We start from the raw sequence: 57,209 nt of genomic DNA on the forward strand, positions 1-57,209 counted from the left end.
AAATACGAACGGGGACGCGAAAAGGACGCGACCCGTCACGGATCAGCTAGCTGGTTTTCCAAGGGATTGGCCGCCCCGGGACCGTCCACACAGATGCGTGTCCGGTGCTCCCTGCCGAGCGACCAGTGAACACTACGCCGGATCCGGGCCAGGTGCAAACACGCGCCGCGCCGCGCGCCGCGGGCCGCCGGTGCCGGGCCTGAACGGCCGGAAGGCCGACCCTTGTTGGGGGCCGGCCTTCCGGGGGCGCCGTGGCGCGGTGGGCTTCAGCTGTTGGTGGGGAAGCCCAGGTTGATGCCGCCGTGCGAGGGGTCGAGCCAGCGCTGGGTGACGGCCTTGCCGCGGGTGAAGAACTGGACGCCGTCGGCGCCGTAGGCGTGGGTGTCGCCGAAGAGCGAGGCCTTCCAGCCGCCGAAGGAGTAGTAGGCGACCGGGACGGGGATCGGCACGTTGATGCCGACCATGCCGACCTCGACCTCGTTCTGGAAGCGCCGGGCCGCGCCGCCGTCGTTGGTGAAGATGGCGGTGCCGTTGCCGTACGGGTTGGCGTTGATGAGCTCCAGGCCCTCGTCGTAGGAGGGGACCCGGACGACCGACAGGATCGGGCCGAAGATCTCGTCGTTGTAGACGGACATGCCCGGCTTGACGTGGTCGAACAGGGTCGGGCCGAGCCAGAAGCCGTCGGTGGTGGGGGCGCCGGTGGCGTCCTCGGCGGCGATGGCGTGCTTGCGGCCGTCCACGGCGAGCTCGGCGCCGTCGGCGACGCCGGACTCGACGTAGGAGGTGACCTTGTCGCGGTGCTGGCCGGTGACCAGCGGGCCCATCTCGGAGTCGCCGTTGCAGCCGGGGCCGACCTTGAGGGTGGCCATCCGCTCCTTGATCTTGGCGACCAGCTCGTCGCCGATCGGGTCGACGGCGACCAGGACGGAGACGGCCATGCAGCGCTCGCCGGCCGCGCCGAAGCCGGCGTTGATGGCGGCGTCGGCGGCGAGGTCGAGGTCGGCGTCGGGGAGGACCAGCATGTGGTTCTTGGCGCCGCCGAGGGCCTGGACGCGCTTGCCGTAGCGGGTGCCGTTCTCGTACACGTAGCGGGCGATGGGGGTGGAGCCGACGAAGGAGACCGACTTGACGTCGGGGTGCTCCAGCAGGCGGTCGACGGCGACCTTGTCGCCGTGGACGACGTTGAAGACGCCGTCGGGGAGGCCGGCCTCCTTCCACAGCTCGGCGATGAAGTTGGCGGCGGACGGGTCCTTCTCGGAGGGCTTGAGGACGACCGTGTTGCCGGCCGCGATCGCGATCGGGAAGAACCACATCGGCACCATGGCCGGGAAGTTGAACGGCGAGATGATGGCGACCGGGCCGAGCGGCTGGCGGATCGAGTAGACGTCGACGCCGGTGGAGGCCTGCTCGGTGAAGCCGCCCTTGATCAGCTGCGGGATGCCGCAGGCGTACTCGACGACCTCCTGGCCGCGGGCGAGTTCGCCGAGGGCGTCGGAGTGCACCTTGCCGTGCTCGGAGACGATGATCGCGGCGAGTTCGTCCTTGCGGGCGTTGAACAGCTCGCGGAAGTTGAACAGCACCTGCGTGCGCTTGGCGATCGAGGCCTTGCGCCAGCTGGTGAACGCCTGGGCGGCGGCGGCGACCGCCTGGTCGACCTCGGCGATCTCGGCGAAGTCGACCTGGCCGGTGACCTGACCGGTGGCCGGGTCGTGGATGTCGCCGCGGCGGGGCGCGGTTCCGGCGGTGGCGACGTACTGGCCGCCGATCCAGTGGGTGATGTGCTTGCTGCTCAAGGGTCTCTGCCTCCGATGTCCACGGATGTCCCGCGCTCGTTCTCCAGTCTGCGCGGGGCGGCGGGCCCGCTCAACGAGCACCCTGACGGGGAAGCGCGATTCACCCTTACAGGTCGTCGGAGCGGTCCAGGTAGGGGTCGTGCAGACCGTCGGCGAGTTCGGTGGTCTCCAGCAGGTCGAGGCGCAGGTCCTGGGCCCAGCTCTCGGCCCACTTCACGGTGCCGCCCGTGCTGCCCGTGCTGCCCGTGCTGCCCGTGCCACCCGTACCGGCCGTGTCGACGGCTTCGGCGCCGTCCGCGGAGAGCAGGGCAGCGGCGCTCTCCAACCGGTCGGCGAGCGTACGGGGGCCGAGGTCCTCGTCGAACGCGCTCGCCAGGGCGAGGAGTTCGCCTTCGCGCCGCCGGTCGGTGAGGGCGTGCAGCGCGCGCAGGTCGGCGGGCAGGGCGCGTTCGCAGAGGGTGAGGACGGCGAGCGCGGCGACGTCGTCCAGCGCGGCCACGGGGACGGGGGCGTCCGCGGGGAGGGTCGGCGGGTGGCGCAGCGGTTCGCGGCGCAGTTCGATGCCGAGCGGTGGCTCCCCGGCGAGGCTGTCGAGGGACGACTCGCCCCTGTGGACGGCGAGTTGGTGGCGGCGGGCGGTGCCGGGCGGTGTCTCGACCCGGTGCCCGGCGGCGCGCAGGGTTCCGGCGAGTCCGGCGGCGAGCTCGGCGAGCGGCGGGCCCTCGGCGGTGACCAGCAGCAGGTCGGTGCCGAGGACGGGGGCGGCCAGGCCGTGCAGGCGCAGCGCGTCGGAGCCGGCCAGTGCGAGGGCGTGTTCCAGGCAGTACGGCTGGGCGTCGGCGAGCAGCGCGGCGCGGCGGGCGGGCAGCGCGTCGGGGCCGCTCCCCGGGGCGGCCGGGGCGTCTCCGCTCTTCCCGGTACTGCTGGCGTCGGCGTCCTCCACCCCGTTCACGGTGCTCACGTCGTCCATGGGGACAGTCTGTCCCGTCCGGCGCCGTCTAGTGCGGTCGGTGCAGGTGCGCGGCGGCGTCGTGGAGGGCGAGTTCGAGGGCGCGGGGGTCGACGAGCCGTCCGTCGGGGTGCGGGGGGACGAGCCAGTGCGGGCCGCGGGCGGTGGGGCGGGTGGGGTGCGGGACGGCGATCCAGGTGCCGTGGCCGGAGCCGCGGATGCCGGTGCCGGTCCAGCGTTCGGCGGTGCCGACGGGGACGAGGAAGCCGACGGTGTCGCCGTCGGGGTCCTCCAGGACGGGCCCGCCGCCGAACCGGTCGAGCAGGGCGGCGGCGGGGCGGCCGAGCGGGCCGGGGGCGTGCAGGACGTCCCAGCGGTGCCCGGCGGGGAGCAGGGCGAGGCCGAGGCGGGTGCGTTCCCAGGTGCGGCGGCAGGCGTCGGGGTCGGGGGCGGCGGCGGCCAGCCAGTGCAGGGCGCTGGGGTGGCGGGTGGTGCTCACGTGCGGTTCCTCGTCTCTCCCGGGCGGGGCAACGGGCGGCGGGCGGGTGCCTGCTGCCGTCACCCGGGAGAGCGGGGTGCCGGGGTTCTCTTACACGGATCGCGGGGCGTCCGGGACGGGGCTCCCGGTCAGCGGTCGCCGAAGATCGTCCGGTGCCAGTCCTTGCGGGCGACCGCGGTGGTGTCGAACATGACGTGCTTGACCTGGGTGTACTCGTCGAGCGAGTACTGCGACATGTCCTTGCCGTAGCCGGAGGCCTTGTACCCGCCGTGCGGCATCTCGCTGATGATCGGGATGTGGTCGTTCACCCAGACGCAGCCGGCCGCGATCTCGCGGGTGGCGCGCAGCGAGCGGTGGACGTCGCGGGTCCAGGCGGAGGCGGCGAGGCCGTAGGGGGTGTCGTTGGCGAGCCGCAGGCCCTCCTCGTCGCTGTCGAAGGGCAGCACGACGAGCACCGGGCCGAAGACCTCGCCCTGGACGACCTCGCTGTCCTGGGCGGCACCGGTGATCAGGGTGGGGCGGTGGTAGGCGCCGAGCGCGAGGTCGGTGCCGTCGTGGCCCTTGCCGGTGGCGGGGCCGCCGGTGACGACGGTGGCGTAGGAGCGGGCGCGCTCGACGAAGCCGGCGACCCGGTCGCGGTGGGTGAAGGAGACCAGCGGGCCCATGTCGGTGTGCGGGTTCAGCGGGTCGCCGAGCCGGATGCCCTCGTACAGCTCGGCGACGCCGGCCACGAAGGCGTCGTACAGCGGGCGCTGGACGTAGGCGCGGGTGGCGGCGGTGCAGTCCTGGCCGCTGTTGATCAGGGAGGCGGCGACGGCGCCGTGCACGGCGGCGTCGAGGTCGGCGTCGTCGAAGACCACGAAGGGGGCCTTGCCGCCGAGTTCGAGGTGGGTGCGCTTGACGGTGGCGGTGGCGATCTCGGCGACGCGCCGGCCGACGGCGGTGGAGCCGGTGAAGGACACCATGGCGACGTCGGGGTGGCCGATCAGGTGCTCGCCCGCGGTGCGTCCGGCGCCGGTGACGATGTTGACGACGCCGTCGGGGATGCCCGCGGCGGTGCAGGCGCGGGCGAACATCAGCGAGGTCAGCGGGGTGATCTCGGCGGGCTTGAGGACGATGGTGTTGCCCGCGGCGATCGCCGGGAGGATCTTCCAGGCGGCCATCTGCAGCGGGTAGTTCCAGGGCGCGATGCTGCCGATCACGCCGACCGCCTCGCGGCGCACGTACGAGGTGTGGTCGCCGCTGTACTCCCCGGCGGCCCTGCCCTCCAGGTTGCGGGCGGCCCCGGCGAAGAAGGCGGTGTTGTCGACGGTGCCGGGGACGTCGAACTCGGTGGAGAGCTTGATCGGCTTGCCGGTCTGCGCGGTCTCGACCCGGGCGAAGTCCTCGGCGTGCTCGGCGAGGATCCCGGCGAGGCGGTTCAGCGCGTCGGAGCGGGTGCCGGGGGTGGCGCCGGACCACTCGGGGAGGGCGGCGCTGGCGGCCGCGACGGCGGCGTCGACGTCGGCGGTGGTGGCGAGCTCGACCTGCTGGACGGTGGCGCCGTTCGCGGGGTTGACCACGGCGAAGGGCTCACCGCCGGAGCTCCGGGCCGGGCGGCCCGCGATGTGCTGCGCGCCCTCGTTGAAGCTGGTCAGGTCCATGAGCTGCCTCCATTGCCTACTCGACCCGGCCGACGATGCCTCGGTTCGGGTGCCCGGGGCAAGCATCACTCAGCAACGGCCCGGCCGAAGGGCCTTACAGGGTGCAAGGCTGCGTTCGGGCGACAGGGCGTCGCCGTCGAGCATGATTGTCCTGACACCCTGCGAACCCCCTGGAGGTATCCCCGATGCTCCCCACCGTCGCCCGCGTGCTCGACCTGGACGTGATGCGGCGCGGTCTGCCCCAGGTGGTGGCCGGGGCCGGGGCGCTGGAGCGCCCGGTGCGCTGGGTGCACGTGAGCGAGCTGCCGGACGTGGCGGGGGTGCTGCGCGGCGGCGAGCTGGTGCTGTCGACGGGCATCGCGCTGCCCGAGGACCGGGACGGGCTGGCCCGGTACGTGCGGGAGCTGGCCGAGGTCGGGGTGGCGGGGCTGGTGATCGAGTTCGGCCGCCGGTACTTCGACTCGCTGCCGCGGGCGCTGGTGGCGGCGGCGGAGCGGCACGGCCTGCCGCTGGTGGTGCTGCGCCGGGAGCTGAAGTTCGTCGCGGTGACCGAGGCGGTGCACGCGCTGGTGGTGAACGCGCAGCTGGAGCAGTTGCGGGTGTCCGAGGCGGTGCACCAGGTGTTCAACGAGCTGGCGACGGAGGGTGCGGAGCCCGCCGAGGTGGTGCGGCAGGTGGCCCGGATGGCGGGTGCGCCGGTGGTGCTGGAGAACCTGGCGCACCAGGTGCTGGCGCACGACCCGGCGGGGCGCGGCGAGCAGGAGCTGCTGGAGAACTGGGAGCACCGTTCGCGCGGCGTGCACCCGCCGGGCCGCACCGGGCACGACCCGCGCTCGGGCTGGCTGGTGACCACGGTGGGCGCACGCGGTCAGGACTGGGGCCGGCTGGTGCTGGTGGACGAGCCGGTGCCGCTGCCGCCGGACGTGCCGCACCCGCACGCGATGCTGCTGGAGCGCGGCGCGGCGACGCTGGCGCTGAACCGGCTGGTGGTGCGCGACCGGGAGTCGCTGGAGCGGCAGACCCACCGCACCCTGCTGTCGGGCATCCTGACGCACTCGCTGACGGTCTCCGAGGTGGCGTTGCGTGCGCAGGCGCTGGGCGTGCCGCTGGAGGGGCGCCGCCTGGTGGGCGTGGTGCTGCGCCGCCGGGAGGGGCCGCTGCCCGCGGCGCTGGAGGCGCAGGCCCGGCTGCGGGACTTCACCGAGCTGGCGGCGACCGCGATCCGCAACGCGCGGCTGTCGGCGCTGGTGGGCGCGCTGGACGACGAGGGGGTGGGCCTGCTGGTGGCGCTCGGTTCGCAGCAGGACGAGCACGCCTCGCTGGAGTCCTTCGCGGCGGCGCTGCGCCGACTGTCCGCGGAGGCGGGCCGGGACGGTTCGGCGGACGGGCCGGTGATAGCGGTCGGTTCCTCGGTGGGTTCGGTCCGGGACGCCCGGCGCACCCTGCTGGAGGCCACCCAGGTCGCGGACGCGGCCCTGCACGACGCGCCGGGCGGCCGGGCCGCGTACTACCGCCTGCCGGACGTCCGGCTGCGCGGCCTGCTGCACCTGCTGCGCGACGACGAGCGCCTGCAGACGTACGTGGAGCGGGAGTTGGGTCCGCTGCTGGCGTACGACGCGGAGCACGGCGGGCAGTTGGTGCAGATGCTGCGGATCTACCTGGAGCAGGGCCGCAACAAGTCGGCGGCGGCCGACGCCGCGCACCTGTCGCGCCCGTCCTTCTACGACCGGCTGCACAAGGTGGAACGGATCCTGGGCGTGGACCTGGACCAGGTGGAGTCCTGCCTGTCGCTGCACGTGGCGCTGCTGGCGCTGGACGCGGTGCGCCGCTGACCTCCCGGCCGGCGGCGCACCGCGGGGTCAGCGCGGGCCGAGGGCGACCAGCGCGGCGAGGTCGTTCTCGCCGATGTCCAGCGCGGCCCGCGAGCCGTCCGCGAAGTGCAGGTCGGCGCGGAGCGAGACCCAGGTGTGCCGGGGCTCGACGCGCACCAGCTGGGCGTGGGGCAGTTCGCCGAGGACGCGCTTGGCCCGGTGGTCGTCGAAGGTGCGCCCGGGGGTGTTGTCGCCGCTGCCGACCAGCAGGATCCGCCGGTCGGTGAAGAGCAGCAGGACGTCGTCGTTGTCGTAATCGCGGTCGGCGGAGCGCACCGCGATGACGAACCGTCCGGCCTGGCTCTGCCAGCCGCCGGTCAGGCCGCGCCCGCGGAAGAGCCGGCGCAGCGAGCGGACCAGGCCCCAGGTGCAGTCCTCGACCAGGTCGGCGAGGTACTCGGCGAGGTTGACGAACACGAACAGGCAGCCGAACGCGGTCTCGGCCGCCCGGCCCGACGGGTCCTTGCGGTAGCGCCGGGGCGGTGTGCGGACCAGGTCGCACAGGTCGGTGTCGACGATGCCGCGCAGCTGCTCGCCGGGCGCCACCAGGTGCGCGACCTCCGGCAGGTGCTGGGCCCCGGGCAGCGGCGGGGCGCCGTACGGGGGGTGGGCGGGGTGGCTCATCCGAAGGCCTCCTCGACCCGGTTGCGCGGCACCCGGTACGGGGCGCCCTCGGGCGGGCCGTCGAGCGCGCCGGCGACGGTGTCCAGGCCCTGGTCGGTGAGCAGGTTGTCGGTGAGGACGCCGGTGAAGTCCCCGGCGCCGATAGCCGCGCCCAGGCCGGTCTTGACGCCGCCCTTGACGGCGCCGAAGCCCTTCCCGAGGACCTGGGCGGTGGCGAACTCCCCGAGGTTCCCCGCCGAGGGGTTGCGGACCAGGTCCCAGCCGGACTTGAGCCGGTTGCCCCTGCCGCCGAGCTTGCGGACGGCCTTGGCGGCCGCGCGGGCCTTCTTGATCGACCCGAGGGTGCGGGCCGCCTTCATCGCCTTGATCGCCTCGTGCAGCTCCTTGAGCGCCTTCTCCAGCTTGAGCGAGACCTGGCCGACCCGGGCGATGTAGACGGCGATCTCGCCCTCGACGATGAGCGCCTCGGCGGCGGTGGCGAGGCCCAGGGTGAGGATGTCGACCACGAGTCCGGCGGCCAGCGTGATGATCAGGGTCTCGATCGCCTCGCGGATGATCTCGATGATCAGCTGTTCGGCGAGCTGGCACTCGGCGGCGGCCTGGCTGATGATCTGCGCGACCTGCGCCATGTCCGCGGCGGTGGCGTCGATCGCCTCGACGACGGTGGTCATGTGGGCGCCGAACGCCGCCGAGGCCGCGCCCTCCCAGGCGGCGTCGACCCGGGTGCCGGCCGAGCGCAGCTCGTCGGCGACCTCCTGCATGGCCTTCGCCTGGGCCTGCCACTCGTGCGCGGCGGCGGTCAGCGCCTGCAGGTTGCCGGTGACCTCCTCCAGCTTGTCCATCAGCCCGGTGGCGTCGAGCGCCGCCTTGACGACGGAGTCGAGACCGGCGTCGAGCCCTTCGCTGACGGGGTTCTCGAAGCTGGGCAGCGGCGGCAGCTGTTCGGTGACCCGGTCGCGGGTCCACTTGTACGCGTCGACGGCGTCGCCGAACGAGCCGGGGGCCAGGGTGCTCATCGGCCGCCCCCGTACACCTCGGCGGTGTCCTGTTCGTTGGTCTCGTAGTTGTCCGCCGTGGCCCGCAGCCCCTCGCCGGTCGCGTCGAGCAGGTCGATCAGGTCGGCGAAGTTCTCCTGCTCGGCGTCGGCGTGCTCCTGGTAGGAGTCGTACAGCTCGCCCGAGCCCGGCAGTTTGCCGAAGTCCTCGGACGAGAGCCGGACGCCCGTCAGGGCCGAGCGGATCTGCGCGATCCGTTCGGCCTGGGCGTCGAGAACGGCGGCGTACGCCGTGAGCGCTTCGGGTTCGACCCGAAACCCCGTGTCCCCCATGGTTGTTCCTTTGCTCTCCCGGTCAGGTCGATCATCGTACTGATGGGATTGGCAAAGACATCACGGGGCCCTGGGCGGATCGCCCGGGGCCCCGTGGAGGAAGCGTGAAGGATCGTCAGACGGTGTGTGCGTCGGTGAGGGTGAGCACCTCGTCCAGCACCGCGAGGCCGGTCTTGGCCTCCTCCGCGGTGACGGTGCACGGCGGCACCACGTGGAAGCGGTTCATGTTGGTGAACGGCCACAGGCCGCGCTGCTTGCAGGCCGCCGCGAGCTGCGCCATCGGCGCGTTGTCGGCACCGGCCGCGTTGTACGGCACCAGCGGCTCGCGGGTCTCCCGGTCCTTCACCAGGTCGAGCGCCCAGAACACGCCCAGGCCGCGCACCTCGCCGATCGAGGGGTGGCGCTCCGCCAGCTCGCGCAGGCCGGGGCCGAGCACGGTCTCGCCGATCAGCTTGGCGTTCTCCACGATGCCCTCCTCGGCCATCGTGTTGATCGTCGCCACCGCGGAGGCGCAGGCCAGCGGGTGGCCCGAGTAGGTCAGGCCGCCCGGGAACGCCTTCTGCGCGAAGGTCTCCGCGATCGCTCCGGAGATCGCCACGCCGCCCAGCGGCAGGTAGCCGGAGTTGACGCCCTTGGCGAAGGTCAGCAGGTCCGGGGTGATCCCCCAGTGGTCGGCGGCGAACCACGCGCCGGTGCGGCCGAACCCGGCCATCACCTCGTCCAGGATGAACACGATCCCGTACCGGTCGCAGATCTCCCGCACGCCCGCCAGGTAGCCGGCCGGCGGCACCAGGATGCCCGCGGTGCCGACCACGGTCTCCAGGATGATCGCCGCGACGGTGCCCGGCCCCTCGAACGCGATGGTCTGCTCCAGGTGCGCGAGCGCGCGCTCGCACTCCTGGGCCTCGTTCTCGGCGTGGAAGTTCGAGCGGTACGGGTACGGGCCCCAGAAGTGCACGATGCCCGACACGCCCGCCTCGTTCGCCCAGCGGCGCGGGTCGCCGGTCAGGGCGATCGCGTTGGCGGTGGCGCCGTGGTACGAGCGGTAGGTGGAGAGCACCTTGTGTCGACCGGTGTGCAGCCGGGCCATCCGGATCGCGTTCTCGTTCGCCTCGGCGCCGCCGTTGGTGAAGAAGATCTTGTCCAGGTCACCGGGGGTGCGCTCGGCGATCAGCCGGGCGGCCTCGCTGCGCGACTCCTCGGCGAAGCCCGGCGCGATGGTGCACAGCTGCGCGGCCTTCGCCTGGATCGCCGCGACCACCTTCGGGTGCTGGTGGCCGATGTTGGTGTTCACCAGCTGCGAGGAGAAGTCCAGGTAGCGGTTGCCGTCGTAGTCCCAGAAGTAGGAGCCCTCGGCACCGGCCACCGCGAGGGGGTCGATCAGCGCCTGGGCGGACCACGAGTGGAAGACGTGCGCGCGGTCGGCGGCCTTGACGGCCTGCCCGGCGACCGAGTCAGCGGTGGGAGTGCTCATGCGACCAGCGTAGGGAGCCCGCCCCGTCCGGGGCAGCTCCATCGTGTCACGCGCGTCGCGGATCGCCCTGACAGTGTGCCAAGCACCAGGGGCGCGAGGAGGCCGACCGAGCACGACATCCCGGACGGGATCGCCTGGTCGGTCGCGCAGTTCCTCGCGCCCCTGGGTTGCCGTCAGCGGCTACCGCTTCAGATCGCGGTCATGACGTGCTTGATCCGGGTGTAGTCCTCGAACCCGTACGAGGACAGGTCCTTGCCGTAGCCGGACTTCTTGAAGCCGCCGTGCGGCATCTCGGCGACCAGCGGGATGTGGGTGTTGATCCACACGCAGCCGAAGTCGAGCCGGCGGGACATCCGCATCGCGCGGGCGTGGTCCTTGGTCCACACCGAGGAGGCGAGCGCGTACTCGACGCCGTTCGCGTACTCGACGGCCTGGTCCTCGTCGGTGAACTTCTGGACGGTGATGACCGGGCCGAAGACCTCGTTCTGGATGATCTCGTCGTCCTGCTGCAGGCCGGAGACCACGGTCGCCGCCCAGAAGTAGCCCTTGTCGCCGACCCGGTGGCCGCCGGCCTCGACCTTGGCGTGCGCGGGCAGGCGCTCGATGAAGCCGGCCACCTGCTGGAGCTGGTTGGCGTTGTTGAGCGGGCCGTAGAGCACGTCCTCCTCGTCCACGCCGCCGGTCTTGGTGTCGGCGGCGGCCTTGGCCAGGGCCTCGACGAAGGCGTCGTGGATCGACTCGTGCACCAGGACGCGGGTGGCGGCGGTGCAGTCCTGGCCGGCGTTGAAGTAGCCCGCCACCGAGATGCCCTCGACGGCCTCGGCGATGTCGGCGTCCTCGAAGACCACGACCGGGGCCTTGCCGCCGAGCTCCAGGTGGACGCGCTTGACGTCCTTCGCGGCAGACTCGGCAACCTGCATGCCGGCCCGGACCGAGCCGGTGATGGAGGCCATCGCGGGGGTGCGGTGCTCGACCATCAGGCGGCCGGTCTCGCGGTCGCCGCAGATCACGTTGAAGATGCCGGCCGGCAGCTCCATGTCCTTCAGCACGCCGCCGATGATCTCGGCCAGCAGCACGGTGGAAGCGGGGGTGGTGTCGGAGGGCTTGAGCACCACCGCGTTGCCCGCGGCGATCGCCGGGGCGAACTTCCACACGGCCATCATCATCGGGTAGTTCCACGGCGCGACCTGCGCGCAGACGCCGACCGGCTCGCGGCGGACGATGGAGGTCATCCCGTCCATGTACTCGCCCGCGGCCTTGCCCTCCAGCAGGCGGGCGGCACCGGCGAAGAAGCGCAGCTGGTCGACCATCGGGCCGATCTCCTCGGAGAGGGTCAGCGCACGCGGCTTGCCGGTGTTGCGGACCTCCGCGTCCACGATCTCGTCGGCCCGGGCCTCGACCGCGTCGGCGACCTTGAGCAGCAGCTTCTGCCGGGTGGAGGGGGTGGAGTCCCGCCAGACCGGGAACGCCGCGGCGGCGGCGGCCATCGCGGCGTCCACGTCGGCCGCGCCGGAGAGCGGGGAGGTCGCGTAGACCTCGCCCGTGGTCGGGTCGACGACGTCGAGCGTGCGGCCGTCCGCCGCGTCGACGAACTCGCCGTTGATGTAGTTGCGCAGCGTACGAAGCTCGCTCACGGTCTCTCCTCGGTCTGGGCCTGCGTCGTTGCAGCCCCGGGCGTCAGGTTACTCCGGGGTCCGGGTCGCCACGGCATGTCAGCGACAAGCCACGATCGGCGGTGTGCAGGCTCGCGCGTGTACGTAGCCAGAGTACCCAGGTCGCTGCCGTTATCGACAGACCTCCGCGTCAAGAGCCACGTATTCCGTTCCCGATCTTCGAAACCGCGACGAAATCAGCAGCAGTGCGGCTTGCGATTCCGTCGCCGGTCGGGCACAGTGGCGGCGTGGCCAACCGTGACCGGAACGCCAGCGTTCCCCTCGACGCCGCCTCCAAGGCGATCATCGAGCAGCTCCAGGAGGACGGGCGCCGTCCGTACGCCGCCATCGGCAAGGCCGTGGGCCTGTCCGAGGCGGCCGTCCGGCAGCGCGTCCAGAAGCTGCTCGACCAGGGCGTGATGCAGATCGTCGCCGTGACCGACCCCCTCACCGTCGGGTTCACCCGCCAGGCGATGGTGGGCATCCGCGTGGAGGGCGACATCGAACCGGTCGCCGACGCGCTGGCCGCCTTCGACGAGGTCGACTACGTGGTCTGCACCGCGGGTTCGTTCGACCTCCTCGCCGAGCTGGTGTGCGAGGACGACGAGCACCTTCTCGAACTGATCAACAAGCGCATCCGCTCGCTTCCCGGCGTGCGGAGCACCGAGAGCTTCGTTTACCTGAAGCTCCGGAAACAGACCTACACCTGGGGCACCCGATGACAGCCGACCCGGCCCAGAAGGACCTTTCCAAGACCGCCTACGACCACCTGTGGATGCACTTCACCCGCATGTCGTCGTACGAGAACTCCCCCGTGCCGACGATCGTCAAGGGCGAGGGCACCTACGTCTGGGACGACAAGGGCCGCAAGTACCTCGACGGCCTGGCCGGCCTGTTCGTGGTGCAGGCGGGCCACGGCCGCGAGGAGCTCGCCGAGGCCGCCGCCAAGCAGGCCAAGGAGCTCGCCTTCTTCCCGGTGTGGAGCTACGCCCACCCGAAGGCCGTCGAGCTGGCCGAGCGCCTGGCGAACTACGCCCCGGGCGACCTGAACAAGGTGTTCTTCTCCACCGGTGGCGGCGAGGCCGTCGAGACCGCCTGGAAGCTGGCCAAGCAGTACTTCAAGCTGACCGGCAAGCCGACCAAGTACAAGGTCATCTCCCGCGCCGTCGCCTACCACGGCACCCCGCAGGGCGCGCTGTCCATCACCGGCCTGCCGGGCCTGAAGGCCCCGTTCGAGCCGCTGGTGCCGGGCACCCACAAGGCCCCGAACACCAACATCTACCGCGCCCCGGCCTTCCTGGCCGGCCCCGACGGCACCGTCGACCCGGAGGCCTACGGCCGCTGGGCCGCCGACGAGATCGAGCAGGCCATCCTCTTCGAGGGCCCCGAGACCGTCGCCGCCGTCTTCGTCGAGCCGGTGCAGAACGCCGGCGGCTGCTTCCCGCCGCCGCCCGGGTACTTCCAGCGCCTGCGCGAGATCTGCGACCGCCACGACGTGCTGCTGGTCTCGGACGAGGTCATCTGCGCCTTCGGCCGCCTCGGCACCATGTTCGGCGCCGACAAGTTCGGCTACGTGCCGGACATGATCACCTGCGCCAAGGGCATGACCTCGGGCTACTCCCCGATCGGCGCCACGATCATCTCGGACCGCATCGCCGAGCCGTTCTACAAGGGCGACAACACCTTCCTGCACGGCTACACCTTCGGCGGCCACCCGGTGTCCTCCGCGGTGGCGCTGGCCAACCTGGACATCTTCGAGCGCGAGGGCCTGAACCAGCACGTCCTCGACAACGAGTCGAGGTTCCTGGCCACCCTGAACAAGCTGCGCGACCTGCCGATCGTCGGCGACGTCCGCGGCAACGGGTACTTCTACGGCATCGAGCTCGTCAAGGACAAGGTCACCAAGGAGTCGTTCAACGACGACGAGGTCGAGCGCGTCCTGTACGGCTTCCTGTCCAAGGCGCTGTTCGACAACGGCCTGTACTGCCGCGCCGACGACCGCGGCGACCCGGTCGTGCAGCTGGCCCCGCCGCTGATCTCCGACCAGTCGACCTTCGACGAGATCGAGCAGATCCTGCGGACCAGCCTCTCCGACGCGTGGCAGAAGATCTGATCCTCCTTCCCCACCCTCCACCGAAGGGCGGCCCCGGCTCCTCACCGCCGGGACCGCCCTTCGGCGTTCCCGGCGCGGGCCCGCCGGAACGGGCCCGCGGAGTGAATCTGCGGGCCGACACGCCGCTTTCGGGGTGATTCCTCCCTGTTCGGAGCAGTGCGCCGCACCCGCGGCACCGCCCGGTCGTTCTAATCTGACGACTGTCATATCCCCGTCGGCACCTGGATGGATCTCATGTCAGCGGCCCCGCCCGACAACGACGTGCTCTGGGCCCGAGGGATCGTCAAGTCCCACCACGGCACCCCCGCCCTGCGCGGCGTCTCGCTGGGCGTCCGCGAGGGCGAGATGCTCGCCGTCACCGGCCCGCGCGGCTCCGGCAAGTCGACCCTGCTCGGCTGCCTGTCCGCGCAGCTCCCGGTCGACGAGGGCGAGGTCTGGTTCCACAGCGCCCCCGTGCACACCCTGGGCCGGGCCGGACGCGAGAAGCTGCGCCGCGAGCGCTTCGGCTACGTCGGCCCCGAGCCGCACCTGGTACCGGAACTGACGGCCCGGGAGAACGTCGCCCTGCCGCTGCTGCTGGCCGGTGCCGGGCACCGGGCCGCCTACCGGGCCGCGGGCGAGTGGCTGGAGCGCCTCGACGTCGCCGACTGCGCCAAGCTGCGCCCCGCCGACCTGCAGCAGGATCGGCGCCAGCGGATCGCCGTCGCCCGCGCCCTCGCCCCCGAACCGCCGGTCGTCTTCGCCGACGACCCCACCGCCCCGCTGCACCGCGACGCCCGCGAGCAGGTCCTGCGGATACTCGCCAGCGCCGCCCGCTCGCACGGGCTGACCCTCGTCCTGGCCACCCACGACCCGGCGCTCGCCTGCTTCGCCGACCGCACCGTCCACCTGGTCGACGGCCGGATCGCGCCCGAACCCGCCACCGTCGCCGCCGGGCACTGAGAGGCCGCCGTGTACTACCTCAGACTCGCCCGCGGCTACCGCGCCCTCGACCTCGCCCGCTGGCTGCTCACCGCGACCGCCGCCGCCGTGGTCGCCGCCTTCCTGCTGCGTGCCCTCGGCCGCGCCCTGCACGGCACGGGGGGCGACCTGGAACGGCTGCTCTGGTGCCTGCCGCCGCTCGCCGCGGTCGCCTGGTTCGCCGCCGTCACGGCCCGCGCCGTCCCGGCCCAGCACCCCGAACGCATCACCGGCCTCACCGCGGCCGGCGCCGGACCGACCCGGATCCGGCTGCTCGTCGCGGGCGAGATCGCGCTCGCCTGCGCACTCGGCTCCGCGTTCACCCTGCTGCTGTTCCTGATCCTGCGCAACGACATCGCCGGGCCCTCGCTCGCCCCCGACATCGGCATGGGCGTCCCGCTGCCCGCCGTCGCCCCGGTCACCCTGCTCGCGGTCCTCCCGCTGGTCGCCGGGGTCTCCGCGGCCTGCGCGATCCGCCTCCCCGAGCGCCTCCCCGGCCGCCCCGCCGAACCCGCCGTCCGCCGCTACGGCGCGCTGCGCCTGCTGCTGCCCGCGCCCGTCCTGCTCGCCGGGCTCGGCCTCGAACTGTACGGGCTGCGCCCCGACGCGACCGACGCCGAACGCACCCTCGCCCTCCCCGCCGGGCTGCCCGCCACCAGCCCCGCGCTGCTCACCGGCTGGGCGCTCACCGCCCTCGCGCTCGCCCTGTGGACCGGCCCCCTGCTGGCCCTGGCCGGGCGGCTGCTCGCCCTGCGCAGTCCCGCACCGCTGCGCCTGCTGGCCGGCCGCGGCCTCACCGCCCAGGCCCGCCGCCTCGGCGCGCCGCTGGCCGTGCTCACCGCGGTCGCCGCGCTGCTGCTGGTCGCCTGGCGCAACTGGGCCCGGGCGGGCGGCGACGTCCCCGCCCTGACCCTGGTCGAGGGCGCCCTCGTCCTCGCCTGCGCCCTCGCCGCCCTCGCCGCCCGCCTGCACGAGCTGCGCGCCGACCGCCGCCCCGCCTTCGACGCCCTCGACCGCCTCGGCACCCCGCCCGGCCTGCTCACCGGCACCACCGCCCTGCGCACCCTCGCCGCGGGCACCGTCGTGCTGCTGACCGGCGGGCTGACCGTGATGCTCTGCCCGCTGCTGTAGCGGCGGCGGACGCACCGGGGCCCGGGAGGAACGCGTCCTCCCGGGCCCCTTCCGCTTCCGCGCACTGCTCAGCCGGCGGCGGCCAGCTGGCCGCAGGCGCCGTCGATCTCCTGGCCGCGGGTGTCGCGGACGGTGGTCGGCACGCCGTGGGCCTGCAGGCGGCGGACGAACTCGCGCTCGTCCTCGGGCCGGGAGGCCGTCCACTTCGAACCCGGGGTCGGGTTGAGCGGGATCAGGTTCACGTGCACCCGGCGGTTCTTGATCAGGCGGCCGAGCAGGTCCGCGCGCCACGCCTGGTCGTTGATGTCCTTGATCAGCGCGTACTCGATGGACACCCGGCGGCCGGACTTCTCCGCGTAGTTCCACGCGGCGTCCAGCACCTCGTCGACCTTCCAGCGGGTGTTGACCGGCACCAGCTCGTCGCGCAGCTCGTCGTCCGGGGCGTGCAGCGACAGCGCGAGGCGGCAGCTCAGGCCCTCGTCCGCGAAGCGGTGCATCGCCGGGACGAGGCCGACGGTGGAGACGGTGATGCCGCGCTGCGAGAGGCCGAAGCCGTCCGGGGACGGGTCGGTCAGGCGGCGGATCGCCGACAGCACCCGGTTGTAGTTGGCCAGCGGCTCGCCCATGCCCATGAACACCACGTTCGACAGCCGGGCCTCGCCGCCGGGGACGGCCCCGGACCTGAGGTCGCGCATCCCGGCCGCGATCTGCTCGACGATCTCCCCGGTGGAGAGGTTCCGGGTCAGCCCCGCCTGGCCGGTCGCGCAGAACGGGCAGTTCATGCCGCAGCCCGCCTGCGAGCTGATGCACATCGTGACGCGGTCCGGGTAGCGCATCAGCACCGACTCGACCAGCGTGCCGTCGAACAGCTTCCACAGCGTCTTGCGGGTGGCGTCGTCGTCGCAGGAGACGTGCCGCACCACGGACATCAGCTCGGGCAGCAGCGCCTCGGTCAGCTTCGTCCGGCTCGCCGCCGGGATGTCCGTCCAGGTCTCCGGGTCCGCGGACATCCGGCCGAAGTAGTGGTTCGACAACTGCTTCGCGCGGAACGGCTGTTCGCCCAGCTCGGCGACGGCCTCCTTGCGCTCGGCAGGGCTGAGGTCGGCGAGGTGTCGCGGGGGCTTGGCGCCTCGCGGCGCGACAAAGGTCAGTTCTCCGGGCTTAGGCATGGTTGTTCCAGTGTCGCAGATGCCGGACGGCCCCCGGACGCGGTGGCGTCGCGGGGGCCGTCCGGGCGGGCGGCGGGGCTCAGCTGCCGACGAAGACGGCGAGCAGCAGCCAGACCACGGGGGCGGTGGGCAGCAGGGAGTCCAGCCGGTCCATGATGCCGCCGTGGCCGGGGAGCAGGGTGCCCATGTCCTTGATGCCGAGGTCGCGCTTGATCATCGACTCGGCGAGGTCGCCGAGGGTCGCGGTGACGGCCGCGCAGCCGCCCAGGACCAGGCCCTGCCACCAGGTGCCGTCGTCGATCAGGTACTGCATCAGCAGGGCGCCCGCGATCATCGACAGGCCGATGCCGCCCGCCAGGCCCTCGCGGGTCTTGCCGGGGCTGATGGTCGGCGCGAGCTTGTTGCGGCCGAACTTGTAGCCGACGGCGTACGCGCCGGTGTCGGAGCAGATGGTGACGACCAGGAACAGCAGGATCCGCCAGGCGCCGTCCTCGGCGGCCAGCATCAGGGCGACGAAGGTGGCCAGGAACGGGACGTAGAAGGCGGTGAAGACGCCCGCCGTTATGTCGCGCAGGTAGTTCTCGGGCGGGGCGGACATCCGGGCGACCATCATCGCCAGGCCGGTCACGGCGAGGATCGCCGCGGCCCACTGACCGCCCTCGAAGTAGCCGGTGACGACCATGCCGACGCCGCCGACCAGCAGCGGGACCTGCGGGACGCGGACGTCCTTGCGCTCGGCGAGCCGGCTGGTCAGCTCCCAGACGCCGACGGCCACGGCGGCCGCCACGACCGCCACGAAGACCGCCTTGACCACGAACAGCGAGGCGGCGACCACCGCCCCGAGTCCGACGCCCACGCCTATCGCGGCGGGCAGGTTGCGGCCGCCGCGCGGCTTGCGGGGCTGCTGGTCGGTCTGGGCCACGGGGGTCTCCTGGGCGGGGGGCATGATCTGAGTCTGTGCCGCGCCGCCCCCTCGCCATGCCGGGGGCCGCCGCGCGTGACCCGTTTGGTGTCGGCCGGGTCGGGCCGCCGGTGCCCTCCCGTGCGGAGCGGGTTCGGGCCCGGGTGGAACCGCGCCCCGGGCCGGGCGGTCGGGCCGCCGGTCCGGGGCGTTGCGCGCAGGGGTCCGGATCAGACCTCCAGCAGCTCGGCTTCCTTGTGCTTGAGCAGCTCGTCGATCTGCGCCACGAACTTGGCGGTCAGGTCGTCGAGCTCCTTCTCGCCGCGGCGGCCGTCGTCCTCGCCGATCTCCTTGTCCTTGACCAGCTTGTCGATCGCGTCCTTGGCCTTGCGGCGGATGGAACGGACCGAGACCTTGGCGTCCTCGCCCTTGCCGCGGGCCTGCTTGATGTACTCGCGGCGGCGCTCCTCGGTGAGCTGCGGGAGCACCACCCGGATGACGGAGCCGTCGTTCGACGGGTTGACGCCCAGGTCCGAGTCGCGGATCGCGGTCTCGATGGCCTTCAGCGCGGTCTTGTCGAACGGGGTGACCATGGCCATCCGCGGCTCCGGCACGGAGAACGAGGCCAGCTGGTTGATCGGCGTCAGGGCGCCGTAGTACTCCGCGACGATCTTGGCGAACATCGCCGGGTGCGCACGCCCGGTGCGGATGGCCGCGAGGTCGTCCTTGGCGACGCCGACGGCCTTCTCCATCTTCTCCTCGGCCTCGAGGAGGGTCTCATCGATCACTGTCTGCTCCCTGTCCGGTTCATCTGCTGTTGTCCCGTCCCGGTGCCCCGGACGGCTGGTGCTGCTCGGAGTCCCGACGCCTAGGCCCGGGCGGAGTCCTCGCTGATGAGTGTGCCGATCTTCTCACCCTTGACCGCGCGGGCGATATTGCCCTCGGCGAGCAGCTCGAAGACCAGGATCGGCAGTCCGTTGTCCTTGCACAGGGTGATCGCGGTCAGGTCGGCGACCTTGAGGTCGCGGGAGATCACCTCGGTGTAGTCCAGCGCGTCGAACCGGACCGCGGCCGGGTTGGTGCGCGGGTCGGAGTCGTAGACGCCGTCGACGCCGTTCTTGCCCATCAGCAGGACGTCGGCGTGGATCTCCAGGGCGCGCTGCACGGCGGTGGTGTCGGTGGAGAAGTACGGCATGCCCATGCCCGCGCCGAAGATCACCACGCGGCCCTTCTCCAGGTGCCGGATGGCGCGCAGCGGCAGGTACGGCTCGGCGACCTGGCCCATGGTGATGGCGGTCTGCACGCGGGTCTCCATGCCCTCCTTGATCAGGAAGTCCTGGAGTGCCAGGCAGTTCATCACCGTGCCGAGCATGCCCATGTAGTCGGAGCGGGCCCGGTCCATGCCGCGCTGCTGCAGTTCCGCGCCGCGGAAGAAGTTGCCGCCGCCGATCACGACGGCGACCTCCGTCCCGGCCCGGACCACCGTGGCGATCTCGCGGGCGATGGCGTGCACCACGTCCGGGTCGACGCCGAGGCCGCCTCCGCCGGCGAATGCCTCGCCGGACAGCTTGAGCAGTACCCGGCGGCGTGCACCGCCCGGCGCGGTCTCCTGCGTCTCCTGCATGGACTTTCTCCTTCTCCGCCTGCTGGTCAGCAGATCTGCAAAGTGCTGGTCACGGCGCCGGGCGTGCGGACCCGGTGCCGTGTACACGAGAGGAGGCCACTGCCGCGGGAACCGGTACGGTCTCCTGCACGGCAATGGCCTCCTCGTCGTTCATGGTGCCGACGCCGCCCCCTGGGGGTACTGGAGGGCTCGGTCGGCGCGCTCCTCCGTCCTCGCGGACGGGGGCGGTCCTCCTACCTTATGTCCGGCACGGGGCCGGGCGGGCTGGACGGACCGCGGGGAACGGGTCTCAGGCGCCGACGCGGAAGCGGACGAAGCGCTTGAGGGTGACGCCGGCCTCGTCGAGGACCTTGGCGACGGACTTCTTGTTGTCCTTGGCGAACGCCTGCTCCAGGACGGCGTTCTCCTTGACGAAGCCGGTGACCCGACCCTCGACAATCTTCGGCAGGGCGGCCTCGGGCTTGCCCTCCTCGCGAGCGGTGGCCTCGGCGACGCGGCGCTCGTTCTCCAGCTCCTCGGCCGGGATCTCCTCGCGGGAGAGGTACTTCGGCGCGAAGGCGGCGATGTGCTGCGCGACGTCCTTGGCGGTCTCGGCGTTCTCCTGGTCGAGCTCGACGAGGACACCGATGGTCGGCGGCAGGTCCGGGTCCGACTTGTGCAGGTAGACGGCGACGAAGCCGTCGTTGTCGAACTGCGCGAAGCGGCGGAAGACGATCTTCTCGCCGAGGGTCGCGTTGGCCTCGTCCACGAACTGCTGGACGGTCTGGCCCGGGTTGATCTCGGAGGCCAGGGCGGCGTCCAGGTCGGCCGGGGAGGTGGCGGCCACGTGGGCGGCGATCGCGTTGGCGACCTCGACGAACTTGCCGCCCTTGGCGACGAAGTCGGTCTCGCAGTTCAGCTCGACCAGGACGCCGGACTTCTTGTCCTCGCTGATCAGCGCGGCGACGGCGCCGTTGGAGGCGTCACGGCCCTCGCGCTTGGCAACGCCCTTCTGGCCCTTGATGCGCAGGAGCTCGACGGCCTTCTGGACGTCGCCCTCGGCCTCGTCCAGGGCCTTCTTGCAGTCCATCATGCCGGCGCCGGTGAGCTCACGGAGCTTCTTGACGTCCGCGGCGGTGAAGTTCGCCATGGTTGTGATCTCTTCTCACGTCTCGCGTGTCTGCGTGGGAAAGTGCCGGGGTCCGGGGTGCGGACCCCCGGCACGGGAGAGAGGGGCACCCACCGGCTCAGCCCGGCCGGTGCCCCTCACCCTGTGGTACGTCAGGCCTGCTCGGCCTCGGCGGCCGGAGCCTCGGCAGCGGCCTCGGCCGGAGCGGCCTCAGCCGGAGCGGCCTCGGCGGCGGGGGCCTCGGCGGCCTTCTCGCCCTCGAGGATCTCCTTCTCCCAGGCGGCCAGCGGCTGGTCGGCGCCCGGCTCGGCCTTGGCGTCGCCCTTGGCGACACCGGCGCGGGACTTCAGGCCCTCGGCGACGGCGTCGGCGATCACGCGGGTCAGCAGGGTGACGGAGCGGATGGCGTCGTCGTTGCCCGGGATCTTGTAGTCGACCTCGTCCGGGTCGCAGTTGGTGTCGAGGATGGCGACGACCGGGATGTTGAGCTTCCGGGCCTCGCCGACCGCGATGTGCTCCTTCTTGGTGTCCACGATCCAGACGGCGCTGGGCACGCGCTGCATGTCGCGGATACCGCCGAGGGTCTTCTCCAGCTTGTCGTACTCACGCTGGAGGACCAGGAGCTCCTTCTTGGTGAGGCCGGAGCCGGCCACGTCCGTGAAGTCGATCTCGCTGAGCTCCTTGAGGCGCTGCAGACGCTTGTAGACGGTCGAGAAGTTGGTCAGCATGCCGCCCAGCCAGCGCTGGTTGACGTACGGCATGCCCACGCGGGTCGCCTGCTCGGCGATGGCCTCCTGGGCCTGCTTCTTGGTGCCGACGAAGAGGACGCTGCCGCCGTGGGCAACGGTCTCCTTGACGAACTCGAAGGCGCGGTCGATGTAGTTCAGCGACTGCAGGAGGTCGATGATGTAGATGCCGTTGCGCTCCGTGAAGATGAAGCGCTTCATCTTCGGGTTCCAACGACGGGTCTGGTGACCGAAGTGGACGCCGCTCTCCAGCAGCTCCCGCATCGTGACGACGGCCATGTGCCGTGCTCCTCGTGTGTTGCCCGGCGCGCCGTTCGGCGGCTTGCAGCCTGCGGGGTGCCGGGGTACTCGGTTTGTCCGTGCCGGTCGGGCGACCGTCACGCCTGACGCCCCGACGTGCCAAGCCGCTCGGCCTGCGCGAGGCTTGCGGCCTCGGCAGGCTCGGCGGACCGAGCGGCACTCGCACCGTGACGACCGCTCCCCCGAGGGGGCGGACCGCCGGTGGCGGGGCGTGCGAAGTCGACCCGGCAGACCGGGTCGCGTGTGAAGTGTACGGGAAGCCCCGAGCGGCGGGCGACTCCCCGCGTTCCCGCGGCCCTGTTCAGCGCCGCTCCGAACGGCCCGCCGCCCGCCCTTCACCCCTGCGGGGGACGGCGGTTGTCCACAGCCCCGGTCTGTCCACAGGTCCCGGAACCGACGCGCACGCCGGGCACCGCGCGCCCCACCCTGGCGGGAACGGTCGGACGCGGACCGGAGCGGTCGGGAGTCGACGCGGGAGGAGCGGCGGTGCGGGAGGAGCGGACGGGGTGGTGCGGGGTGGGACGGGGGCTGGGGCTGGGGCAGCGGCGGGGACGGAGGCTGGGACGGGGGTGGGTGCGGATGCGGACGGGCGCGGCGCTGTTGCTGGTGCAGGGGTTGGCCCTGGTGGCGCTCGGCGGGTTCGCGCCGGCGGCGGGTGCGGTGCGCTCCCCCGCCGTGCGGCCCCCTGCGGTCGGGTCCGGGCCGGGGCGGGTGTGGCCGGTGGGCGATCGGTCGGGGCTGCTGCGGCGGTTCGACCCGCCCCCGACGCGCTGGGCCGCGGGGCACCGCGGGGTGGACCTGGCGGCCGCGCCGGGCACGGTGGTGCGGGCGGCGGCGCCGGGCGTGGTGACCTTCGCCGGGGAGGTCGCCGGGCGTCCGGTGGTCGTGGTGACCCACACCGGGTCGGGTGTGCCTCCGCTGCGGACCACGTACCTGCCGGTGACCGCCTCCGCAGCGGTCGGCGCGGGTGTCGCGGCGGGCGACCCGATCGGGGTGGTGGCCACCGGCTCCGGCCACTGCCCGGTCGACTGCCTGCACTGGGGGCTGCTCCGCGGCGACCACTACCTCGACCCGCTCGGCCTGCTCGGCTCCGGGCGGGCCCGGCTGCTCCCGCTCACCCCGCCGTGAGCCGCAGTCAGCTCCCGGCCGCCCCGGCTGCTCCGTCCGCCCCCGCGGTCCCTGCCGTCCCGGCCGCCGGGTGCGCTCCTCCCCGGTCCGCCGGGCGCAGTCCGTCGAGGGCGAAGCGCACCGCGGTGTCGGCGATCTCCCGGACGGCCCCGGCGGCGTCCTCGCCGCGGATCCGTTCGGCCTGGCGGACCGCCGCCTCCACCACGCCCTGGAGCAGGGCGGCCGCGACGCCGGGCCGGTCGTGGCCGAGGTCCTCCAGGGTGCGGACCACCATGGCGGTCAGCCCGGCGTGGGCCGCCCTGATCCTGGCCCGCGCGGCGTCGTCGAGCTCGTACTCGGCGACGGCGACCACGGCGCGGTGCACCGGGTCGGTGGCCAGCGACACCTGGCCGCGGACGTACGCCTCGATCCGCTCGGCCGCACTGTCGCGGGCCGCCATGCCCGCTTCGACCTCGGCGGCCCAGAGCGGGAGGTCGACCGTGCAGAGCGCTTCCACCAGTTCGGACTTCGAGCGGAAGTACTCGTACACCGAGGACCTGGCGAGGCCGGTGCGCGCCGCGAGCGCGCCGAAGCCCAGCGCCTCCCGGCCGCCCTCCGCCAGCAGGACGCGTGCGGCGTCCAGCAGCGCCGCCTGCTGCAACTGTCGATGCTCGGCCACCGTGGCCGCCCGGATTTTCGGCACGTCCCAACTCTACGGACGCCGACGGCCGGTGGGCACGACACCGCGCTCCCACCGGCCACCACGCGCCGGGCGCGCCGCCCGGCGCTCAGCGGACGTCGGACATCTTCGCCCGCAGCTGCAGCACCGACTTGGTGTGGATCTGGCTGACCCGGCTCTCGGTCACCCCGAGCACCTGGCCGATCTCCGCCAGGGTCAGGCCCTCGTAGTAGTAGAGCGTCACGACGGTCTTCTCCCGTTCGGGCAGCGTGTTGACCGCCGAGGCGAGCAGCCGCCGCAGCTCGCGGTCCTCGGCGATCTCGACCGGGTTGTCCGCACCGCTGTCCGGCAGCGTCTCCATCAGGGTGAGCCGGTCGCCGCCCTCGCCCGCCGAGTGCAGCAGCTCGTCCAGCGCCACCACGTTGGCCAGCGACAACTGGCTGAAAATGGTGTGCAGTTCGTCGAGCGAGATGCCCATCTCGCTCGCGACCTCGGGATCGTGCGGCGTCCGCCGCAGCCGGGCCTCCAGCGTGGCGTAGGCCCGCTCGACCGCCTTGGCCTTCTGCCGGACCGACCTGGGAATCCAGTCCAGCGCCCGCAGTTCGTCGATGATCGCCCCGCGGATCCGGCTGATCGCATAGGTCTCGAACTTGATCGCCCGGTCGATGTCGAACTTCTCGATGGCGTCGATCAGCCCGAAGACCCCGGAGGACACGAAGTCCGCCTGCTCCACGTTGGCGGGCAGCCCGACCCCGACCCGGCCCGCCACGTACTTCACCAGTGGCGAGTAGTGCAGGATCAGCTGGTCCCGTAGCCCGTGGTCACCGGTCTCCTTGTACGAGCGCCACAACGCCTGCAGCGCCGACTGGTCGGCGCCCTTCGCCCGCTCCCCCGCCTTCCCCTCGCCCGCCGCACCGTCGCGTGCACCCGGTGCGGAGGCCGGCGCCGGCACCGTGGCCCCGGCGCGCCCGCCCGCGCCTGCGCCCGCCCCACTGCCCGACGACCCGCTACGCCCGGCGGTCTTCGCGGACGGCGCGGCGCTGCCGGAAGCTCCGGGCGCCGCGGAAGCCCCGGGCGCTCCAGGAGACGCAGGCCCGGTCGGAGTCGCGGCCCCGACCGGGAGGACGGCTGCGGCCGGGGGCGGCACCGCCGGCGGCGCACCCGGCGCCGGTGACGGCTGTCCGCTCCCGCCACCGTGGCCGGTCGCACCGCCCGACCCGGGTGCGGGGGCCGGCAACTGGACCGGTGGGGGCCCGTCCTGCCGCAGGCCCGGGCTCGCGCCCGCGCCCCGGCCCCCGTTCGGGGCCGGTGCCGGAGGTTCCGGCGAGCGCGCGGGCGGCGGCCCGCCCGCCTGCCTGCGGACCTGGGTGCTCCGGACGGACGGTTCCTTCGCCTTCGAACGGGCCCCCCGCTTGGACTGGCCGCGCACCGGACGCCCGGCCGCGGGCACCCCCGGAGACGGGTGCTCGGTGCCGACCGGCCCCGGCCGCGGCCCGTCGGCACCCCTCGGAGCGCCGCTATCGCGACCGCCCTCGCCCCGGTCGCTGCCGTCCCGGCCCTCGGCTCCGGCCGGACCGCCCGACCGGGCCCCCTCCCCCGTCCCCGCGCCCGCGCCCGCGCCCGTACGGGCGGTCTCGTCGCCGTACGGCCGCGGCTTCGCCACCGCGCCGGGCGGTGTCGCCTGCGGACGGGGCGGCACCTGGCCCGCCCGGTCGGCCGGTGGACGGGCCGGGGTCGGCCGGGCCGCGGGCCCCGACGGGGCGGGCGGGTGCGGGAGGGGGGAGGGAGGGGCGGGACGGGGCTGGGGCTGCGGGGGCGCGGCCGGGGGGCTGCCCGGTCGCGTCATTCCCACGACTCCCCCGGATCTGGCCCGCAGTTCCGCGGCGTTGTGGGTCTCGGCCCCCGTCCCGTCCGGGGACCGACCGTCACCGGTCACCCTGTGTCCGGGAATGTGAGTGGGCATGCGTTGGTCTGCGCCGTTCTGCCGAGTCATGTGCTGATAGGGACGCCATGGGCGAGCGTAGCGTGACCGGGTCGCTGCACAGTGCTACCGCCACTCGGGCGTCGCCCGATCCGGTGGCAGCAAAGGGCGGCGTCGGCGCGTCGCGGACGGGCCGCCCGGTGCGCCCGGGCCCCTTCCTGCCCGGGCCGCCCGCAGACCAGCACCGACCGGCGCTCACCCGCGCACCCCGTCGGGCGCCCGGGCCCGGCCGCCCCGCGCGGCGCCCGGCCCGGCCCGTCGCCCCGTCATCGTCCCCCAACTCGCCCCGCACCACCTCTTGTTGACCGGTTGCCCCGCTCGATGTCCATCAGCCCGTCCGACTCTGCCCGGATGTGATCACTTGCGACGCACCAGCCTCCAATGTGCTCCGTGCCGTTCGACGAAGCCGAGCGAGCTCAGTTCGTGGAGGTGCTGGACGGTGGCGGCCTCGGAGAGCGCCGCGTAGTGGGCGAGCCGCTGGACCGGCGCTCCGTCCGCACTGGCGGGCACCGCCTCCAGGACGCGGGCCACCGGTGGTTCCAGTGCGTCCCTCGGCAGGATCGGGCCGACCCGTTCCGGCGCCAGGTCGGCCCCGATGGCGCCGATCAGCTCGCCCACCTCCGCGCCGCTGGTGACCATGGTGGCCGTCCCGGCCCTGATCAACGTGTGCACGCCCGCCGAGAGTTCGGACGTGATCGGGCCGGGGACGCCCATGGTGTGCCGGTTGAGGTCCCGGGCCCGGCGTGCGGTGCTGAGCGCGCCGCTGCGCGGTGCGGCCTCGACCACGACCGTGCCGCGGGTGAGCGCTGCTATCACCCGGTTCCGCAGCACGAACCTGAACCTGGTCGGGTTCATCCCGAGCGCCAGTTCGCTCACCAGCAGCCCGTCGCGCCCGATCCGCTGGATCAGTCCCTCGTTCCCGCGCGGGTAGCAGATGTCGACACCGCTGGCGAGCACGGCGATCGTCATCCCGTTGACCGCCAACGCCCCCAGGTGCGCGGCGGTGTCCACCCCGTACGCCGCCCCGGACACGACCACCCAGCCCCGCTCGGCCAGTTCGGACCCGAGCTGGCCGGCGACATGCCGCCCGTAAGCGGTGCAGGCCCGTGATCCGACGACGGCCACCGACCTCAGGGCGAGCAGCCGCAGCGACGGCAGCCGCTGGGACGGGAGGCCGCGGGTCCACAGCCCGACCGGGCGGCTGTCGCCGAGGTCGTCGAGTTGGGAGGGCCACTCGCTGTCGCCCGGAATGATGAACTTCCCACCGAGCTTGGTGATGCGCTCCAGGTCGGTGACCGGGTTGAACTTCCGCAACCTCTCCTGGTAGGCCGCGATCCGGTCGGCACCGAGCCCGAGCCGGTCCGCTGGCGCCCCCTCGTAGAACCCCTGCAGCAGTTGGACCGCACCGAGTCGGCGGATCGCCCTGCCGATCGCGGCGTCGCCCGGTTCGATCAGCCTGGTGAGCGCCGCCCGGGAGATCCGTTCGGGCTCCGGCGGATCCGGCGGGGGCGTCGGCGCGGCCCACGCCGTGGGGCGGATGACCCGGGGCTCGCTCCGTGCCGTCCCGGTACGGGCGGGTCGGTCCGCGGTCGCGGCCGCGGCCACCCGGTGCGGTTGCCCGGGTCGGCCGTCGGGTGGCGGACCCGGCGGGTCGGCCAGGTCCGGTCCGCCGCCCGCTCGCGGCACGCCCCGGACCGGCCCGGTCGGCCCGTGGCGCGAGCGGTGCACGGACGGCGGCCCGGCACCGCGGACCGGGTGTCGGAGGCGCTCGCCGCCGTCGCACCCCACCCGGGCGCCGACCGGATCGACGGCCGGGGCGTCCGGCGGGGCGGCGGGCTGGTCGGTGTGTGCGCGGGACGCGGGGTGCGCGGTCATCGGTGCTCCTTCTGCTCGGGTCTGTTCGCGGTCCCCGTCCGCTCCTGCGGGGCGGACGGCGGTGGGGTGGACGGTGGCGGCTGGAGGGACCGGTCGGACCGGAGCGGTTCGGCCGGGCTCCGGCGCGGCGGTGGGTGCGGGGCGGTCAGGGCTCGTCCCCCGCATCCGTGTCGGTGGTGGCGTCGGCGTACGGGTAGCACTGGTCGCTCCTGCGGTCCGTCGGGCGGACGGCGCGCTGGACACCGGTGCGGAGGGTCAGCGCGCTCTGGACGTCGGACCGGTTGGGACGGTCCCGACCGGCGAGGTCGGCCACCGTCCAGGCGACCCGCAGGACGCGGTCGAGTCCGCGTGCGGTGAGCAGGCCGCGGTCGAGGTCACGCTCGGCATCGGCCAGCGACCCGGGTGCGAGTCGCCAGCGCGTGCGCAGTTCGTGCCCGGGCACTTCGGCGTTGGTCCGCCACGGGGTGTCGACGAGGCGAGCGGCGGCCCGCGCCCGGGCTTCCCGCACGCGTGCGGCGACCGTCGCCGTGCTCTCGGCCCTTCCGCCTTGCTGCATCAACTCGGCCTTGGTGACTCCGGCGACCTGGACTTGGAGGTCCACCCGGTCCAACAGCGGGCCTGACAACCTCGCCTGATAGCGGTTGACCATGACGGGTGTGCATTCGCATCCCTCTCCTCTCAGTGAGTAGCGGCCGCAGGGGCAGGGGTTGGCGGCCAGGCAGAGCAGGAAGCGGGCGGGCAGCCGCATCGAGCCCGCGGCTCTGGCGATCATCACCTCCCCCGATTCGAGGGGTTGGCGCAGCGCGTCGAGGACCCGGACCGGGAACTCGGGTGCCTCGTCGAGGAACAGCACGCCGCGGTGGGCGAGGGAGACGGCTCCGGGCCTGGGCAGTCCCGTTCCGCCGCCGACGATGGCGGGCATGGTCGTCGAGTGGTGCGGAGCGCAGTAGGGCGGGGTGTCGATCAGGGGGCGGTCGGGTGGGAGCAGGCCGGCCACGGAGTGGATCGCGGTCACTTCGAGGGCTTCGGCGGGGGTGAGTGGTGGGAGCAGGGCCGGAAGCCGTTCGGCCAGCATCGTCTTGCCGGCTCCGGGCGGGCCCTTCAGGTAGAGGTGGTGACCGCCCGCGGCGGCGATCTCCAGGGCCTGGCGGGCTTCGTACTGCCCGGCCACGTCGGCGAGGTCGGGCCGGACGGCCTGCTCCGAGGTGAGGTCGCGGACGCCGAGGCCGGGCAGCAGCAGCCCCGCGAACGAGGAGTCGGGGCGGCCGGTGGGTGCGTCCGGTGGTTCGTCGGGGACGGGGGCGTTGGTGAGGACCGCGATGAGCTGGCGCAGGCTGCGCACTCCGAGGACGGAGACTCCGGGCACCAGTCTCGCTTCGGCGGCGGTCTGCTCGGCGACCACGATCTGCCGGTAGCCCGCGTCGGCCGCCGCCAGGACCGCGGGCAGGACGCCGCGCACCGGGCGCACGCGACCGTCCAGCCCCAGCTCTCCGATGATCAGCAGGCCGTCGATCGACGCGGGGTCGAGCCGTTCGGCGGCTGCCAGGACGGCGCAGGCCACCGCCAGGTCGTACCCGCTGCCGCTCTTGGGCACGGAGGCCGGGGTGAGGCCCACGGTGAGTTTCCGCAGCGGCCACTTCTCGCCGCTGTTGGAGACGGCGGCCCGCACCCGGTCGCGGGCTTCCAGGAGGGCCTTGTCGGCGAGGCCGACCAGGCTGAAGGCCGCGAGCCCGGGTTCGAGGTCGGCCTGGACCTCGACCACGACGCCGTCCACCCCGACCAGGGCGACCGAGCAGGTGCGGGCGAAGGCCATCTCACACCGCCCCGCGCAGGTGCTCGACCGCGGCGGCGCCCCGGCGGGGGTTGACCACGGCGACCAGGTCGATCCGGACCCCGCCGGGCGGCGGCGGAGCCGGACCGCCGCTCTCCGCGTCGGGCTGCAGGTCGGCTCCCCCGCCTCCCCCGGCCCGTTCGGCGGCGAGCACCAGGCGGGAGAAGTGCACCGGCCAGCGTTCGGCGAGCCAGCGCTCGGCGAGGTGGCGCAACCGGTCGGCCTTGGCCTGGTCGATCGCCTCGGCGGGCTGTTGGAAGCCCCGCTCGGAACGGGTCTTCACCTCGCAGATCGCGAGGGTGTCCCCGTCGAGCGCGACGATGTCGAGTTCGCCCTCGACGCAGCGCCAGTTGCGTTCCAGGATGCACAGCCCGTCCTCGGCGAGCCGACGGGCGGCGACCTCCTCGCCGTAGCGTCCGAGGCCGTTGTTGGGGGACGTCTTGTTGGGGTTCTGCACGGCAATCACCTCCGGCCGGAAGGTTGCCGTCACGTGCCGGAGGTGGGCCAGCGGGTTCGTCGGACCTGTGGACAACCCGGGCCTGTGGATAACTCCGTTCACCCGTTCGAGCTACAGATGCCCGCAGATCGAAAAATGCGCTGGACAGTGCCCGAGCGACCGGGTCAGTCTCGGTGGCCCGGGCACGGCCGCAGCGCGGTCAGTTCCCGAAGGCGGAGTCGTCCGAGGGCAGCTCGAGGTCGCTCTTGGCGAGCTCCTCGATGTTCACGTCCTTGAAAGTCAGCACGCGGACCTTCCGAACGAACCGGGCCGGTCGGTACATGTCCCAGACCCACGCATCCGCCATCGACACCTCGAAGAACACCTCACCCTGCACCGAGTGCACCTGGAGGTCGTAGTCATTCGTCAGGTAGAAACGCCGCTCGGTCTCGATCACGTACTTGAACAGGCCGACGACATCCCGGTACTCCCGGTAGAGCTTGAGCTCCATCTCGGTCTCGTACTTCTCGAGGTCTTCGGCACTCATTCCAAGCGTCCCCTCACTCGTCACGTCCACCCCATTGTGGACCACCGGGCCCGTGCTCAGAGCCTTACTGGCGGTTCTGGCGGCCCATCCGTCAGAACCCGCGCCACCAGTTCGGCCAGTCCGCGCGGGTGGACGGTCTCGCTGGTGGCCCTCAACTCCCCCAGCGTCCACCAGCGGGCGGTCAGCAGCAGCGCGTGCTCGTCCGCTCCGCCGTCCGCCAGTGACACCGAAGTCCGCGTGGTACGGGCCAGCCGGAACCACTGCTCCTGTCGGTACTCCCTGCCCCGGAAGGAGAACTCCACCGTGCCGTACGCGACCGGCGGTCCCCAGTCCACGTCCGTCAGCCCGGTCTCCTCGGCCAGCTCGCGCCGGGCCGCCTCCAACGGGCTCTCGCCCGGCTCGATGCCGCCGCCCGGCGTGATCCACCAGGTGGTGCCGGGCTCGGCCGGGTCCGTGCCGCGCAACAGCAGGACCCGGTCCTCCGGGTCCAGCAGCAGCACCCGAACGGCCCTGCGCTGCTCGGCCACCACCTGGTTCGGCTCCGTCCTGAGGCGCTGCGCGCGTCTCCTCACCGGCACCGGGGCCGGTCCGTCCTCCACCGCGGGGTCAGGCCCTCCGTCGCCGCAGTCGGCGGACCAGCGAGGCCGCTCCGCCCACCGCGGAGGCGGCCACGATCAGCACCGCACCGCCGGCCGACGTCCACGCGGCGGGCAGCAGCGGACCGGCCCGGTGGGCGCCGGGCGCGCCCAGGTCGTCGAAGGACGAGGTGCGCTGCTCCAGCCCGGCCCGGGAGAACGGCTGGATCACCGCCTCGACCCTCGCCCTCACCCCGGAGACCGGCACCGAGCCGAACGCCACGTCGAGGTGGCTCCGCGAGTCCAGGGAGTTCCCCCGGAAGTCGCCGAGCAGGAACAGCCGCCCCTCGGGCACGGTGACCGAGAACTCGGTCGTGCCCACCCGGAGCGGAGCGAGGTAAGGCTCGGACACCTGGTGCCCGTTGACGGTGATCCGCCCCTCGCGGTCGCCCGAGACGGTGTCCCCGCCGACCGCGACCACGCGCTTCACCAGGGTCGCGTTGCCCCAGTCCTGGTCCTGGAAGACCACGATGTCGCCGCGGCCGACCGACCCGCCGGTGCGGGCCAGAACGGTGTCGCCGACCGCCAGGGTCGGGCTCATCGAGCCGGTGGGGATCTTGTAGGGCCGGTACTGGACGGCGAGCAGCGCGAAGCCGCCGACCAGCATCACGAAGCCGAGCGCGATCACCACGCCCTGCACGATCGACGCGACGCTCCGGCGACGGGCCGGTCCGGCCTCGGCACGCGGTGCCCGCTCCGCGACGCTGCTCATCGGCTCCGCCCTCTCCTGGCCGCCGGGGGCTCCGGTCGAGTCCCCGCGGCCGGTCCGCGGCCGGCCGTCCCGGTCCGGACAGCGCTGCGGGCCGCGGCACGTGCAAGCAGATTACTCGCCGGTACCACGGCCCGCGCAAGAGGTGTTCCCGATCGGTCGTTGCCCGCTCAGCGGCGGCGCCGACGCACCCACCAGACGGCGGGCACGGCGAGCGCCGTCCCGGCCATCGTCGGGGCCAGCGGCCCGGCGGCAGCGAGCCCCTTCTGGTCGAAGGTGTCCGGAACGGGCAGCGTCGCCCAGTCGCCGACCGGCCAGGCCACCACGAAGGCGCGGCCGACCACGTTGTCGACCGGGACGGTACCGCCCCCGGGCTGGTCCATGTGGTACCGCGAGTCCAACGAGTTGCCGCGGTGGTCACCCATCACCCAGATGGCGCCCTTGGGCACGTGCACCGGCCCGAACGGCTTCTCCCCGCACGGGGTGTTGCCGGGGAAGATGTACGGCTCGTCGAGCGCCACCCCGTTCACCTTGACCGGACCGGAGCCCTGGCACTCGACGGTGTCACCGCCGACCGCGATGACGCGCTTGATCAGGTCCTTCTCGTCGCTGGACGGCATCAGCCCGATGAAGCTGAACACGTCCTGCACGCCGCGCACGAAGGAGTTGTCGCTGCGCTGGGTCGGCTCGTCGTTCAGCCAGCCGCCCGGGTCCTTGAAGACCACCACCTCGCCGCGCTCCGGCTCCGAGCCGAACCACGGGGTGAGCTTGTCGACCAGGACGCGGTCGCCGACCTGGAGCGTGTTCTCCATCGACCCCGAGGGGATCGAGAACGCCTGGACGAAGAAGGTCTTGATCACCAGGGCCAGGATCAGCGCGATGCCGATCAGGATCGGCAGTTCCTTCCAGAAGGAACGCTGCCGGGGAGCCCTCCTGGACGGATTCTCGGCCTCCCCGTCGGTCTCCGAGCCGGCCTCGGCGTTCCGGAGCTCCTCGCCGTCACCGGCGGACAGCCCTTCCTGGTTGCCGACGGGCTCCCCGTCGGGCTCCGGAGCACCTGATCGGGCACCGATCACCAGATCCCCCACGACATCTCCTCCCTGCTGTGCGGACGCCTGTGCGCCCGCGCTCACCAGTGCCGCACAGCGGGCACCACACTCTGCGATCAGTCGAGGGCCCGCCTCTGGCTTGCCCTACCTGGGCAGGCCCGACACCAGGCCGGAACCGAGCACTTCACACTTCTCTATCACTCCCGGTCGACGTGCCCGTGCTCCCACGCGCCGACCGGAACGTCAGTCGGCCACCGGCTCGCCCCTCCGGTCCGTCCTGCGGCACCGGGTGAGGAGCGGAAGGACGCCCAACACACCCATAACGAGCGGGGGTTCCGCAGGAACCGGTTCAACCGCGGCGGATCCTGCCGCCCGCACCGGCAGGGAGGAGAGTGAATCGGGGACGCCCAGTTGACCGAAGTGGGAGAGCGGCCAGGCGACCACGAAGGCGCGCCCCACCACGTTCCCCACCGGAATCGTCCCGGAGCCCGGATTGCCCATGTGGTAACGGGAGTCGGCGGACAGGTCGCGGTGGTCGCCCATCACCCAGAGCCGTCCCTGCGGGACCGTCACCTTGAAGGTGATCCGCGAGGGCGAGTTCCCGGCCGCGATGTACGGCTCGTCCAGCGGGGTGCCGTTCACGCTCACCCGGCCGTGCTCGTCGCAGCACTCCACGGTGTCGCCGCCGACGCCGATCACCCGCTTGATCAAGTCCCGTTCGTCGTCGGAGGGAAGGAGCCCCACCGCGGAGAACACCGACTTCACGTTCCGCACCACGGGCCCGTCCGTGGACGGCTTGTGGTCGTTCTCCAGCCAGCCGCCCGGGTCCTTGAAGACCACCACCTCACCGCGTTCCGGTTCGGCGCCGAACCACGGGGTGAGCTTGTCCACGACGACCCGGTCGCCGATCTGCAGGGTCTGTTCCATCGAACCGGAGGGGATCACGAACACCTGGAGCAGGAAGGTCTTCATCACCAGCGCGATGACCAGGGCCACCAGCACGATCACCGGCAGCTCGCGCAGGAAGGAGCGCTGCTTGCGGCGCGCGGCACGCTTGGCCGCACGGCGGCGCTCGGCGCGGCCCCGCGCGGGGCGGCCGCCGAGGCCGTCCGCGCCCCCGGCGCCGTCCCCGTCCGCGGCGCCGTCCCCGGAGGAGAGGTACACGGACTCTGGCTCGGGTTCGGGCCCGGGCTCAAGGTCGGGCGCGGAGCCGGTGCGGGGGGTGGTGCGGCCCGGGCCGGTGGCGGCGGCCCTGGGTCTACCTCTGCTCCCCATGGCCACCGGTCCCCTCAATCGCGGCGAACGCCGCCGGTCGGTCGAGGGAGGTGGCGCGGCCGAGGGGGAACAGCACCCAGTCGGCGCGGCCGATCACCTTGTCCTCGGGCACGGCACCGCCGCCGGGCTCGCCGAGGTGGTCACGGGAGTCGCGGGAGGCGCTGCGGTGGTCGCCCATCACCCACAACTTGCCGTCGGGAACCACGATGTCGAACGGCACCGCCGACGGCGCGTCGCCGGGGAACAGGTACGCGCTCTCGTCCAGCGGCACGCCGTTGACCTTGAGCCGCCCGTCGGTGCCGCAGCAGGTGATCCGGTCCCCGCCGACGCCGATCACCCGCTTCACGTAGACCGTGTCACCCGCGGGAGCCAGGCCCGCCTCGGTCAACAGCCGCTTCACACCGGACGGTTCGTCCTGGTACGGCAGGAAGGAGCCGATGCCGTCGAAGACCACCACGTCGCCCCGCCGGGGGTGCCCGCCGAAGGCGTACGCGAGCTGGTTGACCAGCACCCGGTCGCCCGGTTCCAGCGTCCCCTCCATCGAGCCGGACGGCACCGCGAACGGCCGCACCGCGAAGGCGTTCACCAGCAGCAGCACGACCACGCACACCGCGCCGATCCACAGCAGGTCCCGCGACCACCGCCGCCCGCCGTCGCCGCCGTCACTGCCGTCCTCGTCCCCCTCACCGGTTCCGGGGTCGGCGTGAGCGTCCGCGTCAGCACCGGAGGTGGGACCGGTCCCGGGGCCGGGCCCGGAGTCGGGCCCCGCGCCGGAACCCGCGTCGGAGCCGGGGCGCGAACCAGCGTGCGGCTCGGCGTCGGGAGCCGTTCCGGGGGCGGAAACGACGGCGGACCGCGTCGGCGAGTCCGTACCGGTGGGTGCGGGACTGCCGTCGCGGTCCGTCGGTGGCTCGTGCGTGCTCATCGGAGGTGAGCTTATCCCCCCGGTCTACACCGGTTGGAGGGCCGACCCCGTCGAGCCTGCGCGATCACGCGTCGCGCTTCTCCTTGATCTTCGCGGCCTTGCCGCGGAGGTCGCGCAGGTAGTACAGCTTGGCGCGGCGGACCGCACCGCGGGTCACGACCTCGATCTTCTCGACGACCGGGGTGTGCACCGGGAAGGTGCGCTCGACACCGACGTTGAAGCTGACCTTGCGAACGGTGAAGGTCTCACCGATGCCGGCGCCGTGACGACGGATGACGACGCCCTGGAAGACCTGGACGCGCGAGCGGTTGCCTTCGATGACTCGGACGTGCACCTTGAGGGTGTCGCCGGGGCGGAAGGCGGGGATGTCGGTGCGCAGCGAGGCCGCGTCGACAGCAGCGAGCTTGTTGCTCATCGTTGCTCTCCATCGCAGGCGCCACGGGCCGCCCACGGAAGTTCGATTCAACCGGGTGGTGTTGCGGGCCGCTTCGGCTGGCGATGAACCCCCCGTGGCGGGGGCACCGGTCCACTGACTCCCCGCGGGGGGAGCCGGGCGGCAGACAACAGTCGCCTATTCTTCCACAGGCTCGGCCACGGACCGAAATCGGCCCTCGGCCTCGTCCCAGGCCAGGCCGAGCACGCTCAGCGCCTCGCGCTCCTTCTTGGTGAACGCCTCGCGCTGCCAGCGGGCCACCAGGTCGGGCCGGTTGGCGAGGGTGCGGGCGAACGCCTGCTCGCGCCGCCACTGGGCGATCTTCCCGTGGTGGCCGCTGAGCAGGACCTCCGGCACCTCCCGGCCGCGCCACTCGGCGGGCTTGGTGTACACCGGACCCTCCAGCAGGTCGGCCATGGCGCCGGGGGCGAAGGAGTCGTCGCGGTGCGACTCGGCGTTGCCGAGCACGCCGGGCAGTAGCCGGGCGATCGCCTCGACCATCACCAGCACGGCGACCTCGCCACCGGCCAGCACGTAGTCGCCGATGGAGGTCTCGACCACCGGCATCCGGGTCGCGGCCTCCTCGATGACCCGCCGGTCGATGCCCTCGTAGCGGGCGGGTGCGAAGGCCAGCCAGGGGCGGGCGGCGAGGTCCTGGGCGAGCTCCTGGGTGAAGGAGCGCCCGCTGGGGGTGGGCACCACCAGGGTCGGCACCTCGCCCTCGGGCCCGGCGGCCAGGACGGCGTCCAGGGCGGCGCCCCACGGCTCGGGCTTCATCACCATGCCGGGGCCACCGCCGTAGGGCGTGTCGTCCACGGTGCGGTGGACGTCGGTCGTCCACGAGCGCAGGTCGTGCAGGTGCACGTCCAACTGGCCGCGGGCCCGCGCCTTGCCGACCAGGGAGACGTTCAGCGGCTCCAGGTACTCGGGGAAGATCGTGACGACGTCGATCCGCATGTCGCTCACGCGCCACCGCCCTGCTCGCCCGAGCCCGAGCCCGAGCCCGAGTCCGAGTCCGAGTCCGAGTCCGCACCAGCGTCGGCGTCGGCGTCGGCACCCGCACCCGCGTCCGCACCCGCACCCGCACCCGCGCGGGCGGAGGCGACCACCGCGTCGGCCGGGTCGATCAGGCCGGGCGGCGGGGTGATGACGACGCGCTGCTCGTCCAGGTCGATGGTGGGGACGATCTGCTCGACGAACGGGACCAGTACCTCGGTGCCGTCGAGGCGCTCGACGGTCAGCAGGTCCTGGTACGGGAGGTGGACCACCTCGGTGAGCTCGCCGACCCGGGTGCCGTCGGCCAGCACCACGTCCAGGCCGATGAGCTGGTGGTCGTAGTACTCGTCCGGGTCCTCGGGGGTCTCGTCCGGGTCGACCTCGGCGATCAGCATGGTGCCGCGCAGGGCCTCGGCGGCGGTGCGGTCCTTGACCCCGGCGAAGCGCAGCAGCAGGCGCCCGCTGTGCACCCGGCCGCTCTCGACGGTCAGCGGTCCGATGGCGGCGGGGTCGGTGAGGAGGACCGCGCCGGGCCCGAGCCGCAGTTCCGGCTCGTCGGTGCGGACTTCGACGCTGACGTCCCCCCGGATGCCGTGGGCGCGGCCGATCTTGCCGACGACGAGCTGCACGGTGATCGTTCTCCTGAGAGGTGATGGAGCTGGAAGGTACTTGCGGAGGGGGCGGGGCGGAACGGCCGTGGCCCCGGAAACGGGAAGGACCGGCCGGGACGGAAGCGTCCCGGCCGGTCCTGAGACCCGGTGGCCGACCTGCTGGTCGGCGCCCTCGGCGGTCGAGCGGAGGTCAGCGGAGGCTGTCCACGTCGACCAGGTCGACCCGGACGTTGCGGCCGCCCAGGGCGCCGACCACGGTGCGCAGCGCGCGAGCCGTGCGGCCGCCCCGGCCGATCACCTTGCCGAGGTCGTCAGGGTGCACGCGCACCTCGATGGTGTGGCCGCGGCGCAGGTTGCGCGAGCGGACCTGCACCTCGTCGGGGTGCTCGACGATGCCCTTCACCAGGTGGTCGAGGGCTTCCTCGATCATGCTCAGGCCTCGGTGGAAGCGGCCTCGGCCTCGTCAGCCTTGTCCGACTTCTTGGCCTTCGGGGTGATGGCGACACCGGTGGTGGCGTCCTCGAAGCCGGCGACGGCCTTGGCGAACAGGTGCGAGAAGTCCTCGACCTTGGGCTCGGCCACCTTCAGCGGCTCCGGAGCCGGCAGGCCCTTGAACTTCTGCCAGTCGCCGGTGAGCTTGAGGATGGCGAGGACCGGCTCGGTCGGCTGGGCGCCGACGGACAGCCAGTACTGGGCGCGCTCGCTGTCGACCTCGATCTTCGAGGGGTTGTAGGTCGGCTGGTAGAGGCCGATCTCCTCGATCGCGCGACCGTCGCGCTTGGTGCGCGAGTCGGCGACGACGATGCGGTAGTGCGGGGAGCGGATCTTGCCCAGACGCTTCAGCTTGATCTTGACAGCCACGGGTGTGGATTCTCCTGGTTTTGACGTGGGTGAGCAGCGCTCCGCCGCGTGGGGCTGCGGCGCGAGGTGCCGTTCAAGGGACACGCCAGCCTTTGGGAGAGAGGGTCCTGCTGGGCTGCCGAGTACTCAGCCATCAATTGTGCCACACCACGAAGGTCCCCCCGAACCGCGCCCCCGCGCGGTACGGCAGGACCTCCTGGCGTCGTCGGGCGTTCCGCCCCGACGACGGCGGTGCCCACCGGGCGGGCCGCGGGCACCCCGCCCGCGCCCCGGTCAAGCGCCGCCGGACGCCGTCGACCGACGTCCGAACACCGCCGAGCACCGCCGAGCACCGTCGAACACCACCGAGCACCGCCGGACGCCGTCCCGGTCGAGCGCTCGTTCCGGCCGGACGGCGTCCGCGGGCGGGCGCCGATCGGGCCGGGGTCGTACGGAGGGTTCAGGCGATCCTGAACGGCTGCTGGCACGCGCCGCAGACGATCGCGGCCTGCGCCAGCACGGACGGGACGACGCGGACGTTGCGGCCGCAGCCGCAGACCGCCTTGACCCGGACGCCGCCGCCCGAGGAGCCGTGCCGTGCGGCCGGCCCGCGGAAGGCGCGGTGGTTGCCCTCGCCCGCGACGGCGAGCTGGTGCGCCCCGAGCGCGCGGTCGAGGCGCTCGATGGTCTCGGCGTACCGGTCGCGGGTCTCGTGCCCCATCGTGACCTGGGAGAAGCCGCTGCTGGCGTGCGGCTCGACCGGGTGGGCCAGGCCCAGCTCGGAGGCGAGCAGCAGGAAGCGGCGGTTGTGGTAGCGACCGGCCCGCGAGGTGTCGCGGATCTCCCGGGCGGCGGCCAGGCCGTGGGCGGCCTCGTGCAGCAGCCGCTCGAAGTTGAGCTGGGTGCCGCAGGCGGACGAGGATTCGCCGATCAGCGCCTCGGGCGACGCCAGGTCGGGCAGGTCCCGGTGATGGGCCTGGATGTCGCTCCAGGCGGCGGCCAGTTCGGCCGCGAGGACGAGGGGCTGTGTCGTGCTCACGCTGTACCAACGATGGGGAGAGAACCGGTGTTCCGGCGGGCACCCGTGTTCGGGAACTCACAGCGGACTCTCAGGAATGCACTTTCGCGCGCGAATCGCGCGACTCCGGACTGACGCAAGACCAACCCCCTGCACGTGTGGGCCCGGCGGGCTTCGCCGGGCTTCGGCACCCGCCGCGGAGCCCAACATCCCCACGACGGACGGCCCGCGACCTGTCCGAAAATTGACAGGGCCACGGGCCGTATACCGTACCGCTTGCGGAGTACCTCGGGGAGTTGACTGGTCAGTAGTCTCAACTGCCAGCACGCGGACCGGGGTTCCGGATTCCTCCGTGCCCCGGCCCGCGGTTCCGGTCAGTACGCGCGGGCCACCAGCGCGTAGTTGCCGGGCTGGTCGTCGGCGGCCGGAACGGTGCCGTCCGCGGCGACCAGGCAGCGCACCGAGACGCCCTGCTCGGCCAGCTTGGCCTCGCCCTCGGGGCCGAGGTCGGCCCAGGAGATCCGGCCCCAGCCGGTGGCCGCGGCCTCGACGGCCTCGTCGATGCTCTTGACGTCCACGGTGCGGGACTCGCGGCGCTCGCGGGACTCGCGCAGCAGCTGCGCCTGGTCCTCCTCCAGGATGCCGGGGACGGTCGCGGCCAGGGAGTCGACCGAGACCGGCTCCTTGCCCCCGGCGATCCGGCGGACCAGCATCGCGGTGCCGGCCTCCAGGTCGCGCGGGCCGACCTCGATGCGCAGCGGGACGCCCTTGAGCTCCCAGTCGACGGCGCGGCGGCCGAACGGGGTGTCGGTGCGGTCGTCGACCACCACCCGGACGCCCGCCGCCTCCAGCTGGGCGCCGATCTCGCGGACCTTCGCCAGCACCGCGTCCTCGCCCTTGATGGCGAGCACCACGGCCTGCACGGCGGCCAGCCGCGGCGGCACCCGCAGGCCGTTGTCGTCGCCGTGCGACATGATCAGGCCACCGACCATGCGGGTGGAGACGCCCCAGGAGGTCTGCCAGACGTGCTCGCGCTCGGCGCCCTGCAGCTGGTAGGTGGTGTTGAACGCCTTGGCGAAGTTCTGGCCCAGCTCGTGGCTGGTGCCCATCTGCAGCGCCTTGCCGTCGCCCATCATGCCTTCGAGCGTGAGGGTGTTGATGGCGCCGGCGAAGCGCTCCTTGGCGGTCTTGCGGCCGAGCACCACGTCGATGCCGAGGACGTTGGTCATGAAGTCGCCGTAGACGTCCGTGTGGATCCGCGAGGCGTACGCGCGGGCGTCCTCGTAGGTGGCGTGGGCGGTGTGGCCCTCCTGCCAGAGGAACTCGGTGGTGCGCAGGAAGACGCGCGGGCGCAGCTCCCAGCGGACCACGTTGGCCCACTGGTTGATCAGCAGCGGCAGGTCGCGGTGGCTCTGCACCCACTTGGAGAAGTACTCGTTGATGATGGTCTCGGAGGTGGGCCGGACGACGACCGGCTCCTCCAGCTCCTTGCCGCCGCCGTGGGTGACCACCGCGAGCTCGGGGGCGAAGCCCTCGACGTGCTCGGCCTCCTTGGTCAGGTAGGACTGCGGGATGAACATCGGGAAGTAGGCGTTCTGCGCGCCGGCCTTCTTGATCCGCGCGTCCATCTCCTGCTGCATCCGCTCCCACAGGCCGTAGCCGTACGGTCGGATGACCATGGTGCCCCGGACCGGACCGTTGTCGGCCAGCTCTGCCTTGTTGATGAGGTCCTGGTACCAGCGGGGGAAGTCTTCCGCCTGGGGGGTGAGAACGGGTGCCTTAGCCATGGGCCGAATGGTACGGAAAACCGGGGCCGGACCGTGAATCCGTTTCACCGGACGGCCCTGCGGCCACCGCCCGCACCTGCTGCGCCGTCCCAAACCCCCGGGGCCGGACCGGCCGGACTGCACCGCGCCCGCGCACACCCCGGGGCGCACACCCGCGGCGCGCGGATACCTGCTCGCACCCCTCTGGACGGCGGGGGCGGCCCGCTGTTCGCTGGGAGGGGGGCCGGGGGGCAGGGCTGCGGGGGCCGCAGCCGATTCCGAGGACCGATTGGGAGGCCGCGATGGCTTCAGCGCAGGTGACCGGCAGCACCGTGGACCGGGTCCGGACGGACTCCCCGGCGGGGCGCAGCGGTCGGGCGCGGGACTGGGCGGAGATCCAGGAGCGCATGCTCGTCCCCCTCTACCAGGACGTTTACCGGCAGTTGGAGGTCGGCGCGGCCACCAGCCTGCTGGGCGTCGGCTGCCGCTCCGGGCTGGCGCTGCTGCTCGCCGCCGGGCGCGGCGCGCAGGTCGCGGGGGTGGAGGCGGACGGCGGGCTGCGGGAGCTCGCGGCGGCCCGCGGGCTGCAGGTGTCGCCCGGCGGCCGGTCGGCGGAGGTCGCCCGTTCGGCGTCCCCCGTCCCCCGCCCGGCGCACTCCCTGGTGACGGTTTTCGAGCAGCCGCCGACGCCCGCGCTGGTCGCCTGGGCGCTCGCCCGCACGCTGCCCGGCGGGCAGCTGGTGATGGCCGCGTGGGGACCGGCGGAGCGCTGCGAGAGCGCCGCCGTGCTGGAGGTCGCCCGGCGGCACGCCCCGCTCGGCGCGCCGGACCCGTTCGCGGCCTCCCGCCCCGGCGCGCTGGAGTCGCTGCTGGCCTCGGCCGGGGCGCGCCCGTCCGGGAGCGGCCGGGTGGACTGCCCGTTCGCCTACGCGGGGCTGGACTCGGCGGTCCGCGGCCTGCTCTCGACCGGCCTGTTCGACCGGGCCGAGGAGGCGGCGGGCGCGGCGCTGGTGGCGAAGGAGCTGGAGGAGGTGCTGCACCCGTACCTGCGGCCGGACGGCTCGGTGCGGATGGCGAACGAGTTCCGCTGGGCCGCGGGCACCCGGCCCCGCGCCTGAGGGGGGCTCAGGAGCGGCTGAGCCCGGCGGCGGCGTACGCGGCGTCCTCGTCCAGGGTCTCGGCCTCCAGCAGGGCGGCGGCCAGCGCGTCGAGCCGGTCGCGGTGCCGGTGCAGCAGGGCGACGGCCTCCTCCCAGCACTCGGCGACGATCCGGCGGGCCTCCTCGTCGACCGCGTCCAGCGTGGTGGGGGCGGCGGCCAGGCCGTACGGGGACTGGCTGTCGTTGGGGACGGCGGTGACCCGGCCGACCCGTTCGCTCATGCCCCAGCGCCCGGCCATCGAGCGGGCGATGGTGGTGAGCTGTTCGAGGTCGCTCTCGGCGCCGGTGGTGACCACCCCGTAGACCACCTGCTCGGCGGCCATCCCGCCGAGCGCGCCGATGATCCGGCCGCGCAGGTAGGGCTCGGTGTAGGAGTAGCGGTCGGTGTCGGGGGTGGAGAGGGTGACGCCGAGGGCGCGGCCGCGCGGCACGATGGTGATCTTGCGGACCGGGTCGGCGCCGGGCTGGAGCATGCCGAGCAGGGCGTGCCCGGACTCGTGGAAGGCGGTCCGTTCGCGTTCCTGCTGGGGCATCACCAGCGGGCGCACCGCCCCGAGCTGGACCTTCTCCAGGGCCTCGGAGAGGTTCTCCTGGTCGACCGCCTCCTGCTGGCGCTTGACGGCGAGCAGCGCGGCCTCGTTGACCAGGTTGGCCAGGTCGGCGCCGGTCATGCCGGGGGTGGTGCGGGCGACGGCGTCCAGGTCGGTGCCCTCGGCGAGCGGCACCTGGCGGGTGTGGATCCGCAGGATCTGCTCGCGGCCGGCCCGGTCGGGCGGGCTGACGGTGATCCGGCGGTCGAACCGGCCGGGGCGCAGCAGCGCCGGGTCGAGGATCTCGGCGCGGTTGGTCGCGGCGATCACGATCACGCCCTCGGAGCCGGAGAACCCGTCCATCTCGGTGAGGATCTGGTTGAGGGTCTGCTCGCGCTCGTCGTGGCCGCCCATGCCGCCACCGCCGCCGCGCTGGCGCCCGATGGTGTCGATCTCGTCGATGAACACGATCGCCGGGGCGACCTTGCGGGCCTCGGAGAACAGTTCGCGGACCCGGCTGGCGCCGACACCGACGATCATCTCGATGAACTCGGACGCCGAGGCGGAGAAGAACGGCACGTCCGCCTCCCCCGCGACGGCCCGGGCCAGCAGCGTCTTGCCGGTGCCGGGCGGGCCGGTGAGCAGCACGCCGCGCGGCATCTTCGCGCCGAGCCTCCGGTACGCCTGGGGGTTCTTCAGGAAGTCGACCACCTCGCTGAGCTCGGCCTCGACCTCGTCGATGCCCGCCACGTCCTGGAAGGTGGTGCGCTTGCCCTGGCTGGTGTCCACCGGCTTGGGCGGGGCCTTGCGGCCGAGCGCGCCGCCGCCGATCCCGCCGGACATCCGGCGGGCGATCAGCACCCACACCCCGATCAGCAGCAGCATCGGCGCCAGCGAGATCAGCAGGTTCGCCAGGAAGCTGCGCTGCTGCACCACCGGACGGGCCGTCACCTCGACGTTCTGCGCCTGCAGGGTGCCCCAGATGTTGTCGTTGGCGAAGGCCGGGCGCTGGGTGGTGAACTCCGTGTAGTCGCCCTTGCCGCCGTCCGGCTTGGGCTGCTTCTCCTTGAGCGTGCCCTCGATGGCGTCGCCCTTGGAGTAGATCTTGGTGACGTTCCCGCCGTTGAGCTGCTTGTTGAACTCGGTGTACGAGATCGTGGTCGAGCCGCCGTTGCCGAAGAAGCTCAGCAGCAGGTCGGACAGCAGGAACACCACCAGCGCGGTGAGGACCAGGCCCGTCCAGCCGCCCGGCATCCTCTTCCTCGGCGGCGGCGGGGGCGGTGCCCCCTCGGACCGCCAGGGCTGGTCGGGGGTCTGGCGCGGCGGCACGGGGTTGCTCACCCGTCGGACGATACGGACGTCGTACGCGTCGGACGGCGCGCAACGCCGCGGCGCGACCGCAGCGCCGCCGGGTCAGCGCACCGGCGTCGGCCACTCCTCCGCGGTCAGCGCGAACCGCTCGTGGTCGCGCCAGGCGCCCTGCAGGAACAGCATCCGCGGTGTGAACCCCTCGTGCCGGAAGCCCAGGCGGCGCGCCATCGCGATCGACCGCTCGTTGTCCGGCTGCACGTTGATCTCCAGCCGGTGCAGCCCCAGCCCGCCCCGCTCCGACGGCGTGAAGCAGCGCTCCACCACCAGCCGCATGCCCTCCGACATCCGGCCCGTCCCGACGAACGGCTCGTACGAGTCGTAGCCCAGCACGCCGTTGCAGAACCGCGCCATCACGATGTTCGCCACGTTGCACTTGCCGACCAGGCCGCCGGTCTCGACGTCGACGATCAGGAACGTGCGCAGGCCCGCGCCCTGACGGCTCAGCAGGTCCGGCATGCCGTCGGGCTCGACGGGGTTCCACCGCCCGATGTGCGCGGCGGAGCGCCGCACCGCCTCGGCGTAGGGGACGACGTCATCGGGGCGGGGGGCTCGGATCGTCACGCGCATACGGGACATCATGGCGCAACCCGGCGCGAAAGCGGGGGCGCGGGGGCCGTGCGGGCTCTCCTGCTCGCACGGCCCCCGCCCGTCCGCCTACAGCAGGTCCTTGAACTCCTTGGGGAGGTCGAAGTCGGTCGGCCCCTTGCCCGGCTGGAGGCCGAACGCCCCGCCGGGCTGGGCGCCCTGGCCGGGGCCGAGGGCCTTGCGCTCGGCGGCGGCCGCCTCCTCCTGGGCGCGCTTGAGCGGGTTGCCGCTCTTGCGCTTGCCCTTGGCGACCGGCGCCTTCTTGGCGGAGCGCTTGCCGCCGCCGCCCATCCCGGGGATGCCGGGCATGCCCGGGATGCCCTTGCCGGAGGCCATCGCGGACATCATCTTGCGGGCCTCGAAGAAGCGCTCGACCAGGCTGGAGACCTCGCCGACCTGGACGCCGGAGCCCTTGGCGATGCGCAGTCGGCGCGAGCCGTTGATGAGCTTGGGGTCGGAGCGCTCGGCCGGGGTCATCGACTTGATGATCGCGCCGACCCGGTTGACGTCCTTGTCGTCCAGGTTGTTGATCTGGTCGCGGATCTGGCCCATGCCGGGCAGCATGCCGAGCAGCTTGGAGATCGAGCCCATCTTCTGGACCTGCTCCAGCTGCGACAGGAAGTCGTCGAGCGTGAAGTCCTTGCCGCCGCCCTGGAGCTTGGCGGCCATCTTCTCGGCCTCGGCCTGGGAGAAGGTCTGCTCGGCCTTCTCGATCAGGGAGAGGACGTCGCCCATGCCGAGGATGCGCGAGGCCATCCGGTCGGGGTGGAAGGCGTCGAAGTCGTCGACCTTCTCGCCGTTGGAGGCGAACATGATCTGGCGGCCGGTGACGTGGGCGACCGAGAGCGCGGCACCGCCGCGCGCGTCGCCGTCGAGCTTGGAGAGCACGACGCCGGTGAAGTCGACGCCCTCCAGGAAGGCCTGGGCGGTGGTGACCGCGTCCTGGCCGACCATGGCGTCGACCACGAACAGGACCTCGTCCGGGTCGATCGCGGCCCGGATGTCGGCGGCCTGCTGCATCAGTTCGGCGTCGATGCCGAGGCGGCCGGCGGTGTCGACGATGACGACGTCGTACTGCTTCTGCTTGGCGTACTCGATGGAGTCGCGGGCGACCTGCACCGGGTCGCCGACGCCGTTGCCGGGCTGCGGGCCGTAGAAGGCGACGCCGGCCCGCTCCGCGACGACGCCGAGCTGGGTGACGGCGTTGGGGCGCTGGAGGTCGCAGGCGACCAGCAGCGGGGTGTGCTTCTGGGTCCTGAGCCAGTGGCCGAGCTTTCCGGCCAGGGTGGTCTTGCCCGCGCCCTGGAGGCCGGCCAGCATGATCACGGTCGGGCCGGTCTTGGCGTACCGCAGGCGGCGGGTCTCGCCGCCGAGGATGCTGATCAGCTCCTCGTTGACGATCTTGATGATCTGCTGGGCCGGGTTCAGCGCGCCGGAGACCTCGGAGCCGAGGGCCCGGTCCTTGACCTGCTTGATGAAGGCGCGGACCACGGGGAGCGCGACGTCCGCCTCCAGCAGGGCGATCCGGATCTCGCGCGCGGTGGCGTCGATGTCCGCCTCGCTGAGACGGCCCTTGCCCCGGAGGTTCTTGAACGTCGCTGCGAGGCGGTCGGAGAGAGTGTCGAACACGTCGGTCGCGGGTCCCTTGCGGCATCGAGTACGGGTAACTGTCGTCGCCCCAAGGGTAGCCGCACCCCGGCGAGTGGTCTGCGCCCCTGCGGGAACCGCGGGTCAGTGCGCCTCCAGGGCGGCCCGGACGGCCCGCGCGACCTCCTCGGCGCGGGCCGGTTCCAGCGGGCCGCCGTCGGTGGAGGTGAGGTAGAAGGCGTCGACGGCCTCCGCGCCGAGGGTGGAGACGTGCGCGGTGCGGACCCGCACCCCGGCGGTGTCCAGGGCGCGGCCGATCCGGTGCAGCAGGCCGGGCGCGTCGTGCGCGCGGACCTCCAGCACGGTGGCGGACCGCGAGGCGTGCGGGGCGACGGTGACCACCGGCGGCGGGGTGCTGATGCCGCGGCGGCGCGGCGCGGCGGCGTCGCGCTCGGCGAGCTTGCGGGCGACGTCCAGCGAGCCGTCCAGGGCGCGGCGCAGGTCGGCGCGGAGCCGGGCGGCCTCGGGCAGGTCGCCGTACTCGGCGGCGACCGTCCAGGACAGCAGCAGGACGGGCCCGGCGCCGACCGGGTCGAGCTCGCGCAGGCCCGCCTTGCGGACGGCGAGCCGGTGCACGGCCAGCACGCCCGCGACGGTGCCGAGCAGGCCGGGGCGGTCCGGGATGGCCAGGGTCAGTTCGACGCCCATCGGCTCGGCGCCGCCGTCCGGCGCGGGCTCGGCGTGCGCGGTGAGGGCGAGCGCGGGGCCGCCGGTGCGGGCGGCCTCGACGGCGAGCCGCTCCTGGTCGGCGGTGACCTCGGGGTCGGTGGCGGGCGGGCCGCTCTGCCCGGCCAGCCGGGCGGCGGTGCGCTCGACCAGGGTGGCGACCAGCGAGGCCCGCCAGCTGGACCAGGCGGCGGGACCGGTGGCGGTGGCGTCGGCCTCGGTGAGGGCGTGCAGCAGCTCCAGGTGGGCCTGGGTGCCGACGGTCTTGGCGATCAGGTCGGCGGTGGCGGGGTCGTCGGGGTCGCGCCGGGTCGCGGTGTCCACCAGCGTCAGGTGGTGGCGCACCAGCAGCGCCAGGGTGTCGGTGTCGCGCTTGCCGAATCCCATCCGGGCGGCGACGTCGCGGACGATCACCTCCCCGGCCTCGGAGTGGTCCCCGGGCCAGCCCTTGCCGAGGTCGTGCAGCAGCGCGGCGACCAGCAGCAGGTCGGGACGGGCGGTGCGGCGGGTCATCGCGGCGGCCCGGACGGCGGTCTCGATCAGGTGCCGGTCGACGGTCCAGCGGTGCACGGCGTTGCGCTGCGGACGGCAGCGGACCCGCTCCCAGTCGGGCAGCATCCGGCTGATCAGGCCCTCCGCCTCCAGCGCCTCCCAGACCGGCAGGCAGGCCTCGCCCGCGCCGAGCAGGGTGACCAGCTGCTCGCGGGCCTCGTCCGGCCAGGGCACCGGCAGCGGCCTGGTCTCGGCGGCCAGCCGCCGCACGGTGGCGTAGCCGACGGTCAGCCCGGCCTGGGCGGCCGCGGCGGCGGCGCGCAGCGGCAGCACCGGGTCGGTGGCGGGCCGGGCGGCCTGGGCGAGCACGGCCTCGCCGTCCTGCTCGACCACGCCCTCGGCGAGCGGGCGGCGCTCGGGCCCGGCGGGGCCGACCTGGGTGCGCCGGGCGCCGTTGAACGGAAAGCCGAACCGGACGGCGCGGCGCGGCACCGGGCTGCGGCGGGCGGTCAGCACCCGGTCGACGGCGCGCCAGGTGACGTCCGAGGCGTACGCGACGGTGCGGGCGGCCTGGTAGACCTGGCGCAGCAGGGTGTCGGCGTCGAGCACGCCGAGGCGTTCGGCGACCTGGTCCTGGTCCTGCAGGGAGAGCCGTTCGGTGGCCCGGCCGGTGGACAGGTGCAGCGCGTCGCGGACGTCGGCCAGGGTGCGGGCGGCGGCGTCCAGGCCGTCGCGGGGGGCGTCGGCGATCCAGGTCGCGGCGACGGCGTTCAGCGCGACCAGGTCGCGCAGGCCGCCGCGGGCCTCCTTGAGGTCGGGTTCGAGCAGGAAGGACAGCTCGCCGTGGCGCTCGGCCCGGGCCCGGCCGAGCTCCTGGAGCTCGGGCAGCCGCTCGGGGGCGGCGGCCCGCCAGTCGGCGAGGACGGCGGAGCGCAGGTCGGCGGTGAGCTGCGGGTCGCCCGCCAGGTGGCGGGCGTCGAGCAGGCCGAGCTGGGCCTTGAGGTCCTCGGCGGCGACCTTGCGGGCCTCGCCGGGGGTGCGGACGGCGTGGTCGAGGGCGACCCCGCTGTCCCAGACCGGGTACCAGATCCGTTCGGCGAGGTCGGCGGCGAGCGGGCCCTCGTGCAGCAGCAGCACGTCCAGGTCGCTGCGCGGGGAGAGCTCGGCCCGGCCGTAGCCGCCGACGGCGACCAGGGCGGTGCGGGCGGGGGCCCCGGCCGTCCGGTAGAGGCCGGCCAGCCAGTCGTCGGTGAGCCGGGCCAGGGCGGCGCGCCGCTGCGGGCCGACCGCGCCGGGATCGGCCAGCAGGCGGGCGCGTTCGGCCGGGTAGCCGTACTCGGCGGGGTCGGTGCTGCTCACGTCTGCTCCCGGTGCGTGCTGGTGCCGGATACGCCTTCGGCGGACCTGCCGCGTGGGCAGGTCCGCCAGGAGGGTCCTCAGCGGTGGGTCAGAGGGCGTCGGGGCCGCGTTCGCCGGTGCGGACCCGGACGGCGGTCTCGACCGGGATCGACCAGACCTTGCCGTCGCCGATCTTGCCGGTGCGGGCGGCCTTGACGACCACGTCGATCAGCTGCTCGGCGTCCTCGTCGTCGACCAGTATCTCGATCCGGACCTTCGGCACCAGGTCGACGGTGTACTCGGCGCCGCGGTAGACCTCGGTGTGGCCGCGCTGCCGGCCGTACCCGCTGGCCTCGGTGACGGTCAGGCCGTGCACCCCGAAGGCCTGCAGGGCGTCCTTGACCTCGTCCAGGCGGTGCGGCTTGATGACCGCGGTGATCAGCTTCATCGGGCGTCGACCTCGGTCTTCTCGGCGCTGGCGGGGACGGCGGGGGTGGCCACGGTGCGGGCGAGGCTGGCGCCGACGGCGGTGAAGTCGTAGGCGGACTCGGCGTGCTCGGCCTGGTCGATGCCGGACACCTCGACGTCCTCGGAGACCCGGAAGCCGATGGTCTTCTGGATCGCCTGGCCCAGCAGCCAGGAGAGCACGAAGGAGTAGACCAGGACCACGACCACGCCGAGCGCCTGCTTGCCGAGCTGCCCCAGGCCGCCGCCGTAGAACAGGCCGGACGCGGTCTGGCCGACGTGGCCGGTGGCGAAGAAGCCGATCAGCAGCGAGCCGACGATGCCGCCGACCAGGTGGACGCCGACCACGTCGAGCGAGTCGTCGAAGCCGAACTTGTACTTCAGGCTGATCGCCGCGGCGCACAGCGCACCGGCGATCAGGCCGATCGCGATCGAGCCGAGCGGGGAGACCGAGCCGCAGGCCGGGGTGATGGCGACCAGGCCGGCCACCGCGCCGGAGGCGGCGCCGAGGGTGGTGAACGCGCCGTGCCGGATCTTCTCGTAGGCCAGCCAGCCGAGGACGGCGGCGGCGGTGGCGACCTGGGTGTTGACGAAGGCCATGCCCGCCACGCCGTTGGCGGCCAGCGCCGAGCCCGCGTTGAAGCCGAACCAGCCGAACCAGAGCAGGCCGGAGCCGAGCATCACCAGCGGCAGGCTGTGCGGGCGCATCGGGTCCTTCTTGAAGCCGATCCGCTTGCCCAGCACCAGGGCCAGCGCCAGGCCCGCCGCACCGGCGTTGATGTGCACCGCGGTGCCGCCCGCGAAGTCGATCACGCCGTTGCGGTCACCGAGCCAGCCGCCGTTGCCGCCGTCGAAGAAGAACACCCAGTGCGCGACCGGGAAGTACACGACGGTCACCCAGAGCGCCACGAACAGGCTCCAGGCCGCGAACTTCGCCCGGTCCGCGATGGCGCCGCTGATCAGCGCCGGGGTGATGATCGCGAACATCAGCTGGAAGGCCGCGAAGCCGGTCACCGGGATCGTCCCGGTCAGCGCGTTCAGGTCGATGCCGCGCATGCCCAGGTAGTCGAGGTTGCCGATCAGACCCGCCCCGGCGTCCGGCCCGAAGGCCAGCGTGTAGCCGTACAGGACCCAGAGCACGGTGACGATGGCCAGTGAGATGAAGCTCATCACCAGCATGTTGAGGGTGCTCTTGACCCTGACCATGCCTCCGTAGAAGAAGGCCAGACCCGGGGTCATCAACATGACCAGGGCCGCACAGATGAACACAAAGGCGGTATCGCCCGCGCTGAAGCCGTCCGGCATCGGCGTCTCCTCCGAAATGAGAGCCGCACCACGCCCGGGATACCTGTCCCGTGCCATCCCGGCGTGTCGGCGATGAGAGGAGAGTGCCGAAGGCGGGTTTCGGCCGATGCGGCTCGGTGTTTCGCCGCAGTGACGCGGTTGACGCGCCCGTTACGGGCACGTGAACCGCGGCAGGTGACGCGTACTGGACAGCCCGTGTCATACTGCCGCGGCCGTCCGGACGGGCGGGTCGGACGGCCGCGGGAGACGGGGGCGGGGGCGCGGGCGGGGGGTCAGACCACCGAGACGAACTCCGGGATGTCGTGCACCACCCGCTCGGCCAGCCGGTCCACCCCGGGGGCGCCGCCGAAGTCCCGGCTGGCGGCCTCGGAGGTCTTGCGGACCCGGGTGTTCAGCCGCTCGGAGCGCACCTTCTTGGCGATGTCCACCGCCTCCTCGCAGTACTTCGCCGCGTCCTCCGGCTCGTTCTGCAGCAGCCGCACCGAAGCCATGCCGACCAGGTTGAACGCGTAGGTGCGGACGTGGTCGCCGTCCTCCCGGAACCGGTCGACCGCCTCGGTGATCAGCGGCTCGGCGGCCTTCGCCATCGCGGGCGCGCGGTCCGTGGTGTAGGCGAGGTCCCGGTACGAGTGCCCGTTCTCCGCGCACAGCTCGGCGTACGAGAAGAACTTGAGCCAGCTCGGCGTCTCCTCGTTGCTCTCCCGGATGTCGCTGAAGGTGTCCTCCGCCAGCCGGACCGCCCGGGCGCAGCGGTTGACCTCGCCGATGTTGGAGTAGGCGCGGGCCTCCATCGCGTACAGCAGCGACTGCTGGCGGGCGGTGGCGGTGTCGCGGCTGCCGTACTGGGCGAGGTGGATCAGCTCCAGCGCGTCCTCGCCGCGGTTGAGGTGGATCATCTGCCGGCTCATGTCGGTCAGCACGTGCGCGCCGAACGGGCGGTCACCGGCCTCCTTGGCCGCGTGCAGCGCCAGCACGTAGTACTTCTGCGCGCTCGGGTGCATGCCCACGTCGTACGACATGAAGCCGGCCAGGTGGGCGAGTTCGGCGGTGATCCGGAACAGCCGCTTGGTGGTCGCCTCGGGGTAGGTCTCCTGCAACAGGTCGGTGACCTCGTGGAGTTGGCCGACCACCGCCTTGCGGCGCAGGCCGCCGCCGTTCTGCGCGTCCCACTTCCGGAACATCTCGGTGGTCTGCTCCAGCAGCTGCATCTCCGGCTCGGACAGCCGCCCGGAGAACTGCTGGCCGCCGTTGGCCGCCGCCAGGATCGGGGTGGGCGCGCCGTTCGGGCCGGGGGTCAGCCAGCGCTGCATCGGCTCGATCAGCGCCGCACCGGCCGTCAGCGCGAGCGAAGTGCCCAGGAAGCCGCGGCGGTTGAGCATCAGGTCGCTGCGCGAGTACTCGCTGATCGCCTGCACGGTCTGCTGCGGGCTCCAGGGCAGGTCCACCCCGCTGCCGACGGTGGTCACCTGGACCACCGCGCGCAGGCCGAGGTCCTCGACCGAGACCACCGAGCCGAAGCGCTCCGAGAACAGCTCCGACATGATCTTCGGGATCGGCTCGCGCGGCTGCTCGCCGTCCAGCCAGCGGCGCACCCGCGAGGTGTCGGTGGAGACGTGGTGCGCGCCGATCTGCCGTGCCCTGCGGTTCACTTGGCGCGCCAGCTCGCCCTTCGACCAGCCGCTGCGCGCGAACCAGGAGCCCAGCTTCTCGTTCGGCTGCTTCTCACCCATGGGACCGTCCCCATCCCGCCCCGAACCCGGGGCCCCTCTTCGCCCTTGACCCGTTCTCATCACCGCCCGCGTGACCGGTCGGCTGCGTTCCGTATGCCGAACGTAGCGTCCCTCCGCCATCCGGGGGAGCAACGTCGGAGAAACGCCACCTTTCGCCACCCCCAGGAGTGAACTACCGGACGGGCGGGCGCGCTTCACTATGAGTCAGCTCGGCATGACCCCGGCACATGCCCGGACCCGACGGAACCCGACGGAGGCACGCGTGCGGCAACGACGATCCGGCATCCGAAGCGCCGGTGCAAGGCGCCTGCTGGCCCGCGCCACCCGGATCGGTGTGCGCCGGTCCGTGCGCGCCTCCGGTGCACCACGCACCACGCGTCCAACGGGCGACGCATCGTCACCGTCCCGTAACCAGCGGCGACCGGAACCGGTTGGGGGTGGCATGGACAAGCTGTTCGGCACCCTCCGGCTCACCCCCCTCGGCGGCCGCCGCCGCACCCGGCCCGCCGCGCTGCAGGCCGCCGCCGAGTACTCCGAACGCTGGGGCTGGACGCTGACCACCGGCAGCCCGACCGCCCGCGCCGGGACGGCCTGCGACTGCGGCGCCCCGCACTGCGCCGCGCCCAACCTGCACCTGCGGGTCGGCCCGGCGATCGCCCCCGGCGCGACCGCCGCCGAACTCGCCGCCCGATGTCCGGCCGACGCCCCGCTGCTCCTCCCCGCCGGCCACCAGTTCGACGTGCTGGACGTCCCGGCCCAGCCCGGCCTGCAGGCCCTGGTCCGGCTGGAGCGGATGGGCACCCAGGTCGGCCCGGTGCTGGCCTCCCCGGCCGGCCGACTGCTGCTCTTCGTCGCCCCCGGCACCGCCGAGCGCCTGCCCGACCTGCTCTACCGGATGGGCTGGGACGACGCCTCCCTCGACCTCACCTGCCACGGCCTCGGCTCCTACCTGGCCGTGCCGCCCACCCCGCTGGGCCCGCTCGGTCCGATGCGCTGGCTGCGCCGCCCGACCGCCGACAGCGCCCCGCCCGAGGCCCGCCTGCTGCTCGGCACCCTCGCGTACGCCTGCCACCGCACCCGGGACCGGCAGAGCGAGTTCGCCAGCTAGGCCCCTCCCCCGCCGCAAAGTGGAAACGCTGAGGTCCGTCCCAGGAGGGGTTCCCTCCTCGAACGGACCTCGCTCGGTGTGCCGGTGCGCCGCCTAGCCGAGCAGCGCGTCCACGAAGGCGCCGGGCTCGAACGGGGCGAGGTCGTCCGCGCCCTCGCCGAGGCCGATCAGCTTGACCGGGACGCCGAGTTCGCGCTGCACCGAGATGACGATGCCGCCCTTGGCGGTGCCGTCGAGCTTGGTGAGCACGATGCCGGTGATGTCGACGACCTCCGCGAACACCCGCGCCTGGACCAGGCCGTTCTGTCCGGTGGTGGCGTCGAGCACGAGCAGCACCTCGTCGACCGGGCCGTGCTTCTCGACGACGCGCTTGACCTTGCCGAGCTCGTCCATCAGGCCGGTCTTGGTGTGCAGGCGGCCCGCGGTGTCGATCAGGACGGTGTCGACGCCGTCGGCGATGCCCTGCTTGACCGCGTCGAACGCGACGGAGGCCGGGTCGCCGCCCTCGGGGCCGCGGACGGTGTGCGCGCCGACCCGTTCGCCCCAGGTCTGCAGCTGGTCGGCGGCGGCGGCGCGGAAGGTGTCGGCGGCGCCGAGCACGACCTTCCGGCCGTCGGCGACCAGGACGCGGGCGAGCTTGCCGGTGGTGGTGGTCTTGCCGACGCCGTTGACGCCGACCACCAGGACCACGGCCGGGCCGTCCCCCTGCTTGACCGAGCGGACGGTGCGGTCGGCGTCGGTGCCGATCAGCTTGACGAGCTCCTCGCGGAGCAGGCCGCGCAGTTCGTCGGGGGTGCGGGTGCCGAGCACCTTGACCCGGGTGCGCAGGTTGTCGACGAGCTCCTGGGTGGCGGCGACGCCGACGTCGGCGGTGAGGAGGGTCTCCTCGATCTCCTCCCAGGTGTCCTCGTCGAGGCGGTCCCGGGAGAGCAGGGTCAGCAGGCCCTTGCCGAGGGTCGACTGCGAGCGGGAGAGCCGGGAGCGCAGCCGGACCAGGCGGCCGGCGGTGGGCTCGGGCACCTCGATCGCGGGCGCGGCCTCGGCCTCCTCGGCCCGCACCTCCTCGACGGTCGGCTGCTCGGCCGCCGTCTCGGGCTCGGCCCCGGGTTCGGTTTCGACCTCCGTCCCGGTCCCGCTCGGAGCGGTCTCGGTCGGGGCGGGCTTGGCCGGGGCGGGCGCGGTGATGGTCGGCGCCTGGCTCGGCCGGTCCAGTTCTCTGCGTCGTCTGCCGGAGACGACGAGTCCGGTGATCGCGCCGATGGCGACCACCGCGATGACAACGGCAAGGATCACGTATTCCATAACCCGTCCAGTATCACTTAGCGCCTATGCCGGGCCCGGTTCCGCGGGTTCCAGCGCTGTCCTGTGCCCGTCCCCGCGTCCCGGCCGCCCGGGCCCGGGCACCCGCAGCCGCTGGCTGATCACCTGCGAGATGCCGTCGCCCTTCATGGTGACGCCGTAGAGGGCGTCGGCGGACTCCATGGTGAGCTTCTGGTGGGTGATGACGATCAGTTGGGAGCTCTCCCGCAGCTCCTCCATGATCCCGACCAGTCGCCGCAGGTTCGTCTCGTCGAGCGCGGCCTCCACCTCGTCCATCACGTAGAACGGGCTGGGCCTGGCCTTGAAGATGGACACCAGCAGGGCGACCGCGGTGAGCGAGCGCTCGCCGCCGGAGAGCAGCGAGAGCCGCTTGACCTTCTTGCCGGGCGGCCGGGCCTCCACCTCGACGCCGGTGGTGAGCATGTTCTCCGGGTCGGTGAGCAGCAGTCGGCCCTCGCCGCCGGGGAAGAGCCGGGCGAAGACGCCCTCGAACTGGGCGGCGGTGTCGTGGTAGGCGGCGGTGAACAGCTGCTCGACCCGGGCGTCGACGTCGCGGACGATGTCCATCAGGTCGCGGCGGCTCCTGCGCAGGTCGTCGAGCTGTTCGCCGAGGAACCGGTGGCGGGCCTCCAGGGCGGCGAACTCCTCCAGCGCGAGCGGGTTGACCTTGCCGAGCTGCTGGTGGGCGCGTTCGGCGGCCTTGAGACGCTGCTCGACCTCGGCCCGGACGTAGGGACGGGGTGCGCCCGCAGCCTCCTGCCCGCCCGTGGCCTCCCGCCCGTCCTCGGGCGGCGGGGCGGGGACGGGCTGGTCGGGGCCGTAGCCCGCGAGCAGGTCGCCGCCCTCGATGCCGAACTCCTCCAGCGCCCTGGCCTCCAACTGCTCGATCCGCAGCCGCTTCTCGGCGCGCAGCACCTCGTCGCGGTGGCCGGCGTCGACCAGGCGGTCGAGTTCGGCCTTGAGTTCGCGGCCGTGCTCGCGGAACTGACGCAGCTCGGCCTCGCGGGCGGCGCGGTCGGCCTCGACGGCGGCGCGTTCGGCCTCGGCGGCGGCGAGGGTCCCCTCGATCCGGCCGAGCAGGTGGCGGGCGCCGGTGGCGACGGCGGTGGCGACGGCGGCCTCCCGGCGGGCGCGGTCGCGGCGCTCGGCGGCGCGGGCGCGGGCCTCGCGTTCGGCGCGGGCGGCGCGGTCGAGCCGGTCGGCGCGGCCGGCCAGGTTGCGGACGCGCTCCTCGTGGGTGCGGACGGCGAGCCGGGACTCCATCTCGGCCTGCCGGGCGGCGGCTCCGGCGGCGGCGAGCCGGTCGCGTTCGGCGGGGTCGGGTTCGTCCTCGCCGTCCTCGGCGAGCTCCTCGGCGGTGGCGAGGCGGGCGGCGAGCTCCTCGGCGGCGGTGCGGGCCCCGGCGAGGCCGCTCTCGGCCTTGGCGGCGGCGTCGGCGGTGCGTTCGGCCTCGTCGGCGGCGGCCCGGGCGGCGCCGCCGGAGCGGCCGAGGGCCCCGGCGAGTTCGGCCCGGCGCTGTTCGCCGCGGCGCCGGAGGGCGGTCAACTGCTCGACCTCGGACGCGAGTGCGGCCCGGCGTTCGCGGGCGGCGGCGAGTTCCGCCGCCAACTGCCGGCAGCGGGCGTCGAGTTCCTCGATGCCGCGGGCGGCCTCGGCGACGGCGGCCCGGGTCTCCAGCGGGCTGGGCGCGCCGGGCGAGCCGCCGTGGGCGAGGGCGGCGGAGAGCAGGTCGCCGTCCCGGGTGACGGCGCTCCACTGCGGGTGGGCGGCGGTCAACCGCCGGGCGGCGTCCAGGTCCTCGACCACGGCGGTGCGTTCCAGCAGCCGTCGGGCGGCGGCCGCGACGGCGGGCGGCCCGTCGACCAGGGAGCCGGCCCACGTCGCTCCGGCGGGCGGCTGGGCGGGCGGCTGCGCCCCGGGCGCGGCGGGGTCCGGACCGTCGGCGATCAGCAGGGCGGCCCGCCCGGCGTCGGCGGTGCGCAGCCAGGCCAGGGCGTCGGCGGCGCCGTCCGCGTCGGGGACGGCGACGGCTTCGGCGGCGGGGCCGAGCGCGGCGGCCAGGGCGAGTTCGAACCCGGGGGCGACGGTGAGGAGTTCGGCGGCGGGACCGAGGACGCCGGGGCGTTCCAGCAGGGCGGCGCTGCCGTCCTTGCGGCGCAGGCCGAGGGCGAGCGCGTCGTGCCGGGCGGTGAGCGCGGCGCGTTCCTGCTCGGCGGCGGCGAGCGCCTCGCGGGCCGTCGCGACCGCCCGTTCGGCGGCCTGCAGTTCGCCGCGGGCCCGGTCGTGGCGCTCCTCGCTCTCCCCCTCCCCCGCGGTGAACTCCTGGTGCCGTTCCCGGAGTCGCTCGTACTCCTGCTGGGCGGAGGCGGCCCGCAGCAGGGCCTCGTCGCGGGCGGTGGCGAGCCGCTCGGCCTCGGCCTCGGCGGCGGTGGCCCGGGAGCGGGCGGCGGCCGCGGCGCCCTGCAGGCGGGCGAGTCCCTCGCGCCGGTCGGCGATGGCCCGGGCGGCGGCCCTGAGCCTGTTCTCCTCGGCGGCCAGGGCGCGTTCGAGGTCGGCGCGCTCCTCGACGGCCTCGGCCAGCGCGTCCTGCGCCTGCTCCAGGGCCGCTTCGAGGGCGGCCTCCTCCTCGCGCACCTCGGCGGCCTCCCGCTCCAGGTCCTCCGGGTCGCGGCCGCGGTGCTCCTCCAACTGTCCGGCGGTGGCGGCGGCGCGCACCCGGGCCTCGGCGAGTCCGACGGTGCCGCGGGTGCGCTCGGCGAGCGAGGAGAGCCGGTACCAGGTCTGCCGGGCGGCCTCCAGGGCGGGCCCGAGCTGTTCGACCTGGGCCTCCAGGACGGCCTCGCGCTGGAGGGCGGCGGCGAGCTGCTGTTCGACGGTGGTGCGGCGCAGCCCCAGT

Annotated in this window: 50 protein-coding genes (1 of these 50 running past the window's edge); 8 read left to right on the forward strand and 42 right to left on the reverse strand. The window is 73.4% G+C overall.

Annotation, left to right across the window (positions count from 1 at the left end):
• Positions 1–266: 266 nt before the first annotated feature.
• The 4 genes from QSK52_RS32115 to QSK52_RS32130 form a co-directional block, all read right to left on the reverse strand.
• Positions 267–1,793 carry a CoA-acylating methylmalonate-semialdehyde dehydrogenase gene (locus QSK52_RS32115; protein ID WP_285739759.1) on the reverse strand — a complete coding sequence of 509 codons (1,527 nt, stop codon included), beginning with the start codon at positions 1,791–1,793 and terminating at the stop codon, positions 267–269.
• A gap of 106 nt (positions 1,794–1,899) precedes the next feature.
• Positions 1,900–2,763, reverse strand: a complete 864-nt coding sequence (locus QSK52_RS32120) for a hypothetical protein (RefSeq protein ID WP_285739760.1) — start codon at positions 2,761–2,763, stop codon at positions 1,900–1,902.
• A 28-nt stretch (positions 2,764–2,791) separates the two neighbouring features.
• The gene (locus QSK52_RS32125; protein ID WP_285739761.1) at positions 2,792–3,241 is read right to left on the reverse strand and encodes a hypothetical protein; all 450 of its coding nucleotides are present in this window, start codon (positions 3,239–3,241) and stop codon (positions 2,792–2,794) included.
• Positions 3,242–3,369: 128 nt separating this feature from the next.
• Complete coding sequence (locus QSK52_RS32130) at positions 3,370–4,950, reverse strand: gamma-aminobutyraldehyde dehydrogenase (protein ID WP_435053418.1); 1,581 nt, start codon at positions 4,948–4,950, stop codon at positions 3,370–3,372.
• A 119-nt stretch (positions 4,951–5,069) separates the two neighbouring features.
• Between QSK52_RS32130 and QSK52_RS32135 the strand changes: the two genes are divergently transcribed.
• Entirely contained in the window at positions 5,070–6,716 is a 1,647-nt protein-coding gene (locus QSK52_RS32135; RefSeq protein ID WP_285739763.1) for a PucR family transcriptional regulator, read from the forward strand.
• 27 nt (positions 6,717–6,743) lie between these two features.
• On the opposite strand, the gene QSK52_RS32140 is transcribed toward QSK52_RS32135, so the two are convergent.
• The 5 genes from QSK52_RS32140 to QSK52_RS32160 all read right to left on the reverse strand — a co-directional run bounded on the left by QSK52_RS32140 (position 6,744) and on the right by QSK52_RS32160 (position 11,814).
• The gene (locus QSK52_RS32140) at positions 6,744–7,379 is read right to left on the reverse strand and encodes a hypothetical protein (RefSeq protein WP_285739764.1); all 636 of its coding nucleotides are present in this window, start codon (positions 7,377–7,379) and stop codon (positions 6,744–6,746) included.
• On the reverse strand, positions 7,376–8,395 hold the full coding sequence (locus QSK52_RS32145; RefSeq protein WP_285739765.1) for a hypothetical protein: 1,020 nt from the start codon (positions 8,393–8,395) through the stop codon (positions 7,376–7,378). The genes QSK52_RS32140 and QSK52_RS32145 overlap by 4 nt, the downstream gene beginning before the upstream one ends.
• A complete protein-coding gene (locus tag QSK52_RS32150) occupies positions 8,392–8,706 on the reverse strand; it encodes a WXG100 family type VII secretion target (RefSeq protein WP_285739766.1) in 315 nt (104 codons plus the stop codon). The genes QSK52_RS32145 and QSK52_RS32150 overlap by 4 nt, the downstream gene beginning before the upstream one ends.
• A gap of 115 nt (positions 8,707–8,821) precedes the next feature.
• Positions 8,822–10,180, reverse strand: coding sequence for an aspartate aminotransferase family protein (locus tag QSK52_RS32155; protein ID WP_285739767.1), 1,359 nt, complete (start codon positions 10,178–10,180; stop codon positions 8,822–8,824).
• Positions 10,181–10,368: 188 nt separating this feature from the next.
• Entirely contained in the window at positions 10,369–11,814 is a 1,446-nt protein-coding gene (locus QSK52_RS32160; protein ID WP_285739768.1) for a gamma-aminobutyraldehyde dehydrogenase, read from the reverse strand.
• Between the two features lie 266 nt (positions 11,815–12,080).
• Here QSK52_RS32160 and QSK52_RS32165 point away from each other — a divergent pair, with 266 nt between their 5' ends.
• From QSK52_RS32165 to QSK52_RS32180, 4 genes are all read left to right on the forward strand, one after another.
• Positions 12,081–12,554, forward strand: coding sequence for an Lrp/AsnC family transcriptional regulator (locus tag QSK52_RS32165; RefSeq protein ID WP_014138339.1), 474 nt, complete (start codon positions 12,081–12,083; stop codon positions 12,552–12,554).
• On the forward strand, positions 12,551–13,945 hold the full coding sequence (locus QSK52_RS32170) for an aspartate aminotransferase family protein (protein WP_285739769.1): 1,395 nt from the start codon (positions 12,551–12,553) through the stop codon (positions 13,943–13,945). Before QSK52_RS32165 ends, QSK52_RS32170 begins: the two co-directional genes overlap by 4 nt.
• Before the next feature lie 234 nt (positions 13,946–14,179).
• Positions 14,180–14,887, forward strand: coding sequence for an ABC transporter ATP-binding protein (locus tag QSK52_RS32175; protein ID WP_285739770.1), 708 nt, complete (start codon positions 14,180–14,182; stop codon positions 14,885–14,887).
• Positions 14,888–14,896: 9 nt separating this feature from the next.
• A complete protein-coding gene (locus QSK52_RS32180) occupies positions 14,897–16,036 on the forward strand; it encodes a hypothetical protein (RefSeq protein ID WP_285739771.1) in 1,140 nt (379 codons plus the stop codon).
• 68 nt (positions 16,037–16,104) lie between these two features.
• Here the strand turns inward: QSK52_RS32180 and rlmN are convergent, their stop codons facing one another.
• The 6 genes from rlmN to rpsB all read right to left on the reverse strand — a co-directional run bounded on the left by rlmN (position 16,105) and on the right by rpsB (position 21,863).
• Entirely contained in the window at positions 16,105–17,205 is a 1,101-nt protein-coding gene (rlmN, locus tag QSK52_RS32185; RefSeq protein ID WP_285739772.1) for a 23S rRNA (adenine(2503)-C(2))-methyltransferase RlmN, read from the reverse strand.
• A 79-nt stretch (positions 17,206–17,284) separates the two neighbouring features.
• Complete coding sequence (locus tag QSK52_RS32190; RefSeq protein WP_285739831.1) at positions 17,285–18,340, reverse strand: phosphatidate cytidylyltransferase; 1,056 nt, start codon at positions 18,338–18,340, stop codon at positions 17,285–17,287.
• Positions 18,337–18,894 (reverse strand): ribosome recycling factor, encoded by a 558-nt coding sequence (gene frr, locus QSK52_RS32195; protein WP_014138333.1) that lies wholly within the window; start codon positions 18,892–18,894, stop codon positions 18,337–18,339. The genes QSK52_RS32190 and frr overlap by 4 nt, the downstream gene beginning before the upstream one ends.
• Positions 18,895–18,974: 80 nt before the next feature.
• Positions 18,975–19,730: a UMP kinase gene (pyrH, locus tag QSK52_RS32200; protein ID WP_285739773.1), complete on the reverse strand. Its 756-nt coding sequence runs from the start codon at positions 19,728–19,730 to the stop codon at positions 18,975–18,977.
• A 289-nt stretch (positions 19,731–20,019) separates the two neighbouring features.
• Positions 20,020–20,859 carry a translation elongation factor Ts gene (tsf, locus tag QSK52_RS32205; protein WP_285739774.1) on the reverse strand — a complete coding sequence of 280 codons (840 nt, stop codon included), beginning with the start codon at positions 20,857–20,859 and terminating at the stop codon, positions 20,020–20,022.
• A 131-nt stretch (positions 20,860–20,990) separates the two neighbouring features.
• Positions 20,991–21,863: a 30S ribosomal protein S2 gene (rpsB, locus tag QSK52_RS32210; protein ID WP_285739775.1), complete on the reverse strand. Its 873-nt coding sequence runs from the start codon at positions 21,861–21,863 to the stop codon at positions 20,991–20,993.
• 600 nt (positions 21,864–22,463) lie between these two features.
• On the opposite strand from rpsB, the gene QSK52_RS32215 reads away from it, so the two are divergent.
• Positions 22,464–23,012: a M23 family metallopeptidase gene (locus QSK52_RS32215; protein ID WP_285739776.1), complete on the forward strand. Its 549-nt coding sequence runs from the start codon at positions 22,464–22,466 to the stop codon at positions 23,010–23,012.
• Positions 23,013–23,019: 7 nt separating this feature from the next.
• On the opposite strand, the gene QSK52_RS32220 is transcribed toward QSK52_RS32215, so the two are convergent.
• The 18 genes from QSK52_RS32220 to proS all read right to left on the reverse strand — a co-directional run bounded on the left by QSK52_RS32220 (position 23,020) and on the right by proS (position 40,618).
• Entirely contained in the window at positions 23,020–23,670 is a 651-nt protein-coding gene (locus QSK52_RS32220; protein ID WP_285739777.1) for a TetR/AcrR family transcriptional regulator, read from the reverse strand.
• A gap of 109 nt (positions 23,671–23,779) precedes the next feature.
• Positions 23,780–24,622 (reverse strand): RNA polymerase sigma factor WhiG, encoded by an 843-nt coding sequence (gene whiG / locus QSK52_RS39560; protein WP_352230339.1) that lies wholly within the window; start codon positions 24,620–24,622, stop codon positions 23,780–23,782.
• A 1,386-nt stretch (positions 24,623–26,008) separates the two neighbouring features.
• Positions 26,009–27,526: a DNA-processing protein DprA gene (gene dprA, locus QSK52_RS32230; protein ID WP_285739779.1), complete on the reverse strand. Its 1,518-nt coding sequence runs from the start codon at positions 27,524–27,526 to the stop codon at positions 26,009–26,011.
• Between the two features lie 145 nt (positions 27,527–27,671).
• On the reverse strand, positions 27,672–29,339 hold the full coding sequence (locus tag QSK52_RS32235) for a YifB family Mg chelatase-like AAA ATPase (RefSeq protein ID WP_285739780.1): 1,668 nt from the start codon (positions 29,337–29,339) through the stop codon (positions 27,672–27,674).
• A gap of 1 nt (position 29,340) precedes the next feature.
• On the reverse strand, positions 29,341–29,823 hold the full coding sequence (locus QSK52_RS32240) for a YraN family protein (RefSeq protein WP_285739832.1): 483 nt from the start codon (positions 29,821–29,823) through the stop codon (positions 29,341–29,343).
• A gap of 190 nt (positions 29,824–30,013) precedes the next feature.
• Positions 30,014–30,340 (reverse strand): DUF2469 domain-containing protein, encoded by a 327-nt coding sequence (locus QSK52_RS32245; protein ID WP_030458804.1) that lies wholly within the window; start codon positions 30,338–30,340, stop codon positions 30,014–30,016.
• A gap of 56 nt (positions 30,341–30,396) precedes the next feature.
• Positions 30,397–30,870 (reverse strand): NUDIX hydrolase, encoded by a 474-nt coding sequence (locus tag QSK52_RS32250; protein ID WP_285739781.1) that lies wholly within the window; start codon positions 30,868–30,870, stop codon positions 30,397–30,399.
• Between the two features lie 76 nt (positions 30,871–30,946).
• The gene (gene lepB, locus QSK52_RS32255; RefSeq protein WP_285739782.1) at positions 30,947–31,687 is read right to left on the reverse strand and encodes a signal peptidase I; all 741 of its coding nucleotides are present in this window, start codon (positions 31,685–31,687) and stop codon (positions 30,947–30,949) included.
• Positions 31,688–31,854: 167 nt separating this feature from the next.
• Entirely contained in the window at positions 31,855–32,772 is a 918-nt protein-coding gene (lepB, locus tag QSK52_RS32260; protein ID WP_285739783.1) for a signal peptidase I, read from the reverse strand.
• A gap of 204 nt (positions 32,773–32,976) precedes the next feature.
• A complete protein-coding gene (lepB, locus tag QSK52_RS32265) occupies positions 32,977–33,897 on the reverse strand; it encodes a signal peptidase I (RefSeq protein ID WP_285739784.1) in 921 nt (306 codons plus the stop codon).
• A 94-nt stretch (positions 33,898–33,991) separates the two neighbouring features.
• Complete coding sequence (gene lepB, locus QSK52_RS32270; protein WP_435053415.1) at positions 33,992–34,618, reverse strand: signal peptidase I; 627 nt, start codon at positions 34,616–34,618, stop codon at positions 33,992–33,994.
• 379 nt (positions 34,619–34,997) lie between these two features.
• The gene (gene rplS, locus QSK52_RS32275) at positions 34,998–35,348 is read right to left on the reverse strand and encodes a 50S ribosomal protein L19 (protein ID WP_030458810.1); all 351 of its coding nucleotides are present in this window, start codon (positions 35,346–35,348) and stop codon (positions 34,998–35,000) included.
• 156 nt (positions 35,349–35,504) lie between these two features.
• The gene (gene trmD / locus QSK52_RS32280; RefSeq protein WP_285739833.1) at positions 35,505–36,323 is read right to left on the reverse strand and encodes a tRNA (guanosine(37)-N1)-methyltransferase TrmD; all 819 of its coding nucleotides are present in this window, start codon (positions 36,321–36,323) and stop codon (positions 35,505–35,507) included.
• Between the two features lie 5 nt (positions 36,324–36,328).
• Positions 36,329–36,991 carry a ribosome maturation factor RimM gene (gene rimM, locus QSK52_RS32285; RefSeq protein WP_285739786.1) on the reverse strand — a complete coding sequence of 221 codons (663 nt, stop codon included), beginning with the start codon at positions 36,989–36,991 and terminating at the stop codon, positions 36,329–36,331.
• Positions 36,992–37,163: 172 nt separating this feature from the next.
• Positions 37,164–37,403, reverse strand: a complete 240-nt coding sequence (locus tag QSK52_RS32290) for an RNA-binding protein (protein ID WP_014138265.1) — start codon at positions 37,401–37,403, stop codon at positions 37,164–37,166.
• A gap of 2 nt (positions 37,404–37,405) precedes the next feature.
• Complete coding sequence (rpsP, locus tag QSK52_RS32295; protein WP_285739787.1) at positions 37,406–37,834, reverse strand: 30S ribosomal protein S16; 429 nt, start codon at positions 37,832–37,834, stop codon at positions 37,406–37,408.
• Positions 37,835–38,273: 439 nt separating this feature from the next.
• Positions 38,274–38,852 carry a hypothetical protein gene (locus tag QSK52_RS32300; RefSeq protein WP_285739788.1) on the reverse strand — a complete coding sequence of 193 codons (579 nt, stop codon included), beginning with the start codon at positions 38,850–38,852 and terminating at the stop codon, positions 38,274–38,276.
• 353 nt (positions 38,853–39,205) lie between these two features.
• Entirely contained in the window at positions 39,206–40,618 is a 1,413-nt protein-coding gene (gene proS / locus QSK52_RS32305) for a proline--tRNA ligase (RefSeq protein WP_285739789.1), read from the reverse strand.
• Between the two features lie 281 nt (positions 40,619–40,899).
• Between proS and QSK52_RS32310 the strand changes: the two genes are divergently transcribed.
• Positions 40,900–41,715 carry an SAM-dependent methyltransferase gene (locus QSK52_RS32310; RefSeq protein WP_285739790.1) on the forward strand — a complete coding sequence of 272 codons (816 nt, stop codon included), beginning with the start codon at positions 40,900–40,902 and terminating at the stop codon, positions 41,713–41,715.
• A 7-nt stretch (positions 41,716–41,722) separates the two neighbouring features.
• Here the strand turns inward: QSK52_RS32310 and ftsH are convergent, their stop codons facing one another.
• The 7 genes from ftsH to nsdA form a co-directional block, all read right to left on the reverse strand.
• On the reverse strand, positions 41,723–43,627 hold the full coding sequence (gene ftsH / locus QSK52_RS32315; RefSeq protein ID WP_285739791.1) for an ATP-dependent zinc metalloprotease FtsH: 1,905 nt from the start codon (positions 43,625–43,627) through the stop codon (positions 41,723–41,725).
• A 72-nt stretch (positions 43,628–43,699) separates the two neighbouring features.
• Entirely contained in the window at positions 43,700–44,224 is a 525-nt protein-coding gene (locus QSK52_RS32320; RefSeq protein ID WP_285739792.1) for a GNAT family N-acetyltransferase, read from the reverse strand.
• Positions 44,225–44,311: 87 nt separating this feature from the next.
• Positions 44,312–45,871, reverse strand: coding sequence for a signal recognition particle protein (ffh, locus tag QSK52_RS32325; RefSeq protein ID WP_285739793.1), 1,560 nt, complete (start codon positions 45,869–45,871; stop codon positions 44,312–44,314).
• Between the two features lie 102 nt (positions 45,872–45,973).
• A complete protein-coding gene (locus QSK52_RS32330) occupies positions 45,974–48,406 on the reverse strand; it encodes a [protein-PII] uridylyltransferase (protein ID WP_285739794.1) in 2,433 nt (810 codons plus the stop codon).
• An 88-nt stretch (positions 48,407–48,494) separates the two neighbouring features.
• On the reverse strand, positions 48,495–48,833 hold the full coding sequence (locus QSK52_RS32335; protein WP_176190170.1) for a P-II family nitrogen regulator: 339 nt from the start codon (positions 48,831–48,833) through the stop codon (positions 48,495–48,497).
• Positions 48,830–50,155 carry an ammonium transporter gene (locus tag QSK52_RS32340; protein WP_285739795.1) on the reverse strand — a complete coding sequence of 442 codons (1,326 nt, stop codon included), beginning with the start codon at positions 50,153–50,155 and terminating at the stop codon, positions 48,830–48,832. The genes QSK52_RS32335 and QSK52_RS32340 overlap by 4 nt, the downstream gene beginning before the upstream one ends.
• Before the next feature lie 272 nt (positions 50,156–50,427).
• Complete coding sequence (gene nsdA, locus QSK52_RS32345) at positions 50,428–51,885, reverse strand: transcriptional repressor NsdA (protein WP_285739796.1); 1,458 nt, start codon at positions 51,883–51,885, stop codon at positions 50,428–50,430.
• A 442-nt stretch (positions 51,886–52,327) separates the two neighbouring features.
• On the opposite strand from nsdA, the gene QSK52_RS32350 reads away from it, so the two are divergent.
• Complete coding sequence (locus QSK52_RS32350) at positions 52,328–52,993, forward strand: bifunctional DNA primase/polymerase (protein WP_285739797.1); 666 nt, start codon at positions 52,328–52,330, stop codon at positions 52,991–52,993.
• Positions 52,994–53,086: 93 nt separating this feature from the next.
• Here QSK52_RS32350 and ftsY read toward each other — a convergent pair whose 3' ends face one another.
• The gene (gene ftsY, locus QSK52_RS32355) at positions 53,087–54,295 is read right to left on the reverse strand and encodes a signal recognition particle-docking protein FtsY (RefSeq protein ID WP_285739798.1); all 1,209 of its coding nucleotides are present in this window, start codon (positions 54,293–54,295) and stop codon (positions 53,087–53,089) included.
• Between the two features lie 24 nt (positions 54,296–54,319).
• Positions 54,320–57,209, reverse strand: partial view of a chromosome segregation protein SMC gene (gene smc / locus QSK52_RS32360; RefSeq protein ID WP_285739799.1) — the 3' portion only. The gene runs 749 nt beyond the window's last position; the window shows 2,890 of its 3,639 coding nt (coding positions 750–3,639); the start codon falls outside the window, past its right edge; the stop codon is at positions 54,320–54,322.

It is taken from the genome of Kitasatospora phosalacinea (genome assembly GCF_030268885.1).
Lineage (GTDB): Bacteria > Actinomycetota > Actinomycetes > Streptomycetales > Streptomycetaceae > Kitasatospora > Kitasatospora phosalacinea_C.

Coding starts and splice junctions, on each gene's coding strand:
- QSK52_RS32120 (WP_285739760.1), bottom strand. CDS start 2,763: ATGGACGACGTGAGCACCGTGAACGGGGTGGAGGACGCCGACGCCAGC.
- QSK52_RS32130 (WP_435053418.1), bottom strand. CDS start 4,950: ATGCTTGCCCCGGGCACCCGAACCGAGGCATCGTCGGCCGGGTCGAGT.
- QSK52_RS32135 (WP_285739763.1), top strand. CDS start 5,070: ATGCTCCCCACCGTCGCCCGCGTGCTCGACCTGGACGTGATGCGGCGC.
- QSK52_RS32140 (WP_285739764.1), bottom strand. CDS start 7,379: ATGAGCCACCCCGCCCACCCCCCGTACGGCGCCCCGCCGCTGCCCGGG.
- QSK52_RS32145 (WP_285739765.1), bottom strand. CDS start 8,395: ATGAGCACCCTGGCCCCCGGCTCGTTCGGCGACGCCGTCGACGCGTAC.
- QSK52_RS32150 (WP_285739766.1), bottom strand. CDS start 8,706: ATGGGGGACACGGGGTTTCGGGTCGAACCCGAAGCGCTCACGGCGTAC.
- QSK52_RS32155 (WP_285739767.1), bottom strand. CDS start 10,180: ATGAGCACTCCCACCGCTGACTCGGTCGCCGGGCAGGCCGTCAAGGCC.
- QSK52_RS32170 (WP_285739769.1), top strand. CDS start 12,551: ATGACAGCCGACCCGGCCCAGAAGGACCTTTCCAAGACCGCCTACGAC.
- QSK52_RS32175 (WP_285739770.1), top strand. CDS start 14,180: ATGTCAGCGGCCCCGCCCGACAACGACGTGCTCTGGGCCCGAGGGATC.
- rlmN (WP_285739772.1), bottom strand. CDS start 17,205: ATGCCTAAGCCCGGAGAACTGACCTTTGTCGCGCCGCGAGGCGCCAAG.
- pyrH (WP_285739773.1), bottom strand. CDS start 19,730: ATGCAGGAGACGCAGGAGACCGCGCCGGGCGGTGCACGCCGCCGGGTA.
- tsf (WP_285739774.1), bottom strand. CDS start 20,859: ATGGCGAACTTCACCGCCGCGGACGTCAAGAAGCTCCGTGAGCTCACC.
- rpsB (WP_285739775.1), bottom strand. CDS start 21,863: ATGGCCGTCGTCACGATGCGGGAGCTGCTGGAGAGCGGCGTCCACTTC.
- QSK52_RS32215 (WP_285739776.1), top strand. CDS start 22,464: ATGCGGACGGGCGCGGCGCTGTTGCTGGTGCAGGGGTTGGCCCTGGTG.
- dprA (WP_285739779.1), bottom strand. CDS start 27,526: ATGACCGCGCACCCCGCGTCCCGCGCACACACCGACCAGCCCGCCGCC.
- QSK52_RS32235 (WP_285739780.1), bottom strand. CDS start 29,339: ATGGCCTTCGCCCGCACCTGCTCGGTCGCCCTGGTCGGGGTGGACGGC.
- QSK52_RS32245 (WP_030458804.1), bottom strand. CDS start 30,340: ATGAGTGCCGAAGACCTCGAGAAGTACGAGACCGAGATGGAGCTCAAG.
- lepB (WP_285739782.1), bottom strand. CDS start 31,687: ATGAGCAGCGTCGCGGAGCGGGCACCGCGTGCCGAGGCCGGACCGGCC.
- rplS (WP_030458810.1), bottom strand. CDS start 35,348: ATGAGCAACAAGCTCGCTGCTGTCGACGCGGCCTCGCTGCGCACCGAC.
- trmD (WP_285739833.1), bottom strand. CDS start 36,323: ATGCGGATCGACGTCGTCACGATCTTCCCCGAGTACCTGGAGCCGCTG.
- QSK52_RS32290 (WP_014138265.1), bottom strand. CDS start 37,403: ATGATCGAGGAAGCCCTCGACCACCTGGTGAAGGGCATCGTCGAGCAC.
- proS (WP_285739789.1), bottom strand. CDS start 40,618: ATGGCTAAGGCACCCGTTCTCACCCCCCAGGCGGAAGACTTCCCCCGC.
- QSK52_RS32310 (WP_285739790.1), top strand. CDS start 40,900: ATGGCTTCAGCGCAGGTGACCGGCAGCACCGTGGACCGGGTCCGGACG.
- QSK52_RS32320 (WP_285739792.1), bottom strand. CDS start 44,224: ATGCGCGTGACGATCCGAGCCCCCCGCCCCGATGACGTCGTCCCCTAC.
- QSK52_RS32335 (WP_176190170.1), bottom strand. CDS start 48,833: ATGAAGCTGATCACCGCGGTCATCAAGCCGCACCGCCTGGACGAGGTC.
- QSK52_RS32340 (WP_285739795.1), bottom strand. CDS start 50,155: ATGCCGGACGGCTTCAGCGCGGGCGATACCGCCTTTGTGTTCATCTGT.
- nsdA (WP_285739796.1), bottom strand. CDS start 51,885: ATGGGTGAGAAGCAGCCGAACGAGAAGCTGGGCTCCTGGTTCGCGCGC.
- QSK52_RS32350 (WP_285739797.1), top strand. CDS start 52,328: ATGGACAAGCTGTTCGGCACCCTCCGGCTCACCCCCCTCGGCGGCCGC.
- ftsY (WP_285739798.1), bottom strand. CDS start 54,295: ATGGAATACGTGATCCTTGCCGTTGTCATCGCGGTGGTCGCCATCGGC.